This is a genomic window from Paractinoplanes aksuensis, assembly GCF_024137025.1.
Classification (GTDB): Bacteria; Actinomycetota; Actinomycetes; order Mycobacteriales; family Micromonosporaceae; genus Actinoplanes; species Actinoplanes aksuensis.
The window spans coordinates 1-48,738 of sequence record NZ_JAMYJR010000064.1 but is presented as its reverse complement, the minus strand read 5'-3'; the positions used below and the strand labels follow the sequence as shown (position 1 = coordinate 48,738).

The 48,738-nt window shown below is 71.6% G+C and carries 42 protein-coding genes; 26 read left to right on the top strand and 16 right to left on the bottom strand.

The features are described from left to right. Positions 1-123: 123 nt before the first annotated feature. From M1L60_RS45130 to M1L60_RS45105, 6 genes are read right to left on the bottom strand one after another with little or no spacing between them, the layout of a single operon-like run. Positions 124-2,079: a hypothetical protein gene (locus M1L60_RS45130; RefSeq protein ID WP_253243781.1), complete on the bottom strand. Its 1,956-nt coding sequence runs from the start codon at positions 2,077-2,079 to the stop codon at positions 124-126. Continuing rightward, a complete protein-coding gene (locus M1L60_RS45125) occupies positions 2,009-3,154 on the bottom strand; it encodes a glycoside hydrolase family 130 protein (RefSeq protein WP_253243780.1) in 1,146 nt (381 codons plus the stop codon). The genes M1L60_RS45130 and M1L60_RS45125 overlap by 71 nt, the downstream gene beginning before the upstream one ends. A gap of 1 nt (position 3,155) precedes the next feature. Beyond that, positions 3,156-3,986 carry a carbohydrate ABC transporter permease gene (locus M1L60_RS45120; protein ID WP_253243779.1) on the bottom strand — a complete coding sequence of 277 codons (831 nt, stop codon included), beginning with the start codon at positions 3,984-3,986 and terminating at the stop codon, positions 3,156-3,158. Position 3,987: 1 nt separating this feature from the next. Continuing rightward, on the bottom strand, positions 3,988-4,905 hold the full coding sequence (locus M1L60_RS45115) for a carbohydrate ABC transporter permease (protein ID WP_253243778.1): 918 nt from the start codon (positions 4,903-4,905) through the stop codon (positions 3,988-3,990). Next, positions 4,902-6,191 (bottom strand): ABC transporter substrate-binding protein, encoded by a 1,290-nt coding sequence (locus tag M1L60_RS45110; RefSeq protein ID WP_253243777.1) that lies wholly within the window; start codon positions 6,189-6,191, stop codon positions 4,902-4,904. Before M1L60_RS45110 ends, M1L60_RS45115 begins: the two co-directional genes overlap by 4 nt. After that, positions 6,188-7,225 (bottom strand): LacI family DNA-binding transcriptional regulator, encoded by a 1,038-nt coding sequence (locus tag M1L60_RS45105; protein WP_253243776.1) that lies wholly within the window; start codon positions 7,223-7,225, stop codon positions 6,188-6,190. Before M1L60_RS45105 ends, M1L60_RS45110 begins: the two co-directional genes overlap by 4 nt. A gap of 256 nt (positions 7,226-7,481) precedes the next feature. Between M1L60_RS45105 and M1L60_RS47635 the strand changes: the two genes are divergently transcribed. The 10 genes from M1L60_RS47635 (at position 7,482) to M1L60_RS45045 (ending at position 21,103) form a co-directional block, all read left to right on the top strand. Then, positions 7,482-10,115: an ATP-binding protein gene (locus M1L60_RS47635; protein ID WP_274622936.1), complete on the top strand. Its 2,634-nt coding sequence runs from the start codon at positions 7,482-7,484 to the stop codon at positions 10,113-10,115. 146 nt (positions 10,116-10,261) lie between these two features. Further along, a complete protein-coding gene (locus tag M1L60_RS45085) occupies positions 10,262-11,266 on the top strand; it encodes a helix-turn-helix domain-containing protein (RefSeq protein WP_253243775.1) in 1,005 nt (334 codons plus the stop codon). A 165-nt stretch (positions 11,267-11,431) separates the two neighbouring features. Next, positions 11,432-13,810 (top strand): carbohydrate-binding protein, encoded by a 2,379-nt coding sequence (locus M1L60_RS47485; RefSeq protein ID WP_256518704.1) that lies wholly within the window; start codon positions 11,432-11,434, stop codon positions 13,808-13,810. A 9-nt stretch (positions 13,811-13,819) separates the two neighbouring features. Beyond that, positions 13,820-14,476, top strand: coding sequence for a GntR family transcriptional regulator (locus tag M1L60_RS45075; RefSeq protein WP_253243774.1), 657 nt, complete (start codon positions 13,820-13,822; stop codon positions 14,474-14,476). A gap of 211 nt (positions 14,477-14,687) precedes the next feature. Further along, complete coding sequence (locus tag M1L60_RS45070; protein ID WP_253243773.1) at positions 14,688-15,956, top strand: ABC transporter substrate-binding protein; 1,269 nt, start codon at positions 14,688-14,690, stop codon at positions 15,954-15,956. Between the two features lie 67 nt (positions 15,957-16,023). Continuing rightward, positions 16,024-16,845 (top strand): carbohydrate ABC transporter permease, encoded by an 822-nt coding sequence (locus M1L60_RS45065; protein WP_253243784.1) that lies wholly within the window; start codon positions 16,024-16,026, stop codon positions 16,843-16,845. After that, entirely contained in the window at positions 16,842-17,654 is an 813-nt protein-coding gene (locus M1L60_RS45060) for a carbohydrate ABC transporter permease (protein ID WP_253243772.1), read from the top strand. Before M1L60_RS45065 ends, M1L60_RS45060 begins: the two co-directional genes overlap by 4 nt. After that, the gene (locus M1L60_RS45055) at positions 17,651-19,459 is read left to right on the top strand and encodes a DUF8034 domain-containing protein (protein ID WP_253243771.1); all 1,809 of its coding nucleotides are present in this window, start codon (positions 17,651-17,653) and stop codon (positions 19,457-19,459) included. The genes M1L60_RS45060 and M1L60_RS45055 overlap by 4 nt, the downstream gene beginning before the upstream one ends. Then, on the top strand, positions 19,459-20,244 hold the full coding sequence (locus M1L60_RS45050) for an RraA family protein (RefSeq protein WP_253243770.1): 786 nt from the start codon (positions 19,459-19,461) through the stop codon (positions 20,242-20,244). Before M1L60_RS45055 ends, M1L60_RS45050 begins: the two co-directional genes overlap by 1 nt. After that, positions 20,231-21,103, top strand: a complete 873-nt coding sequence (locus tag M1L60_RS45045; protein WP_253243769.1) for an aldo/keto reductase — start codon at positions 20,231-20,233, stop codon at positions 21,101-21,103. Before M1L60_RS45050 ends, M1L60_RS45045 begins: the two co-directional genes overlap by 14 nt. Positions 21,104-21,138: 35 nt before the next feature. Here the strand turns inward: M1L60_RS45045 and M1L60_RS48185 are convergent, their stop codons facing one another. The 3 genes from M1L60_RS48185 to M1L60_RS45025 form a co-directional block, all read right to left on the bottom strand. After that, entirely contained in the window at positions 21,139-22,215 is a 1,077-nt protein-coding gene (locus M1L60_RS48185; protein ID WP_308208641.1) for a Type 1 glutamine amidotransferase-like domain-containing protein, read from the bottom strand. An 83-nt stretch (positions 22,216-22,298) separates the two neighbouring features. After that, on the bottom strand, positions 22,299-23,096 hold the full coding sequence (locus M1L60_RS45030; protein ID WP_253243768.1) for an amidohydrolase family protein: 798 nt from the start codon (positions 23,094-23,096) through the stop codon (positions 22,299-22,301). A gap of 4 nt (positions 23,097-23,100) precedes the next feature. Next, positions 23,101-24,246 carry an NADP(+)-dependent, decarboxylating phosphogluconate dehydrogenase gene (locus tag M1L60_RS45025; RefSeq protein ID WP_253243767.1) on the bottom strand — a complete coding sequence of 382 codons (1,146 nt, stop codon included), beginning with the start codon at positions 24,244-24,246 and terminating at the stop codon, positions 23,101-23,103. A 230-nt stretch (positions 24,247-24,476) separates the two neighbouring features. Between M1L60_RS45025 and M1L60_RS45020 the strand changes: the two genes are divergently transcribed. From M1L60_RS45020 to M1L60_RS45000, 5 genes are all read left to right on the top strand, one after another. Further along, positions 24,477-27,170: a helix-turn-helix transcriptional regulator gene (locus M1L60_RS45020; RefSeq protein ID WP_253243766.1), complete on the top strand. Its 2,694-nt coding sequence runs from the start codon at positions 24,477-24,479 to the stop codon at positions 27,168-27,170. A 57-nt stretch (positions 27,171-27,227) separates the two neighbouring features. After that, entirely contained in the window at positions 27,228-28,037 is an 810-nt protein-coding gene (locus M1L60_RS45015) for an alpha/beta fold hydrolase (RefSeq protein WP_253243765.1), read from the top strand. 38 nt (positions 28,038-28,075) lie between these two features. Beyond that, positions 28,076-29,740 (top strand): CocE/NonD family hydrolase, encoded by a 1,665-nt coding sequence (locus M1L60_RS45010; RefSeq protein ID WP_253243764.1) that lies wholly within the window; start codon positions 28,076-28,078, stop codon positions 29,738-29,740. Positions 29,741-29,776: 36 nt separating this feature from the next. Further along, positions 29,777-30,727 (top strand): AraC-like ligand-binding domain-containing protein, encoded by a 951-nt coding sequence (locus M1L60_RS45005; RefSeq protein WP_253243763.1) that lies wholly within the window; start codon positions 29,777-29,779, stop codon positions 30,725-30,727. A 161-nt stretch (positions 30,728-30,888) separates the two neighbouring features. Next, positions 30,889-31,044: a hypothetical protein gene (locus tag M1L60_RS45000; protein WP_253243762.1), complete on the top strand. Its 156-nt coding sequence runs from the start codon at positions 30,889-30,891 to the stop codon at positions 31,042-31,044. Here M1L60_RS45000 and M1L60_RS44995 read toward each other — a convergent pair. From M1L60_RS44995 to M1L60_RS44970, 6 genes are all read right to left on the bottom strand, one after another. Further along, positions 31,028-32,569, bottom strand: a complete 1,542-nt coding sequence (locus M1L60_RS44995; protein ID WP_253243761.1) for a sensor histidine kinase — start codon at positions 32,567-32,569, stop codon at positions 31,028-31,030. The genes M1L60_RS45000 and M1L60_RS44995 overlap by 17 nt on opposite strands. 85 nt (positions 32,570-32,654) lie before the next feature. After that, positions 32,655-33,569 carry a hypothetical protein gene (locus M1L60_RS44990; protein WP_253243760.1) on the bottom strand — a complete coding sequence of 305 codons (915 nt, stop codon included), beginning with the start codon at positions 33,567-33,569 and terminating at the stop codon, positions 32,655-32,657. Beyond that, on the bottom strand, positions 33,566-34,021 hold the full coding sequence (locus M1L60_RS44985; RefSeq protein WP_253243759.1) for a hypothetical protein: 456 nt from the start codon (positions 34,019-34,021) through the stop codon (positions 33,566-33,568). Before M1L60_RS44985 ends, M1L60_RS44990 begins: the two co-directional genes overlap by 4 nt. Next, positions 34,018-35,193 (bottom strand): macrolide family glycosyltransferase, encoded by a 1,176-nt coding sequence (locus tag M1L60_RS44980; protein ID WP_253243758.1) that lies wholly within the window; start codon positions 35,191-35,193, stop codon positions 34,018-34,020. The genes M1L60_RS44985 and M1L60_RS44980 overlap by 4 nt, the downstream gene beginning before the upstream one ends. Further along, positions 35,190-36,053 (bottom strand): patatin-like phospholipase family protein, encoded by an 864-nt coding sequence (locus M1L60_RS44975; protein ID WP_253243757.1) that lies wholly within the window; start codon positions 36,051-36,053, stop codon positions 35,190-35,192. The genes M1L60_RS44980 and M1L60_RS44975 overlap by 4 nt, the downstream gene beginning before the upstream one ends. Positions 36,054-36,071: 18 nt before the next feature. After that, positions 36,072-38,810 (bottom strand): ATP-binding protein, encoded by a 2,739-nt coding sequence (locus M1L60_RS44970; RefSeq protein ID WP_253243756.1) that lies wholly within the window; start codon positions 38,808-38,810, stop codon positions 36,072-36,074. A 156-nt stretch (positions 38,811-38,966) separates the two neighbouring features. Here M1L60_RS44970 and M1L60_RS44965 point away from each other — a divergent pair, with 156 nt between their 5' ends. From M1L60_RS44965 to M1L60_RS44915, 11 genes are all read left to right on the top strand, one after another. After that, positions 38,967-39,833 (top strand): helix-turn-helix transcriptional regulator, encoded by an 867-nt coding sequence (locus M1L60_RS44965; protein WP_253243755.1) that lies wholly within the window; start codon positions 38,967-38,969, stop codon positions 39,831-39,833. A 122-nt stretch (positions 39,834-39,955) separates the two neighbouring features. Further along, positions 39,956-40,546: a class I SAM-dependent methyltransferase gene (locus M1L60_RS44960; RefSeq protein WP_308208640.1), complete on the top strand. Its 591-nt coding sequence runs from the start codon at positions 39,956-39,958 to the stop codon at positions 40,544-40,546. A 134-nt stretch (positions 40,547-40,680) separates the two neighbouring features. After that, positions 40,681-41,052 carry a pyridoxine 5'-phosphate oxidase C-terminal domain-containing protein gene (locus tag M1L60_RS44955; RefSeq protein ID WP_253243754.1) on the top strand — a complete coding sequence of 124 codons (372 nt, stop codon included), beginning with the start codon at positions 40,681-40,683 and terminating at the stop codon, positions 41,050-41,052. 16 nt (positions 41,053-41,068) lie between these two features. Then, complete coding sequence (locus M1L60_RS44950; RefSeq protein WP_253243753.1) at positions 41,069-41,737, top strand: HAD family hydrolase; 669 nt, start codon at positions 41,069-41,071, stop codon at positions 41,735-41,737. A 79-nt stretch (positions 41,738-41,816) separates the two neighbouring features. Continuing rightward, positions 41,817-42,146, top strand: a complete 330-nt coding sequence (locus tag M1L60_RS44945) for a nucleoside triphosphate pyrophosphohydrolase family protein (protein WP_253243752.1) — start codon at positions 41,817-41,819, stop codon at positions 42,144-42,146. A 22-nt stretch (positions 42,147-42,168) separates the two neighbouring features. Then, positions 42,169-42,648: a hypothetical protein gene (locus M1L60_RS44940; RefSeq protein WP_253243751.1), complete on the top strand. Its 480-nt coding sequence runs from the start codon at positions 42,169-42,171 to the stop codon at positions 42,646-42,648. 34 nt (positions 42,649-42,682) lie between these two features. Next, positions 42,683-43,903 (top strand): MFS transporter, encoded by a 1,221-nt coding sequence (locus M1L60_RS44935; protein WP_253243750.1) that lies wholly within the window; start codon positions 42,683-42,685, stop codon positions 43,901-43,903. Between the two features lie 15 nt (positions 43,904-43,918). Then, positions 43,919-44,647 (top strand): MerR family transcriptional regulator, encoded by a 729-nt coding sequence (locus tag M1L60_RS44930; protein WP_253243749.1) that lies wholly within the window; start codon positions 43,919-43,921, stop codon positions 44,645-44,647. A 10-nt stretch (positions 44,648-44,657) separates the two neighbouring features. Continuing rightward, a complete protein-coding gene (locus tag M1L60_RS44925) occupies positions 44,658-45,248 on the top strand; it encodes a hypothetical protein (protein ID WP_253243748.1) in 591 nt (196 codons plus the stop codon). Beyond that, positions 45,245-46,153 (top strand): nucleotidyl transferase AbiEii/AbiGii toxin family protein, encoded by a 909-nt coding sequence (locus M1L60_RS44920; protein WP_253243747.1) that lies wholly within the window; start codon positions 45,245-45,247, stop codon positions 46,151-46,153. Before M1L60_RS44925 ends, M1L60_RS44920 begins: the two co-directional genes overlap by 4 nt. 80 nt (positions 46,154-46,233) lie before the next feature. Further along, positions 46,234-47,127, top strand: a complete 894-nt coding sequence (locus M1L60_RS44915; RefSeq protein ID WP_253243746.1) for a hypothetical protein — start codon at positions 46,234-46,236, stop codon at positions 47,125-47,127. A gap of 13 nt (positions 47,128-47,140) precedes the next feature. On the opposite strand, the gene M1L60_RS44910 is transcribed toward M1L60_RS44915, so the two are convergent. Next, positions 47,141-47,644 (bottom strand): DUF4232 domain-containing protein, encoded by a 504-nt coding sequence (locus tag M1L60_RS44910; RefSeq protein ID WP_256518705.1) that lies wholly within the window; start codon positions 47,642-47,644, stop codon positions 47,141-47,143. Positions 47,645-48,738 lie beyond the last annotated feature (1,094 nt).

Here is a 48,738-nt window from a genome sequence, read left to right as displayed (position 1 = left end):
CGCCCAACGCCATCCAGCGATCAAGAAGACCAACGTCAAGACCCCAAAACGACGAAACCGATGTTAAACGCGAAGCTGAGACCGGGCCGCGCACAGCCCGAAAGCTGCGCGCGGCCCAGTGACCTAGCGGCGGGCGATCGTGAAGCCGCCGGGCAACACCAGCGCGCGGGAACCCGTGGTGCGGGCGCGGCGAACGCCGGTGGCGTCGTACGACTCGATGGTGGCCGGGCCGTCGACGGTGACGGTCTGGGGTGTGCGGGCGGCGCTGCGCAACACCGTCGTCGTGTGACCGCCGCCGCCGATGGTGTAGCGGGACACCAGCGGTTCGAGGATGACCGCGTCCACCACGGCCTCTCCCCCGGCGGCCGTGGCCACCAGTTCGGTGCGGCCGGACGGCAGTTCGCTCGCCAGCGTGACCGGCAGCAACGCCCCGGGCGCCGGCGAGTTCCCCTGCGCGCCGACGTCTCCGTGCCGCACGTCGCCCAACGGCCGCCCCGACGAAGTCCACCGGGTGACGGCCGCACTGCCGGGTCGTAGGTCCACCACCGGCAGCACCAGCTGGGGTTGGGCCGTGGCCGGCACCGTGAAGCGGGCGGTCGCCCCGGCCGGCATCCGCACGTATTTGTCCCCGCTGTACTGCGATTCCCCCGTCCACGGTGACGGTGGCGTCACCACGGCGGCCCCGCCGGCCAGCCTCGCCGACTCGGCCTCGACGGTGGTCGAGCCGACCCGGGCCACGATGTTGCCCTGCCGAGCCTGGGCCGCCACGTCGGGCTGGGCGTCCAGCACCAGCATGCTGAGCAGGCCGTGAATCGTGGACTCGGCCCCCGCGTTCCGGTTGACCGTGCCGTCGGCCGCGATGCCGTCGACCGTACGACCGGTGGCCGGGTCGTAGGCGGCCGCGCCCGCCGCGTTGGCCCCGAAATACCAGGCGGCCACGATGCCGGCCAGCTGCCGGAAACCGGTGCGGCCGGTCGCCCCGGCCACCGCGATCAACGACTGGATGCGGGAGTCCACCCCGTACGCGATCTGGTTCTTGTCGATCCGCGCGGGCAGCCGGCCGTTGTCGGGGCCGCCCGAGGTGAGCAGCCACGGCGTGAACACGGCCGAATCGGTGACCGCCGGTCGTACGAAATGCTCGGACCCCAGCACCTGACCGGCTCGGGCCAATGCGGCCGGCATCTGTGAAGCCCACGCGTGCCAGTCGGACCGGGACAACGCCCACGGCAGCACCGCACCGAACGGCCATTCGCGGGCCGAGCCGTCCGACAAGGCCGCGATGCCCTCCGACAGTTGCCGCAGCACGCGCCGCGCGCTCGAAGGGCCGCCGGCCGACACGTACGCGGCCAGGCCCAGCACGGCCTCGGCGCTGGCGTCCGCGCCGTCCACCACCAGCCAGGCGGGCACCCGGACGCCGTCGATGATCTGCCATCGGCCGTACTCGGAAAGGTCGAGCGCCCCGAGGGCCAGATCGAGCCGCTCCTTGAGGAACGTCGCGAACCCCTTGTCGGCGGTGCGGAACGCCGCGTAACCCTCCCCCAGCGCCCAGATGGCCCGGGCCAGCCAGTACGACGGCCCGCTGTCGGACGGGTCGGGCAGCTCGACCGGCTCGGGGCTCACGTTGAACGTGCCGTCCGGCTGCATCCACAGCACGAAATAGCCGGACGACAACGTCTGGAAGTACGTCAGCCCGCGCAGCAACTCGTAGGCCGCGGTCCGGCTGGCCGCCGACCCCGTCTGCTTCCAGTGGCGGATGTAGACCACGGCCGCTCGCGCGATGTCGTCCGAGTTGAAGGCGCCCTGCCCGTACGTGTCGGTGGCCGCGTCGTACGGGCCGCCGCCGATCCGGCGGTAGGTGCCGTCCGCGTTCGGTTCGGCGTACGTCCACAGCACGCCGAGGCCGCTCGACGATCGATAGGTGGTGTGGCCGGCCTGCGCGGGCGGCGTCACCGAGTCGCGCAGGAAGTCGAGATGGGCCGTGTTGGTCAGCCGGGACGTCGCGGCGGAACTAGGAGTCGAGCTGAGCAGGGGCGCTGTCAGGGCTAGTCCGCTGCCCAGCAACACGGATCGGCGCTTCATGGCTGGCTCCTTCGGGAGAGGACGGGACGCGGTCGAGACGGGCTACGCCGATCTTGCTGTCGGCCATGCCGTAGAAGACGTAGTGCACGCCGTCGACCTCTTCGATGGCGGTCGGGAAGACGACGTTGGGCACGGTCCCGGACTGCTCGTCGGCCGTCTCCGGGACGAAGATCGCCTCGCTCGTCCGGTCGAGCACGTGGCTCGGGTCGGCCGGGTCCAGGATCATCGCCCCGGCCGCGTACGTGACCCGCTGGTTGGTCGGGTCGAAGCCGGGCGGGATGTAGCCGGTGACCCCGTGATGCAGAAGCAGCCAGCCCTCGGGCACCCGCAGCGGCGGCGGCCCAGCCCCGATCTTCAAGGCCTCGTACTCAAACGAAGGGAGGGCGACGCACCGGTGGTTGCGCGGCCGCACCAGAGCGCTCAGGTCGGCCTGCACCTCGTCGACCGGCACGTACGAGATCCAGATCCCGGCCCGCTCGTCGGTGATCCCGGCCGGCAGGTGCACACCCTCGCCGGGCCGGAACCAGCCCAGGTCCCACATCGGCCGGTGGATCATCGCGTAGCTCGGCCGCCCGTCCGGGTCGGGCACCGGCTCGGGGAAGAACACCGCGTCCTTGTTCGGGAACAGGTTCAGGTCGGTGTCGAGGTCGGGCTGGTAAGTGAACTGGACCGGCCCCAGCCGCGTCCAGTGCTCCAGATCCTCGCTGACGGCCAGGGCCAGCCGCGGCCCGAGCGGACCGTAGGCCACGTACGTCATGAGGTGCCGGCCCAGGCTGGGCACCCACGTCGTCCGGGGGTCCTCGACGCCGGCGTTGTTGAGCCCACGCTCCCAGCCCTCGTCGGGCGAGAGCACGATGCCCCGGCGTTCGACCCCCACCGGTACGCCGCCCTCGAGCTTCACTTCGGCCAGGCCGACCCGCGACACGTTGCCCGTGGCCACCAGGCGCGGCAGCAGGAACAGACGGCCGTCGGGCGTACGCCCGCTGGCGGGGTTGAGAACCCCCTCGGCCTCGAGGGGATCGCCGGTCTCGGGCGCCATCACGACGCCCATCCGGGTCAGGGTGTACGGAACCATGTCAGCCTTTCACGCCGGAACCGATGTCGGAGGAGATGAACTGCCGCTGGAACGCGATGAACAGCGCCACCGCAGGGGCGGCCAGCACACAGGCGCCGGCCAGGATCGCGCCGAACGGGTTGGCCGCCCGCGCGGACACGTTGCTGATGTAGTTGGCCAGCGAGACCGCCAGCGGTTGCAGGTCCGCGTCCTTGGTGACCAGGAACGGCCACAGGAACTCGTTCCACGGCCCGATGAACGTGAGCAGCACCGCGGTCAGCAGGGCCGGTCGCACCAGCGGCAGCGCGACCGACCACAGGATCCGCACCTCGCCCGCGCCGTCGAGCCGCGCGGCCGCGAACAGGTCGTCCGGCAGTTGCAGGAAGAACTGGCGGAACACGAAAACCGCTGTCGTGTTGATGGCGAACGGCAGGATCATGCCGAGGTAGTTGTCGGCCAGCCCGTAGCCGCGCACGATCAGCACGTAGAGGGGGATCAGCAGCAGTTGGAACGGGATCACCTGCACCAGCAGCACGAGCGCGAACAGCACGCCCCGGCCCCGCCACTGCAGCCGGGCCAGCGCGTAGCCGGCCACCGTGCCGAAGACGACCGTCCCCAGCAGCACGCCACCGGTGAAGATGCCCGAGTTGACCAGCGAGCCGAGCAGGTCGACCCGCTCGTTGATGTCCTTGTAGTTGTCGAGGGTCAGCCCCGAGGTCGGGAACGCGCCCTTGACCGAGGTGTCGGGCGACGACTGCAGGGAGCCGATCAGCATGTAATAGAACGGGAACAGGAAGATCAGTGCGCCCAGGAACAAGAGGAAATAGCGCACCACATTGGGCCAGCGCCTCATGTCAGTCCCGCCCTTCGATGAACCGGCGGTTGATGTACGCGACGACCAGCGTGCCGAGCACCAGGATCACGCCCAGCGCGGCCGCGAAGTCGGGCTCGCCCTGCTGGATGCCGCGCTGATACATGATCAGGACGGGCGAGGCCGAGGCCCCGTTCGGGCCGCCGCCCCCGGTCAGCAGGTAGGGCTCGGTGAACAGGTTGGCCCCGGTGATCAGGGCCAGGATCACCACGAGGGCCGTCGACGACCGCACCGCGGGCACGGTCACCGACCAGAATTTCTGCCAGCCGTTGGCCCCGTCGACCGAGGCCTGCTCGTACAGCGCGTTGGGCACGTTCTGCAGCGCGGCCAGGTAGAGCAGGATGAAGAAGCCGAGCTGCTTCCAGGTCACGAAGAACGCGATGACCGGCATCGCCCAGCCCTCGTTGACCAGCCACGACGGGTCGGGCGCGAGCGGGCCGAGCAGCGAGTTGACCAGGCCGCCCGAGTTGAACAGGAACAGCCACACGCCGACCACGGCCACGCTGGCCGTCACGTACGGGACATAGAAGGAGACCCGCAGGAACGTACGGGCATGGACCACCCGGTTCAGCGCGACCGCCAGCACGAGGGCGAGCCCGGTCGTGAGCGGCACGTTGATGACCAGGAAGATCACGATGTTCTTGAACGCCTGGCCGACCGCGGGGTCGGTCAGCGCCGCCTTGTAGTTGTCGAGCCCGACGAACGGGTGGTCGACGACGGCGCCGGGCGCGGCGAAGAAGTAGTCGTGGAAGCTCATCCACACCGAGAACCCGAACGGGTAGGCGAAGATGACCGCGAGATAGACGGCGTACGGGGCGGCCAGGATCATGCCCACCGGGTGGCGGCCGAGGAGGCCCGCCGCCCGGTTGCGCTTGGTGGCCGCGGGAGCGGCCGTGGTCACGACCCGCTGGCCAGCTGGTCGACCTTCTCGGCGGCGCCGGTGAACGCGTCGGCCACCGGTGTCTTACCGAAGATCACCGATTCCGAGTACGCGTCCCGGAACGCCTGCCAGATGGCCACGGAGTTGGGCACGTTGGGCACCTCGACCGTGCGCGCGGCCTGCTCGGCGAAGGGCGTGTAGGCCGCGTTCTTGCTGAAGTAGTCGGGGTACGCGGTCTGCAGGTCCTTGCGCAGCGGCATCTGACCGGTCGCGTCGAGCAGCTTGCCGTCCTGCTCCTGGCTGGTGGCGAACTTGATGACCTCCCAGGCGGTGGCGCGGTTCTGGCAGGCGCTGTACATGGCCACGTTCTTGGCGTCGCTGAACGTCTTGATCTGGTCGGCCGGCTTGCCGGTGCTGGTCGGGACGGGCACCGTGCCCCACTTCACCTTGTCGCCGTAGACCTTGATCGCCCACGGGCCGACGATGGCCATGGCTGCCTTCTTGTCGGCGAACGAGTCGCCGTTGTACATCTCCTTGGGGGCCAGGCCCTCGTCGTACAGGGTCTTCCAGAAGCCGGCCACGGCCTGCCCCTGCGGGGTGTTGAACTGGGCCTTGTTGTCCTTCACGAGCTGGTTGCCGTCGGTCTCGGCGGCGAACAGCGGGTAGAAGTCGAACCAGGACTGGAAGAACTCGCTGGAAGGCGCCGGGTAGATCGCGGCCTGCGCCGCCCCGGATGACTTGATCTTGCGGGCGGCGGTGAGGAATTCGTCGTACGTGGCCAGGGCGGGCTTCTCCGGGTCGAGCCCCGCCTTGGCGAAGATGTCCTTGTTGTAGATGATCCGGACCGGGTTGGACTTCCACGGCAGCTGGTAGAACTTGCCGTCCGGCGACTTGTACTGCTCGGCCGTGTCGCCCGTGCGGTCGGCGATGTACTGCGCGCCACCGTCGAACGAGTCGAGGGCGACCAGGCCGCCCTGCTTCTGGAACTGCGGGATGGCGGCCGGCGCGGTGTTCCAGATCAGGCAGGGCGCGTTGCCGGCGGTGATGGCGGCCCCGATGACCTCTTCCGAGCTCTTGCCGGCCGGGATCTCCTGGGCGGTGATCTTCTGGTCGGCGTGCTGGCCGTTCCACGACTCGACCATGGCCTTGCCCCAGGCCAGTTCCTCCTGGTTGTTCGAGAGCCAGATGGTGATCGGGCCGGTGGCGGCGTTGGCCTGGTCGGCGTCCCCGCCCCCGCCGCTGCCGTCGCACCCGGCGACGACAGCGAGGGAAAGGGCGAGAAGCGCGGCCGGGAGGGTGCGTTTCATGGTGTCTCCGTTCGAACTCCAGGGGGTGGGGGCGCGGTGGACGCCCGGATCACAAGCTGAGCGGCGGGCACGGGAACGTCGTCCACCGTGCGTCCGTCGATGAGGTCGAGAAGGGCTTCGGAAGCTTTCCGGCCCCACAGGTACGGGTCGGTGCGGACGCTGGTCAGAGGTGGTGTCACGTATGCCGCAAGATCGGTGTTGTCAAACCCGGTGACCGACAGCTCGGCCGGCACGGCCACGCCGAGCTCGACCGCCACGGACAGCCCGGCGATGGCCATGAGGTCGTTGGAATAGACGATCGCGGTCACCCCGGTCGCCAGCACCTCACGGGTGGCCGCCGCTCCCCCGGCCGCCGAGAAGTCGGCCTCGACGACCGGGCCGGCGGGCAGCCCGGCCTCGGCCAGCGCCTCCTCGAAGGCCCGGCGGCGGCGGGAGCCGTGCAGGAAGTGGGCCGGGCCGGCGATGTGGGCGATGTGGCGATGACCGAGCTCGGCCAGGTGGCGCACGGCGGCCGCGATGCCGGGCCGGTCGTCGACCAGCACGGCCGGGAACTCGCTGGGCCCGTCGGGCCGCGCGATCGAGACGGCGGGCAGACCCAGCTCTTCCAGCAGCGCGATCCGCGGGTCGTCGACGCGCAGGTCGAGCAGGAACACCCCGTCGACCCGCCCGGTGCCGGCCAGCCGCCGGTAGCCCGCCTCCTCTTCGGACTCGGGCACCACCTGCAGCACCAGGGCCTGCCCGCGGTCGGAGAGCGTGCGTTCGACGCCGGCGATGAAGGCCGGGAAGAAGGGGTCGGCGCCGAGCAGTTCGGGCTCGCGGGCGAGCACCAGGCCGACGGCGAACGAGCGCGAGACCGACAGCGCGCGGGCCTTCGTGCTCGGCGTCCAGCCCAGCTCCAGCGCCGCGGTCAGGATTCGCTCGCGCGTGTCCTCCGAGACCCCGGGCCGCCCGTTCAGTGCGAACGAGACGGTGCCCTTGGAGACCCCGGCGGCGCGGGCGACGTCGCGGATCGTCGGCCTGTCTGCCCTGGTCATGACCCCTCTTCGGATTTACTAAACCGGTTTGAATCGAAACATAGACCGGTTTCCCGGATCGCACAATCGGAGGACGCCATTCAGCCGAACGGCTGTCCTGACATGTCCGAACAGATGATGATCACGCCCTACCATTCGACAGCAGGGCAGTGCGTTTCCAGTGCCCCGGGCCGCCGGCGTTGATTCTGCATACGGTTCTGCCTGGCTGTTGTTCCTGCTGAACGGTTGTCTGGGCTCCTGGGGACAGGAGGACTCGATGATCGTTGGAAGGGACGGCGAGCTTCGCCTGATGGACCGGATGCTGGACGACGTGGTGGCCGGGCGGGGCACCTCGTTGCTGATCCGGGGCTTCGCGGGGGTGGGCAAGTCGGCGCTGTTGCGGACTTTGCGGGGCCGGGCCGAGGACCGTGGCTTCCGAGTGCTGGCGGCATCCGGGGTCGAGGACGAGCGGGAGTTCCCGTTCGCCGCGCTGCAACGGCTGCTGGGCGCATCCGCCGGTGACGGAGACGTCTACCGGGCCGGGCTGGCCCTGTTCGCGCGGCTGACCGAGGCGGCCGCCCGCCGGCCGCTGCTGGTGCTGGTGGATGACCTGCCGTGGGTCGACCGGCCCAGCCGGGACGTGCTGGCGTTCGCCGCCCGCCGGACCCGCAGCCACGCCGTGCTGATCGCGGGCGCGGCCCGCAGCGAGCACGCGGGCTACGAATGGCCCGAGGACGGCGACCACACCGACCTGCACCTCGGGCCGCTCGACGCGGCGGCGTCGGCCGCGCTGATCGAGGCCGAGGCGCCCGACCTGCCGGCGTCGGCCCGGTCGCTGCTGGCCGACCGGGCCGCCGGCAACCCGCTGGCCCTGATCGAACTGCCCAAGGTGGCCCGGACCAGCGCCGGCCTCGTCGACGACCTGCCGCTCACCCACCGCCTGGCCGACGCGTTCGCGGCCCGCACCGACCTGATCGGCCCGGCCGGCCGGAGCCTGCTGCTGGCCCTGGCGGCCGAACCCGGCGCCCGGCTCGGCCTGCTGCTCACGGTCACCGGCACGCTGACCGGCTCGGCCTCGGTCACCGAGGCGCTGCAGGAGGCCCTGGACGCCGGTCTGGTCGTCGCGTCCGGCACCGGCCTGCGGTTCCGCCACCCGCTGATGCGGGCCGCGGTCTATTCGCGGGCCGCCGTGGCCGACCGCCTGGCCACCCACCACGCGTTCGCGGTCGCCCTGGCCGGGACGCCCGAGCGGGAACTGATGCACCGGGCCAAGGCGGCCTTCGGGCCCGACGACACGCTCGCGGCCCAGCTCGAGGCCGTCGCCGACGCAGCCGTGGGCGAAGGCCGGCCGGCCGCGGCGATCGCGCCGCTGCGCCAGGCCGCGGCGCTGCACGGCTCGGCCCGCCGGCGTACCGCCGCGCTGATCCGGGCGGCCCAGCTGTCGGCCGAGATCGGCGACCGGCCGCAGGCCCTGGCCCTGCTCGACCAGGCCGACCTCGACCTGGCCGGACCGATGGAACGGGCCCGGCTGATGCTGATCGACGCCGGCCCGGCCTTCGCCGTCGGCGACCTGGTGCGGGCCGCGGAAACCGCCCGCCAGGACGGCGCCCCCGACGTCGCCGACGGTCTGCTCTGGACGGCCGGCGCCCGCTGCGCCTTCCAGGAACCCGACCAGCAGGCCCGGGCCGACCTGATCCGGTGGGCGCCGCCCTCCGACGACCCGGTCGCGCTGTCGGTGCGGGCGTTCGCCGAGCCCTACCGGTACGGGGTGGACCTGCTCGACCGGCTCGGCCCGACTGCTGCGGGCGACGGCCGGACCGCGCACTACCTGGGCGCGGCGGCGATGGTCCTGGGCGACTTCTCGAACAGCGCGCGGCTGCTCAGCCACGCGGCCGGTGTCTGGCGGCGGCAAGGGCGGCTGTTCATGCTGGCCCGGGCCCTCACCAGCGCCGGGCCGCGGATGTGGCTGGGCGAGCTCGACCGGGCCCGGGCCGAGGCCGACGAGGGCCGGGCCCTGGCGGTCGACACCGGCGAGCGGATCGTCTGGCTCAACCTGACCGCCAAGGCCGCGGTGGCCGCGGCCACCGTGGGCGACCTGACGGCCGCCCACGACCTGGTGCGCGAGCTGCGGGGTGCGGGCTTGTTCCCGCGTACGACGTTCGCCACCGTCCGGGCCCAGCAGGCCGAGGGGCTTCTGGCGCTCTTCGACGGGCGGCCCGACGAGGCGTACGCGTTGCTGCGGCGGGTCTTCCTGCCGGGCGACCGCCACTACCACTCGGTGAGTCGCTGGCAGGTCGCGGCCGACCTCGCCGACGCCGCCGTGGCCGCCGACGCGGTCGAACCGGCGCGAGCGCTGCTGAGCGAACTGCCGTCGCTGGCCCGCCGGTTGCCGTCGGAGATGATGCTGTCGGCGCTCACCTACACCGAGGCGGTGCTGGCCGACGACGGGGATGCCGAGCAGCGGTACCTGACGTCGCTGGCCGCGCTGCCGACGGCGGCCGTGCTGCTGCGGGCCCGGCTGCACCTGCACCACGGTCGGTGGCTGCGCCGCCGGCGCCGCTACGTGGACGCGCGCGAACCGCTGCGGATCGCCCGCGACGAGTTCGAACATTGCGGCGCGGCGCCGTGGGCCGAGGCCGCGCGCGAGCAGCTGCGGGCGAGCGGTGCCGCCACGAGCCGGCGGCCGGTGGCCACCGAAAGCCTGTCGGCCCAGGAACTGCAGGTCGCGGTGCTGGCCGCGCAGGGCTTGAGCAACCGCGAGATCGGGCAGCGCCTGTTCATCTCGCCGCGGACGGTCAGCTCCCACCTGTACCGGGTGTTCCCACGGCTGGGCGTGACCAGCCGCGGCCAACTGGCGACGGCCCTGGCCGCGGCCGCCCCGCCCCTCGAACAGGTCCCGGCAATGCGGTGAGCCGGCGGCGGTCGCTCCGTCCTTCGAGCAGATGCCGGCGATGCGGTAGCCGGCCGCCGTGCGACGATGTGACCAGCCTGTTCCGGTCACGGCGGCGGCGGAGCCAGGCGTGTTCCCGGTACGCCCGCCGACGGGCGGGCGGTGCGATGAGCCAGGACGCGTTCGGCGCCACGCTGCGCCGGGCCCGCCAGGACGCCGGCCTGACCATCGCCGAGCTGGCCGCGGCTTCGGGCATCAGCCCGCGGGCCATCAGCGACATGGAGCGGGGGCACAGCCGCGCGCCCCGGCGTAGCACCGTGGCTGCGCTGGCTGCGGTGCTGCCGACGTGGCAGTCGCAGCCGGAACAGGATGTCGGCGGCTTCGCCGGGCGTGATGGGGAACTAGCGCGATTGCGCGGTGTGGCCGGTGACGCGCCGGTGATGGTGATCTGCGGGACGGCCGGCGTGGGCAAGACCGCCCTGGCCCTTGCTTTTGCGGGCGCGCCCCTGATTCTGCCGTTCCGCTCGTCCATGGCTGAACCTGCCGATCCAGTGCCTTCGGCGCTGCCGGCCCTGGGCGTGCCGGCGGCCGAGGTACCGAGCGGGGCCGAGGATCGGGCTGCGCTCTTCCGGGCCCGGCTGGAACGGCGGACCGGCGTGACGATCCTCGACGACGTGGCGAACGAGGCCCAGATCCGGCCGCTGCTCCCGGCATCCGGCCCCAGCTTCACGATCGTCACCAGCCGGCGCCTTCTCACCGGCCTGGAGGGCGTCCACCGCCTGCACCTGAACGCCCTGCCCCCACCCGAGGCGGTCGCCGCCCTGACCGCAATGCTCCCCGGCGGCTTCCCCGAAGCCGAGATCGCCGAAGCCGCCCGCGAATGCCACGGCGTCCCCCTCCTCCTGCGCGCCGCCGCCGACCGGTTGACCGCACAGACCGAGCGGGCGCCGGGGCAGTTGGCGGCGGAGGCGCTCGGCCCTTCCTATGCCAGGCTCTCCCCCAGCGCCGCTCAGGTGTTCCTCTCGCTCACGTCGGTGATCACTTCTCGGCCCGACGCCGAGGACGCGCTCGACGAGCTGGTCGAGACGAGCTTCCTCGAGGTCGCCGCCGACGGAAGCCACCACCTGCCGCCCCTCTCACGCCTCTTCCAGGCCCAGCTGCTCGCCGGCTGACGGCCACCCACCGCCCCCGCTCGGGCGGCCGGCGGCCTGCGTGCGCTCGCCGATCCAGTTGATCTTCGATATGTGGCTTGGCGACTGATTGACCGAACGCGATCTTGACCGCTAGCGTGCCTCCGCAATCGGTAATTGATAATCGATAGGCGATTGGATGTGGGGATGCGCCACCGACCTTCCCGACTTTTTGCCCTTTCCGCTCTTGTCAGCCTGACCGTGCCCCTGGCCATGACCCCGGCCGAGGCCGCCGCCGCCAAGGCCACCACCTACCACGTCGCCACCACCGGATCGGACACCGCGCCCGGCTCTGCCACCGCCCCCTTCCGGACCATCCAGAAGTGCGCCGACAAGGCCGTCCCCGGCGACACCTGCCGGATCGCAGCCGGCGTCTATCGCGAGCGGGTCACCCCCAAGCGCGACGGCACCGCCAAGGCCCGCATCACGTACGCCGCCGCCCCGAACGCCCAGGTCATCGTCGACGGCACCGACCCGGTCACCGGGTGGCAGCAGGTCACCGGGTCCGACCTCGAAGCCCTCTCCGGGCAGGACCAGTTCATGACCGGCTCCCCCTTCGCGAAGGGCGTGCGGGACGGCCGTATCTACCGCGCCGATGTCACCCTCGACCCCGACCTCCCCGGGAACCAGGTCTTCGTCGACGGTTCGCTCACCCCGCAGGCCCAGTGGCCGCACCCCGGCGACAACCCGATGCGCCCGCTGATGGCGTCGGCCCGCTCCGGCACCTACACGAGCATCGACGACCCCGCCCTGGACCAGCCCGCCGGCTACTGGACCGGGGCCCGCCTGCTGGCCCGCAACTGGTTCGTCAGCGAGACGGGCACGGTCACCGCGTCGCAGCCGGGCCAGGTCACCGCGGCCGCCCTGCCCAGCTGCATCAGCCTGAACCCCAACCAGCGCACCAGCTACGCCCTGTCCGGCAAATTGCGCCTGTTGGGCCACCCCGGCCAGTGGTTCTATGACGAGACCGCGCACCGCCTCTACCTGTGGACCCGCGACGGCGACAGCCCGGCCGGCCACACCGTCGAGGCCAAGCAGCGCGAGCTCGGCCTCGACCTGACCGGCCGGTCGTACATCGCGGTCAGCGGCCTCGGTCTGCGGGCCACCTCGCTGCGGACCGCGGCCGGTTCGACCAACAACATCGTCGAGCGGACCGTCGCCCGGTACGTCTCGTCCTACGACAACCTCGAGCGCGACCCGAACATGGTGCGCGACCCGGACGCTTGTGGCCTGCTCACGGCCGGTGAGACCACCTCGGGTCTGCAGCTCGGCGGTACCGGCAACGTGCTGCGGGACAGCTCGGTCGAGTGGAGCGCCGGCAACGGCGTCGTGCTCACCGGCACCGGCAACACGGTCGCCGGCACCACGCTATCGAATATCGATTACATGGGTAGCTACGCGGCCGGGATCAACATCATCGGCTCGGGCCACAAGGTCTTGCGCAACACGGTCACGACCACCGGGCGCAGCGGCATCAACATCGACGACAAGGTGGCCGGGGCCAAGGCGCCGGGACACGAGATCGCGTACAACGACATCTCCAGCTACAACCACCTGGTCAACGACGGTGGCGCTGTCTACATCTGCTGCAACATCGACATGGCCGGCACGACCGTGCACCACAACCTGATGCACGACCCGGCACCGCTGGCCGCCCAGGCACCCGCGCCCGGCGTGTACCTGGACAACAACGCGTTCAACGCCACCGTCCACAACAACGTGGCCTGGAACGGCACGAGCTACGGCGTCGTGCTGCTCAACGGCGACCAGCCCGCGCCCGGCAACAAGATCTGGAACAACACGTCGGGCACCGACCGCAAGTCGGTCAGCCTCAACGGGCCGAGCTATCCGGACACCGAGATCGCCAACAACATCGGCGACGTCGACACCAAGCCCGGCGCGACCGTGCGCAACAACCTCGCGTACGCCGTGGATCCGCTCTTCACCGAGCCGCGGACGCAGGACTATTCGGTGCGTGCCGAGTCGCCGGCCCGCAACGCCGCGGTGGTGCGCAAGCCGGCCACCGACGGCTACCGGGACCGGCAGCCGACGGCCGGGGCATATCAGTACGGGGCCCCGAAGTGGTCGGCCGGTGCCCCGCTGGCGGCGACAAAAGTGCAGGCCGAGCGGTACGCGGCCGACAGTGGCGTCGCCCGGCACGCGGCGGGCACCGGCCAGGTGCTGGGCAGCTTCGACGGCGGCGACTGGGCGCGTTACGACGCTGTGGATTTCGGCGCCGGCCGTACGGTGTTCACCGCTAGCATCGGCGCCGACCGCCAATACGCCGGCCGTACGTTCGAGATCCGTCTCGACGCGCTGACCGGCCCGGTGATCGGGCGCCACACGGTGCTGCCCAGCGACGGCTTCGACGACTACATCGCGCAGTCCACGCCCATCACGCCCACGACGGGCGTGCACAGCGTGTTTCTGATCGCCCTGGGCTCGTCGCCGGGGGTGGCGAACATCGACCACTTCGCGTTCACCGCGCCGGCACCCGCTCCGCTATCGTTTAGCGATAAACGATAGGAGCGGTCCTTGTCCATCCCCTACGAGAGCGCCGACAACGGCTCGCTGTCGCGCACGCTGCTCTCCGACCAGGCGTACGACCTGGTGCGGCGCTCGATCCTCGAGGGCACGCTCCAGCCCGGCGCCCGCATCGTCGAGTCGGAGATGGCCCGTCAGCTCGGGGTCAGTCAGGCCCCGGTCCGCGAGGCCGTGAAACGCCTCGTGCACGAGGGTCTGGTGGTCTCCGTGGCGCGGCGGGGCAGCTACGTGCGCCAGATCTCGGAGGACGAGGCCGCCGATGCCCGTGAGGTGCGTGGCCTGCTCGAAGAGGCGGCCGCCCGGGACGCGGTGCTGCACTTCACGGGGGCCGACCGGGTCATCCTCGAGACCTTCGTCGGCCTGATGCAGGAGTCGGCCGCGATCCTCGACCTGGCCGGCTTCCGGCAGGCCGACATGGCCTTCCACCGGGCCGTGGTGCTGATGAGCGGCAACAGCTACCTGCCCCGCCTGTGGGATGTCATGGAGCCCAGCCTGATGAGCCTGCGGATAGTCGGCGACCCGGGCTTCAAGGGCGACTGGAACGAGATGGCCGTGTCCCACCAGCGCCTGATCGAGGTGCTGGCCGACGGCAACCGAGGTCGGGCGGCCGCCGCCTTCCTCAACCACGCCACCGGTATCGAGGCTTAAGACCCGAAGATCACTGCCGTCGCCGCCCTGCGCGGCGGCGGCCCTTCAGGCTGCCCGACGACGGCCGGCGGGCCTCGGAAAAAGGCCGCTGACCTGCGGCGCAGCCGGCCGGTCACTCGTCCGTAACACGCTATTGACACCGTCTTTCGCGACGGTGATGATCGCCTCTATCGCTAATCGATAGTCGATTGGACCCGGAAAGGGTGCCCCGATGTTCAGCCAACCAACGAAGAGCCTCAAAGCGCTCGCGGCTACGTGTGCTGCCGCCACCGCGCTCTTGCTGACCGCCTGTTCCTCGTCCGGCGGCGGCTTCCAGGAGTCGGGCGACACCGGCTCCACCACCTCGGCGAGCCTCCGCCTGCTGGTCAACATCACCCCGGTGCTGACCAAGGAGTTCTACCAAGACCTGGTCAAGCCCTATACCGACGCCCATCCCGGCATCACGGTGACGATCGAGGCCCCCACCGGCAGCGACGTCAGCGCCACCCTGCAGCAGCAGCTGGCCGCGGGCTCGGCCCCCGACCTGGTCTCGGGCAGCCTCGGCCGCGACACCGTGCCCCAGCTGGCCGCGCTCCCCGAGGAGCAGTGGGTCAAGGACGCCCCGTACGCCGAGCAGTCACGGGTCGGCGGCGTGATGTGGCAGGCCGGCAGCGGCAACCAGGTGCAATCGATTGTCTACTACAACAAGGCCGCGTTCACGAAGGCGGGCATCACCGCCCCGCCCAAGTCGCTCGACGAGTTCACCGCCGCCCTGGTCAAGCTCAAGGGCGCGGGCTTCGTGCCGACCCAGACCGCCGGCGAGTGGGTCACCGGGGCCCAGGTGCAGATGATGGGCAACGTCAACGTGCTGGGCCCGACCCCGGACTGGTTCACCCGGCGCAACACCGGCGGCGTCAGCTTCGCCGACAGCCCGTGGCGCAAGGTGCTCGACACGTACCAGAGCTGGATCGAGCAGGGCCTGACCCCGCGCGACGCGATGGGCCTGAAGTACCAGGACGCCATGGACCAGTTCGCGGCGGGCAAATCGGCCACGTTCATCATGGGCGGCTGGTACATCCCCACCGCCAAGGACGGCGTCGGCGTCTTCGCCATGCCGACCGTCGACGGCTCCCCCGCCCCGGTCGCCGGCAACCCGTCGATCCCGTGGTCGGTCACCAAGTCCTCGAAGAACCGGGCCGCCGCCGTCGACCTGCTCAAGTTCCTGGTCACCGACAAGGACGCGGTCACCAAGGAGCTCAAGGCCGAGGGCAACTTCCGCAAGGGCTTCGAGTACGACGCCACCCCGCTCAACAAGGAGGTCGCGGCGATCGTGTCGGCCGCCCCGGCCACGGTCGTCGCCTCCAACGGCCAGGGCGACAACTCCGCCCCGACCGGCTTCAACGACGAGTTCAACAAACTGGTGCAGGGCCTCTATCTGGACCAGAAGCCCGAGGGCGTGCTCAAGTCGATCGACAGCTGGTACACCTCGAATGCCAAGTAGCATCCGCTCGCGTGCGGCACTCCGGATCGGGGTGTCGCACGCGGTTCTCCTCACCCCGGCGACCGTGATGATCGCGCTGTTCATGCTCGCGCCGATCGCGCTCGCCGCCTATCTGAGCTTCACCGACTGGGACGGGCTGTCGCCGAACCCGCAGTCGGTCGGCTGGGACAACTACGCCCAGCTGTTGCGCGACTCCGACGTCGGGCACGCGGCCGTGGTGACCCTGATCGTCACCGTCGTCGGCACGCTGACCTGCAACATCGCCGGCCTCGGCCTGGCCCTGCTGCTCAACGGCCCGGGACGGTTGAACGGCGTACTGCGGGCCGTGGTCTTCTATCCGTACGTCATCGGCCCGATCATCATCGGCTTCCTGTGGTCGGCCATCCTCGGCGCCAACGGCGCGATCGCCCACGTGCTGGGCAACGCCGGGCACAGTCCGCTGCCGTTCCTGTCCGACCCGACCTGGGCCGTAGGCAGCATCGTGGCCGTCGTGGTGTGGTCGCAGTTCGGCGTGAACGTGGTGCTCTATCTGGCCGGACTGCAGACGGTGCCGCCGGCCCTGCACGAGGCGGCCCGGGTCGACGGGGCCGGGCGCTGGCAGACGTTCCGGTCGGTGACGTGGCCGATGCTCGCGCCGTCGGTGACGGTCAACCTGGTGCTCGTGCTGGTCGGGCTGCTGCGGGTCTACGAGATCGTGCTGGCGCTGACCAACGGCGGACCCGCGGGCCGGACGAACACGTTCGCCTTCCTCATTCTCAGCGAGTCGTTCCGGACCAACCATCTGGGCTACGGCGCCGCTCAGGCGATCACGCTGATGGTGGTCATCGCCGCGCTCGCCCTCGGGCTGACCGCGCTGCGCCGCCGGGCCGAGGACGCGGTGAGCGCATGAAGAACGTCCTCAAGGCCCTGGTCGCCCTGATCATGCTGGTCCCCGGGTACCTGCTCGTCGTCAACGCCTTCAAGAGCCAGGACGACATCACCGGCAACCCGTTCGGGATCCCCTTCGATCGATTGTCGATCAGCTATCTCACGGCGACGTTGTCCGACCCCAACTACTCACTGGTGCGGGCGTATCTGGTCACGGCGCTGTTCGCGATAGCCGTCAACGTGCTCTCGCTGGCGGTGAGCGCTCCGGCCGCGTACGTCATCGCCCGCGGCACCCGGGTGCGGCACCGGGCGCTGCTGGGCCTGTTCCTGCTCGGCCTGTTCATCCCGAGCCAGGTGCTGGTGATCCCGGTGATCTACGTGCTCAAGTTCCTCGGGCTGATGGGCACGGTCACAGGCTTCCTGCTGTACGAGACCACGCTCACCCTGCCCGTCTCGATGTTCCTGTACGTGGCGTACATCAAGACGCTGCCGCGGGAGCTGGACGAAGCCGCCCGGGTCGACGGGGCGGGGCCGATCGTCACGTTCTGGCGGGTGATCCTGCCGTTGATGCGCCCGGCCGTGGCCACCGCGGTCGTGCTGCACACGATCGGCGTGTGGACCGACTTCGTGAATCCGCAGATCATCCTCGGTCCGGGCTCGGCCCTCTATACCGTGACGACCAGCGTCTACGCGGCGATCGGCCGGTACTCGACCGACTTCACCGTGGTCTATCCGAACCTGCTCATGGCGGTCGCCCCGGTGCTGATCTTCTTCGTCCTCCTGCAGCGCAACATCGTGTCCGGACTCACCGCGGGAGCGACCAAGGGATGAGTTCCACCCCCATCACCAGCACCTTCACCGAGCCGCCCCGCTGGGCCGTGTTGCAGCGCGAGTTGTTCGACGCGCTGGACGCCGCGTGGCGGCAGTTCGAAGACCTGTACTGCGCGCCCGACGGGTCGCTTGTGTATGACGGTCAGACCGTCGGGCGAGATGGTGTCGACGACTTCTACGAGCCGTTCTTCAACTGGCCGGCGCTCTACACGCTGGGCGGCGCCGACGACCTGCTCGACGCCTGCAAGCGGCACTGGAACGGCGTGACGGGCCAGCTCGAACAGCGTGGAATGCTGACCGGCGGCTACGAGAACGGCTACGACTGGTTCCATCAGGGCGAGTCGCTGCTGTTCTTCTACAACCTGTGCGCGGCCGATCCGGCGACGTTCCGCGAGCAGGCGCTGCGGTTCGCCGACCTGTTCCTGCCGGGCTCGCCGACCGGCAACTACGACGGCGGGCGGCACATGATGCGGGCGCCGCACGTGGGCGCGCTCGGCCCGCGCCCGGGGCTCGGCGAGGATCGGCCGTACTCGGCCGGCAACCTCGGCATGCGTAAGTACGGCCTGCCTCTGCGAGACCTGGACGGCATCCGTACCTGGGAAGATCTGGCCGACGAGGGCAACGCCCAGCGGATGGCCGACGCGATGAACACGCGGCTGGGCACCGGTGACATCCCGCTCAACCTGGCCGCCACCTCGCTCGTGACCAACGCCTGGCTGTACGACCACGACGAGCGGTACGCCGCCTTCGTGCTCGACTACGTGGCGGCCTGGCAGGTGCGGGCCGCGGCCAACGGCGGCCTGCTGCCCGACAACGTGGGCCCGTCGGGGCGGGTCGGCGAGCTGCACGACGGCCGCTGGTACGGCGGGCACTACGGCTGGACCTGGCCCCACGGCCTGTACAGCGTGGTCGCGCCGGCGCTGGTGGCCGCGCTCAACCACACGCTCGTCACCGGTCATCCGGACAGCCTGGGCCTGCCCCGGGCCACGGTCGACGCGGCGCTGTCCCGGGCCCGCCTCGGCCCGCTCGACCCGGACGACTGCACGTTCTTCGACCACTGGCACGACCGTCTCGGCGCCGAGACCGGGTCGGACCTGCTGGTGGTGCCCTACCGTCGCGACCTCGACGGCTGGTTCGACCACCAGCCGCTGCCACCGGCCTACCCGGCCTGGTTGTGGTGGGCCGGACGCGACCCGGCCGACCGCCAGCGGCTGGACGACCTGGCCGCCCGGTCCGGCTACGACTGGCGCCGGGTGCGCGCCTTCCGCGAGAAGGAGGAGGGCGGTCACGAGCCGCCCTGGCTCCGGTATCTGGCCGGGGACAACCCGGATTACCCCGTACGGGCGCTCGAAATGGCCCTGGACCAGGTGCGCACCCGGCTCGCCGCGATGGCGGACCGGCCCACTCCCCCACCCGGCGACGACATCCACTGGTGGCAGAACCTCAACCCGGTCGTGACCGAGGTGCTGACCCAGTTGATCGGCGGCGCGCCCCAGCAGCTCTACAACGGCGGCCTGCCCCTGACCCTGCTGCGGTGGACCGACGCCGGGCGGGGCCGGCCCGGCCTGCCGCCGGACGTGGCCGCGCTGGTGTCCACGATCGACAACGACGGACTCACCGTGGAGGTCGTCAACCTCAGCCCCGGCACCGAGCACGACGTCGTGCTGACCGGCGGAATGTACGGCGAACACACCATCGGACCGTCCGACGGCCACCTGCACCTGCCGCCCCGCACCGCCACCACCGTGCGGCTGACCGTCGACCGGTTCGGAGCGCTCGCGCACCACCAGAGAAGGAGCACCTGATGACCACCGAGATCAACACTGTCTGGCCGCTGCCGCAGCGGGGCCCGGATTTCCAACGGGCCGACAAATCGCTGGTCGAAGCCATGGAACCGGTCAGCTCGGCCACGGCCTGCGCGCAACTGCACCAGATGGGCATCACACGCAGCTTCGTGGCCGGACCACGGCCGCTGGTGGCCGGCAGCCGGGTGGTCGGCCCGAGCGTGACGCTGCAGTTCATGCCCCAGCGTGAGGACGTGGCCAGCGGCGTCGCCCAGGAGTACGTCGAGCGCACGACCGCCCTGTGGGCGGTGCTCGAGACCATCCAGCCCGGTGACGTGCTGGTCATCCAGGCCTACGGCAGCCAGTTCACCGGATGTCTGGGCGACATGCTGGTGCGCTATTTCAAGCGCAAGGGCGGCGCGGGCATCGTCGTCGACGGCCGGATCCGGGACGCGCCGCGGGTGCGGGCGCTGGGCGTGCCGATCTGGTGCACCGGCACCACGCCGCACTACGCCTCCCAGTCCGAACTGTTCCCCTGGGCGTACGACGTGCCGGTCGCCGTCGGCGGAACCCTGTGCCTGCCCGGTGACCTCATGGTGGCCGACGACGACGGCCCGGTGGTGGTGCCGCGGCAGCGGGCAGCCGCCGTCGTCGAGCGGGCCCGCGACCACGAGAGCTGGGAGGTGTTCAGCCGATCGCGGATCGATGAGGGCGCCCGCCTGGCCGACTACTACCCGCTGACCTCGGACAGCCGGGACGAGTACGAGACGTGGCTCTCGACCCGGGGCGGCCATGAGCGCAATTGACGCGCGCACCATCCTGGGCACGGCCGCACTGGGCGACCGGCCCGACGAGGACGAGGCGGTCGCGACGGTGCTCGCGGCCGCCCGCGACGGCGTCTGCGGCCTGGACACCTCGCCCTGGTACGGCCGGGGCGCCGCGGAACGCCGGGTCGGCCGCGCGCTGGCCGGGCTGCCGCACGACGTGACGGTCTCGACCAAGGTCGGCTACGTCGTCGATCCGCCCGGCGACCGCCGCCAGGACTTCAGCGGCGACGCCGTCCTGCGGTCGCTCGAGGCCAGCCTGAACCGGCTGGGCGTGACGGCGATCGACACCGTGCTCATCCACGACCCCGAGAACCACATGCGTGAGGCGCTCGAGGGCGCCTACCCGGTGCTGCACCGGCTGCGGTCCGAGGGTGTGGTGCGAGCTATCGGTGTCGGCATGAACGAGGTGGCCGGCCCGCTGCGCTTCGTGCGCGAGACCGACCTGGATGTGGTGCTGATCGCCGGCCGCTACACGCTGCTCGACCGCAGCGCCGGCGACGAACTGCTGCCGCTGTGCCGCGAACGTGGCGTCGAGGTGTGGGCGGGCGGAGTCTTCAACACGGGCGTGCTGGCCGTGCCGGAGCCCGGAGCGCACTACGACTACGCGCCCGCCTCGCCGCAGATCCTGGCCCGGGCCAAGGCCTTGCGCTACCGCTGCGCCGAGTACGGGATCCCGCTGGCCGCCGCGGCCCTGCAGTTCCCGGCCCGGCACCCGGCAGTGCGGGCCGTGCTGCTGGGCCCGGCCGACCGCGCCCAGCTCACCGAGAACCTGCACCACTGGCGCCTGCCCATCCCCGACGAACTGTGGTCCGACCTCAACGCCGGGCGAGCTTCATAACCGGGGTCGGCCTGCGGCGACGTCCAGCGCACGTCTCAGACGCGTCCGATCAGGACGAAGCGCTGGGTCAGTACGGGGGTCTCGTCGGTGAGGTCGGGGGTGTGGCCGAGGGTCTCGGTGACGATGTCGCTGCGGAAGAACTCCTCGTGGGCGGCTCGCCAGGCGGCGATGCCGGGGTAGCCGCGGCCTTCCGCGTGGACGTACGCGGCGGTCACGGAGCCCAGCGGCTCGGTGGCGACCCGGGTCATCTCGATGACGGCGGCAGGATCGCCGTTCGAGTCGACCACGCAGAAGCGGTCGCCGGCCGCGGGCAGCGACTCGTGGAGGGCAGGCAGGCCGGTCATCGCCGTCTTGGTGCCGTCGAGGATGGCGGCGAGGCCGGAATCACGCAGAGGCCCGGGGGCGGCGAGTTCCAGCACCGGGAGGCCGTCGACCGGGGCCACCGGCGCGAACAGCCGCCAGTGGCCCTCGGTGATGACGTCGACGGCGCCGTCGACGACCCGGATCGCGGTGGCGTCGTCGATGGCGTAGGCCGGGTTGGGGAGGGCGGCGGCCCAGGTCTCGGCGGCGGCCATGGTGTTCTCGGGCAGGTCGGGATGGTCGACGTGCGGGAAGATCGAGAAGCCGACGACACCGAGGGCCTCGTCGGCGCCGGACGGCGGCTTCCAGCCGATGAACTCGTCGCCGATGCCGGGGGTCATCGCCATGCTGCCGCCGCTGTAGCTGAGCCAGACCTTGTCGTTCAACGAGGGCAACAGGGCGGCCAGGCCGGACTCGCACATCCAGTGGGCCATGAACAGGCCGTCGCCGCCACCGGCCAGCAGGACGTCGGCCTGCTCGACCCAGGACGTCCAGCGGTCACGGTCGATGCCGGGCAGCGCGGTCAGCTCGAGAATGCCGACCGACTTCCAGCCCAGCTCGGTCATCGGCTGCCCGGACTTGCCGGCGATGAACTCCCACGCGCCCGCGGGCCGGGCCCACGGGCTGCCGTACATGCCGGTCGGGATACAGAGGGCGGTGGCCTCGGCGATCGGCTTGCCCAGCAGCCCGAGCAGCGCCTCGTGAATGCTCGCGTTGTTGACGCCGGCCGACGTGAGCAGCAGCTTCATCATGCCTCCAGAACCGATTGCAAACCGCAAGTGGTTTCGCGAGGCTAACACTCCCCACCCACCAGCGCAGCCCAGCAACAACCGACTCAAGGCAGGCGGTAGACGCGGCGGGCGGTGTCGGAGAGGTGGTCCAGGCCGCCGGCGGCTGTGGAGACTTCGGCCATCCAAACTCGATAATCGATAGTCGATGAGGAAATGGGCCAGTCGCTGCCGGCCAGGCAACGGTCGACGCCGAACGTCGCTACCGCATGGGACAGCTGGGCGCGGATGCGCTCGAGATCGGCGCCGGCCGTTGTGGCCAGGCCGGAGAGCTTGACCGTCACGTTGGGGTGGGCGGCCAGCCGGGCCAGGTCGTCGGCCCACGGTTGCCACTGTGCCGAGGGCTTGCCCACGTGGTCGAGCACGAACGTGACCTCGGGGACCAGCCGCACCAGCTCGGTGACCTCGGGCAGCTGGACGCCGTCGATCGAGAGGTCGGCGGTCAGGCCGAGGTCGGCCAGCAGGCGTACGCCGGTGACGTGCTCACTGCAGAGCACGCGTCCCGCCGGCGCGCCCTGCACGTTGTGGCGCACGCCGCGCACCAGGGGCCGGCCTGCCAACTCGCGCAGCAGCGGCGCGGCCGCCTGCCCCTGGTCGAGCGGCGCCTGGGCGACGATGGCGGCCAGCACCGGCCAGTCCTGGGCCAGCGACTCCACCCAGGACACCTCGGCCAGCGACTGATCGGCCCGCACCCCGGCCTCGACGAAGACCGCCCCGGCCAGTTCCAGCCCACCCGTGTCCAGGTCCGCGGGCCGGAAGGCTCGGTCGAGGGGGCCGGTCAGCCACGGATAGTCCAGCACGTCCGGATCCCACAGGTGCAGATGCGCATCGATCAGCCCGGCCACAAGATCAGCCTAGGCCGCGCAGCACCGGCACCTCGAGGCCGACGCGCGTGGCCTCGGCCACGACCCGCCGCCAGGTCGGCCGATAGTGACGGACCGTCCCCGCGAAGTAGATATCGTCGTCCAGCCGGCCCGGGACGGGCTCCAGCTCGAACGCCTCCCGCACATAAGTGAGGAAGCGCCCGCCAACAGCACTCCCGGCCCGCCACGCCGACGCGATCTCGCCCCGGTGCTCCCCCGGCAGCCGCTCGAACCCCCGCGCATAGGCCGCGATCCGCGCCACATAAACCGCCTCGAAAATCTGCGCCACGCTGACGTCCAGCTCGCTTGGAAGCGAACGCCTGCCGATCTGCCCCGGCCCACTGACACCCCGCTCGGCACCAGGCGAGTGCTCACTCCCCTGCGCCGGCAGCGAATCGCCGAGCCCGACAGCGAGTGAATGCCCGGCGCCCAGCCCGAGCGCACTATCGCCGGACTCCACAGCAGCCGAACTCCCCGCACCCGGCCCCGCGGAACGATCGCCGGACTCGGCAAAGAGCGAATGCCCGACACCAAGCCCCGGTGGGGTTGTCGCGGATGAACGCTCGATGCCGAGTTCGGCGGTGAGGCGGGCCGCGAAGGGGCGGTCGTCGGGCCGGTCGAGAATCCGGGCGGCCGTCTCCATCAGGGCCGAGCTCAGTTCGCCGGTGTTCCAGGCGGCGAAGATCTCGCCGGCCTGCTCGGGCTTGCGGCCCAGCCCGGTCACGATCAGCTGGTACGCCTCGGTGGCCAGGCGGACGTCGGTGGCGGCCAGGTCGTCGTGCACCCGCTGGGCGTTGTGGCCGGCGGCGCCGGTGCCGGCATAGGCAACGCACGGCACGTTCTGCTCGCGGGCCGCGGTGGCCCGCAGGATCGGACGTACGCGCAGGTAGGCGGCATGATTCCCGCCGACGACATAGGCCGGGCCGTCGCGCAGGGTCGCCGCCCGCCGGGGAAGGCCGCAGCTCAGCACGTGAGCGCCGTCCACGACGATCGCCGCGTCGGCCTCCTCGTCGAGCAGGAAGATCACGTCCGGGCGCTCCTGCGGCGTCGCCCCCCGATAGCCGTGGCCAGCCAGGTTGGCGGCCAGCGCCCGCGCCGGCTCCCCCGGACCGGCGACTCCGACGAGTGACACAGCCTCACCTCTTCCCGCCCCACCGAACGACCCGGCCCGGCCACGAACGCGACCTACCGTCCGCGTGGCCGGTCGCGCCGCTCCAGGGGGCCGGGTTGCCCACCGATTCGCGACCCATCGGGCGTCGTGTCACGACCGTAGTGGGGTGGAGTGACGATCAAGTGTGCGCGTTCGCGCAGAGTCGGGATGGGAGCGCGACCATCGGGGCCGGGCGGTGGAAAGGTGTTCGTGTGGACGCGCTTGTCGGACGGGGTCGGGAGCTTGATCTGCTCCGCGCGATGCTGGCGGCCGTCGTCGAGGGGCGAGGGGCGTCCCGGCTCGTGCACGGGTCGGCGGGCGTCGGCAAGACGGCCCTGCTGCGGCAGTTCGCTGACGAGGCTCGGGCCCGCAACTTCCGGGTCCTGTTCGCAGCCGGTGTCGAGACCGAGCGCTGGTTCCCCTTCGCCGCCCTCCACCTGCTGCTTCAGCCGCTGGTGCGGTCGGCCGGCGAGCTCCCGGAAGCCTTACGGGCGGCCTTCGGCGCTACTCAGGCCCACCCGGACGTCGCGCGGGTCGCGCTGGCCGCCCTCGAACTGGTCGCCGATGCGGCCGAGCGGCAACCCGTCCTGCTGATCGTCGACGACCTGCAGTGGCTCGATTCGTCGAGCCGGGACGTGGTCGGGTTCATCGCCCGGCGTACGCGGGAACACCCGATCTTGATCGTCTGTGCCGCCCGCACCGAGCATTCCGGGTGGCGGTGCGCCGACGACCACCCCGAGTTGTTGCTCGGGCCGCTCGGGCCGCCCGAGGCGGCCGAACTGCTGGACTCCGGCCGTCCGGGGCTGGCCCCGCCCGTACGGCGGCTGATCCTGGACCGGGCGGCGGGCAACCCGCTGGCCCTGGTCGAGCTGCCCAAGGTGCTGCGAAGTGTCCCCGAGGACCCGGCCGATCTGCCGCTGACCCAGCGCCTCGAGGCCGCGTTCGCCGACCGGACGGCGGCGGTCAGCCCGGCCTGCCGAGCTCTTCTGCTGCTGCTCGCGGCCGAGCCCGTGGCGCCGGTCGACGTGCTGCTGACGGCCACCGCCGGGCTGGTCGGCGCCGAGATCAGCAAAGACGTCGTCCGGGAGTCCTTCGAGGCCGGTCTGACCGACGGCGACCGGGCCGGCCTGCAGTTCCGGCACCCGCTGATGCGGTCGGCGATCTATCAGCGGGCCACGGTCGCCGAGCGCCTCGCCGCCCACCGGGAGCTGGCCGCGGCCCTGGCCGGGCAACCCGAGCGGCGGCTGATCCACGAGGTGGCGGCGGCCCTGGGCCCGGACGACGGGCTGGCCGACCGGCTGGAGCGGGTGGCCGACGATGCGTACGGGAAGAATCGGGGACCGGCCGCGGTGACCGCGCTGCGGCAGGCCGCGCGGCTGACCGGGTCCGCCCCTCGGCGCACCGCGCTGCTGCTGCGGGCGGCCGAGCTGTCGGCCGAGTTGAACGATCACGCACAGACCCGGGCCCTGCTCGATCGGGCCGACCTCACCGCGCTGGGGCCGGTGGAGCGGGCGCGGCTGCTGAACGTGGCCGAGATCGCCCTGTTCGCCACCGACGACCCCGACCGCCGGGTGCACGAGCTGGTGGCGGCGGTGGCCGCGGCGCGGCAGGCGGGGGCGGCCGACGTGGCGCTCAACCTGCTGTGGCGGGCCGCGGCGCGCTGTTTCTATCAGGACGCCGGGCCGTCGGCGCGGGCCGCGGTGGCGGCCGAGCTGCACCGGTCGGAGTTCGACCCGGACGATCCGCACACGCTGGCGGTGTGGTCCTACGCCGACCCGTACGGTCATGGCGCCGACGTGCTGGCCCGGCTGCCTTCGGATCCGCCGGACGAGGGTCGCTCCCTGCACCTGCTCGGCAGCGCGGCGTTGTGCCTGGGTGAGTTCTCGGTCAGCTCCCGGCTGATGGCGGCCGCGGCGGCGGCGTGGCGGGTGCAGGGCCGGCTCGGGATGCTGGCCCGGGCGCTGGCCGGGGCCTGGCCGACGGCGACGATCGGCGAGATCGACCGGGCCCGCACCGAGGCCGAGGAAGCGTGCGCGCTGGCCGAGGAGACCGGCAGCGTCATCGCCCTGCTGGCCGCCAAGGCCACGGCCGCGATGGTGGCCGTGCTGCGGGGCGACACCGGTCAGGCCGCCGAGCGGGTGCGGGACCTGCGGGCGCATCCTCAGTTCCCCGGAATGCGCGGGTTCGCGGTGATGCTGGCGGCCCAGGTCGACGGTCTGGCGGCGATGATCGAGGGGCGTCCGGCCGAGGCGTTCGCGCTCCTGGCCCGCATCTTCGACCCGGCCGACCCGCATCACCACTCGGTGCTGCAGTGGGCCGTGGTGCCCGATCTGGCCGACGCGGCGGTGGCGGCCGGGCTCGAGGAGCAGGCGCGCGAGATTCTCGCCGGGCTGCCCGACCAGGCCCGGCGGCTGCCGTCCGAGATGATGGTGACCTCCGCGGCCTACGCCCGGGCAGCGCTCGGCCCCGATGAGAACGGCGAATCGACGTACGCCGAAGCCTTGCGCACGGTGCCGGCCGAGTGGCCGCTGTTGCGGGCGCGACTGACCCTCCAGTACGGACGATGGTTGCGCCGCCGCCGACGCTATGTGGACGCCCGAACGCCGTTGCGGTCGGCCCGTGACGAATGCGACCGGCTGGGCGCCCGCCCGTGGGCCGACGAGGCCCACAGCCAGTTGCAGGCGACCGGCGAGGCCAGCAGCCGCCGCAGCCACGCCGCCCAGGACCGCTTGTCGGCCCAGGAGTTGCAGGTGGCGATGCTGGCCGCGCAGGGCCTGAGCAACCGCGAGATCGGCCGGCGGCTGTTCATCTCGCACCGGACCGTCGGATCGCACCTCTCACACGTCTTCCACCGGCTCGGCATCAACGGCCGCGGCCAGCTGGCATCCGCACTCGATAGGAACTGAATCGGCACCGCCCCCTCCTAGCGTCCGACGGTGAAGACGCATCCTGAGGAGGATCCGATGGTACGAACCAGATCACGACTGATCGCCGTGGCCGCGGCCCTGGTGCTGACGGCCGGCACGCTGATCGGGGTCGGGCCCGCGGCCCAGGCCGGCGGTGGCAAGAAGGCGAAACCGACCGTCGTGCTGGTGCACGGGGCGTTCGCGGATTCGAGCGGCTGGAACGGGGTGGTGAGCCGGCTCGCCCGGGACGGGTATCCGGTGATCTCGGCGGCCAACCCGCTGCGCGGGGTGGCTTCGGACGCGGCCCAGGTCAAGGCGCTCCTGGACAGCATCAAGGGCCCGATCGTCCTGGTCGGTCACTCGTACGGCGGCATGGTCATCAGCAAGGCCGCGGCCGGCGACAAGGACGTCAAGGCCCTGGTCTACGTGGCCGCGTTCGCCCCGCTGGCCGGGGAGAGCGCGGGCGACCTGTCGGCCAAGTTCCCCGGCAGCACGCTGGCCGCGACGCTGCGCCCGGTGAAGCTGCCCGGCGGTCAGCAGGACCTGTACGTCGACCCGGCCAAGTTCCACCAGCAGTTCGCGGCCGACGTGCCGGCCCGTGACGCCGCCCTGATGGCGGTGGCCCAGCGCCCGATCACCGCGGCCGCGCTCGACGAGAAGGCGGCCGGACCGCAGGCCTGGCAGAAGGTCCCCTCGTACTTCCTGGTCGCCGGGGGCGACAAGAACATCCCGCCGGCTGTGCAGTACTTCGAGGCCAAGCGGGCCAAGGCGGCCGCCGTCCGCACCGTGAGGAGCGGCTCGCACGCCGTCTTCGTCTCGGAGCCGGGCATCACCGCGGCGTTCATCGAGAAGGCTGCCCGGTCCTGAGCTGAGCGCCGTCCGCCACCATGGGTTACGTTGCCGGAATGGCGAAGATCAGCCGGTTGACCGGCCTGGTGGCGGACGTCGCGCTCGGACTGCCGACAAAGGCGGTGCCGTACGAGATCCGCCGGGACGTGCCCGTGCCGATGCCGGACGGGGTGGCGCTGCTGGCCAACCACTACCGCCCGGTCGGGGCGGAGGGGCCGCGGCCGGTGGTGCTGATCCGGGTGCCGTACGGGCGGGACGGGGCGTTCGGGCAGCTCTTCGCGGCGCCCCTGGCCCGGCGCGGGTTGCAGGTGTTCATGCAGGCCACCCGGGGCACGTTCGGCTCCGGCGGGCAGTTCCGGCCGTTCACCACCGAGCGCGACGACGGCCTGGCCACGGTCGATTGGCTGCGGAAGCAGGAGTGGTGCGACGGGCGGATCGCCATGGCCGGTGGCAGCTACTTCGGGCACACCCAGTGGGCCGTCGCCCCCTATGTCGATCCGCCGCTGACCTGCGTCGCCCCGCACATCACCTCGGCCAACATCACCCACCGGTTGTTCTACGAGCACGGCGCGCCGTCGATCCACACCGCGCTGAGCTGGTCGACGACGATCGGGCGGCAGGAGCGGCCGGGGCTGCTGAACGCGGTGCCCGATCCGCGGGTGCGGACCAAGGTGCGCCGCGCGCTGGGCAAGCTGCCGCTGCAGGCGGTCGACGTCCGGGTGGCCGAGGCGCCGGTGCCGTTCTGGCGGGACTTCGCCGGGCACGCCGAGCCGGGCGACGATTTCTGGGCCCAGGCCGACCACGACGGGGCCGACCTGACCCGGATGCCGCCGGTCAGCATGGTCACCGGCTGGTGGGATCTGTTCCTGGGCGGCAACCTGGCCGACTACACGGCGTTGCGCGCGGCCGGGGTGCCGGCCCGGCTGGTCGTCGGGCCGTGGCTGCACGGCGAGCCGGGCGAGATCCGGACCATCGCGCAGACCGACGCGGTGTGGTTCGACCACCACCTGAACGGCGGCCCGGCTCCTTCAGGGGCTCCGGTGCGCGTCCACCTGCAGCGGGCGAACAAGTGGCTCGAGTTCGAGGAATGGCCCCCGAACGCCGTACGGGAAAAGGTGTTGAACCTCAGCAGTGGCGGCGGCCTGGTCGCAGAGCCGGAGAGTGGCGAGCCGAGCCGCTTCACCTTCGACCCGGCCCGCCCGACCCCGACCGTGGGCGGCCCGATGCTGCAGCCGCCGGGCAAGCAGGCCGACAACCGACTGGTCGAGGCACGCGACGACGTCCTGGTCTTCACCGGGCCGCTGCTTTCCGAGGACCTCGACGTCGTCGGCCCGGTGAGCGCGACCATCCACGTGCGCACTTCCATCCCGTACGCCGATGTCTTCGTCCGCCTGTGCGACGTCGACGAGAGGGGCGTCTCGCGCAACGTCGTGGATGGCATCCGCCGGCTCGATCCGCGCACGGTCGACGCCCCCGACATCGAGCAGGGCTCCGACGGTGTGCTGGCGGTGCGGGTCGAGCTCTTCCCCACCGCTTACCGATTCCAGGCCGGGCATCGCCTGCGGGTGCAGGTCAGTGGGGGCGCCTTCCCGCGCTACGCCCGCAACATGGGCACCGACGAGCCGTTCGCCACCGCCACCGCCGGCCGCCCCTGCCACTTCGAGCTCTTCCACGACCCTGCCCGCTCGTCCCACATCACGCTGCCCGTACTGGACGGCTGATTCCGGCCGCGCTCCCACGGTGCCAGACTGTCGCCCATGGGGTACGTGCTCGACACCGCTGAGCTGCCCGCGGAGACGCGGGTGGACGCCGTGAACACGGCGATGCTCTATGCCTCGGCGCCCTGTCACGTGCTGCACGAGGATCCGGCCGGGGCGGTGCACGCGCGGCTCGAGGTGTGGGACTTCGGGGACGCCAACATCTTCACGCACCGGTCGTCGGGGATCCGGCTGCTGCGCACGGCCAAGCTGGCCCGGCAGGACGCGATGCCGGTGGTGGCGCTGGCCGTGCAGCAGCGCGGCGAAGGGCGGATCGAGCAGGGCGGGCATCAGCGGGTCGTCACGCCGGGCGAGCTGGTCGTGGTCGATCTCTCGGCGCCGTACGACTACTCGTGGTCGGGCGACGGCGGGGCCGGAGCGCTGCAGATCCCGTACGACCGGCTGGGTCTTCCGCTCGACGTCGTGCGCCGGGCCGCGGCCGAGCTGACCGCGAGCCCGCTCTACCGGCTGGTCACCGAGCACATCGCGCAGCTCGGGCGCGACCCGGCCGGCATCACCGAGGACCCGGCGGCCGGGGCCGCCGCGGCCGCCGCCAGCATCGATCTGGCCCGGGCCCTGCTGGCCTCGGCCGATCACACCCGGCGGCACGCCCGGCAGGTGTTCGCCGAGACGCTGCTGACCCGGATCCGCACGTTCACCCGGCTGCGCCTGGCCGACCCGGAGCTGAGCCCCACGATGATCGCCGCGGCCCACGGCATCTCGGTGCGGCAGCTCTACAAGCTGTACGCCGACGCCGGCCTCAGCCTGGAGCAGTGGATCATCAACGAGCGCCTGGACCGGGTCCGCCAGGAACTCACCCGGCCCGACCGGCGGCACCAGCCGATCGCCGCCGTCGCCGCCCGCTGGGGTTTCCGCGATCCCACCCATTTCACCCGCCGGTTCAAGGCCCGGTACGGCGTCACGCCCTCGCAATGGCGGCGTGCACAGTAGGCCGACAACGCTGTACGCTGAGCAAATTACCCCGCGCTGAAGATCGTTACGGTCGGGTTCTTGCAGGGCGCGCGGACCGAGCTGACCTCGTCCCGGCGCCGCCACTCGTCGATCGCGGCCGTGGCCGGGCGTGGGGCTTCTCCAACCCGATCGCGGCCGCGATGGCCGTTCGGGCCCAGCACACCGACGTGCTCGCACCCAACACGATCACCGAATATCACGAGTTCCCCGGCCGTTCGCACTGGACCTGCGCCGAGCCGGGCTGGGAGCAGGTCGCTGACAAGGCCCTCGACTGGGCCCTCACCCACGCTCGCTGAAGTCAGCGTCGGGCAGGGCGGGGAGGGTGAACCAGACCGACGCGCCCTGCTCGACGTCGAGGTCGAGCCAGATCCGCCCGCCGTGATACTCGATGATCTTCTTGACGATGGCCAGGCCGATGCCGGTGCCCTCGTACGCGTCGCGCGGGTGCAGCCGCTGGAAGATCACGAAGACCTTCTCGGCGAACTCGCGCTCGATGCCGATGCCGTTGTCGCGCACGTTGATCTTCCACTGGTCGCCGTCGCGCTCGGCCGTCACCCGCACCTCGGGCGGCACGTCGGGCCGGCGGAACTTCAGCGAGTTGCCGATCAGGTTGACGAACAGCGTCGTCAGCAGCGGCTCCTCCCCCTCCACGGCCGGCAGCTCGCCCCAGCTGATCGCCGCCTCGGCCCCGGCCCGCGCGGCCAGCTGCGACTTCACCTCGGGCAGCACCTGGTCGAGCTCGACCCGCTTGAACCCGGTCGTGATCCGCCCGATCCGCGAGAACGCCAGCAGGTCGTTGATCAGGCGCTGCATCCGCTCGGCGCCGTCCACCGCGAACCCGATGTACTGGTCCGCCCGCGCGTCGAGCTGACCCCCGTACCGCCGCTGCAGCAACTGGCAGAAGCTGGCCACCTTGCGCAGCGGCTCCTGCAGGTCGTGCGAGGCGACGTAGGCGAACTGCTCGAGGTCGCGGTTGGACCGGGTGAGCTCCTCGGCCTTGGCCTCCAGCCGCTCGTTGGCCAGCTCGACCTCGGCCCGCGCCTCGCGGACCAGGGTGAGTTCCTGGGCGATCTGCCGGCGCATGGCGTCGACGTCGGTGGCCAGGCTGCGCAGCTCGGGCGAGCCGCCGCTGGTGATCGGCCGCTCGTAATCGCCCTCGGCCACCTGGCGCACCTGGGCCGCGAGCTGGGTGACCGGTCGGGCGACCAGCCGGTTGAGCAGGATGAGCATCAGGGCGCCGACCACGATGACGATGAAGGCGGCGCCGATCTCGAGCGCGACCAGGGTGGACCCGGTCCGGCGGGCCGCGGCCACCGCCTCGTTGCGCAGGTCGAGGATGTCGGCCTGCAGCTGGTCGACGGCGGCCCGCAGAGCATCGAACTGGGCGGTGCCGATCGTCTCGGCGTCCCCGTCGATGACCGGCTCGGCCACCGTGCGGCGCCAGTCGGCCGACTTCTCCCGCACGGTCCGCAGGCTGGTCGCGATGGCCGCGGTGCCGTTGGCGTCGTTCAGGGTCTCGATCTGGGTGAGCAGCTCACCCTCGGTCCTCACCCCTTGCTCGTACGGCTGCAGGTTCTTCGCCGACCGGCTGAGCGCATATCCCCGTACGCCGGTCTCCTGATCCAGATAGGCCGAGTACAGCTCCTGGCCGGCGATGCGCATCGGCCCGGTCTTCTCGAGGATCACGTCGAGGTTGTCGTTGCTGTCGACCGCCGTCACCGCGGCCAGCGCACCGATCCCGGCCAGCAGAATTCCGGCCACGGTGAACAGCACCGCGACCCGGCGGCGCAGCGTCCACCCCCGAAGGCGTGCACGGAACATCGGCTCTCCTCACGACAAAGGCACCGAAGTATGGCGCACCCCCGCAGCGGGGTCGTTGTCGGACGGCAATTTTCGCCGGGCGTGTCTATCCCGCCGCGAATCGGCCGTCGCTGACGTTCTCGCGGATCAGCGCGATCACCGTCCCGGTCGTCCGGGGCAGGAACGCCTCCGGGCTGATGTAGCTGCGCGGCCCGACGTGGGTGGCCGGGTCGAGACGGTGCACGGCGACCTTTCCGGCCCGGACGGCCCGGTTCCACCCGCTGGCCCGCAGCAGGGGCCAGCGCGGCGGGAAGATCCGGCCGCCCAGGTGCTCGATCCAGTCGGCCGAGCTGGTGATCACGTCGAGGCGCCGGGCGTGGCTCAGGTCGTTGGCGCCGTTGTGGAAGCCGCCGATCGAGATCAGGTGCAACGGGCACCGCAGCCGCGTCCACAGCCCGTCGACCGCGCCCGTCGCCAGCTGCGCGCCACCGCTGTAGCTGAGCAGCACCACCGGCACGCCACTGTCCGGCCGGTAACCCGCGAGCAGCAGGTGCTCGGCGATCTGCGAGCCGACGGCCCGGTTGTAGTGCGGGCGGTAGCGGCGGTCGGCGGCGATGAAGATCTGCATGACATTGTGCAGGAACAGCACCAACCCGGCCCGCCGCCGCAGCCAGGCCCAGATCCGGCGGTCGGCGAGCGGGTCGGCCAGCGGTGAGTACGGCAGCACCTGACCCAGCACGCGCAGCTCGGGCGCGCCGGCGAGCACGGCCTGGACCAGCCGGCCGCCGTCGCGCGTGTCGCGGAATCGCCGCTTGCCGATGCCGTCCAGATAGACCAGATAGGCGTCCGGCGGCCGGTCCGCCTCCGCTCCCCGGGCGTACGGCATCCCGTCCGGCAACACGGTGGCCGGGGACCGCCAGCCGGCCGCGTAGGCCAGCAGCTCGTACCGGGCCAGCAGACCCTCCACGAGCAGCACGCCGCCGATCCCGGCCAGCACCAGCAGAAGCCAAGCCTGGATCATGCGAGCACCGCCGGCCGCCGGTGCAGCCGTACGACCAACCGGCGGATCCCGTCGACGGCCGCTGCCAGCACGATGCCGGTCACGGCCACCCACCCGGCCGCGGTCCACCACCCGATCCCGGCCGAACCGGCCAGTACCCCGGCCAGCCCAGCGCCCACGCCGACCAGCAGCAATCCGTGCAGCGCGGGCCCCAGCAGCGGAAACGCGAGCACGGCGGAGAGCAGCAGCGGCGCCAGCAGGGTCGGAGTCCAGTCCAGGGCAGCGCCCGCGGCCAGGCCGGCGAGGAACGGCCACAGCGCGAACACCGTCCCGTCGACCACAGTGCCGGTGAACAGCAGCCCGACCGTCCCGGCCCGCGTCGCCCCGGAGCGCCCCGCGACCAGGGGCAGCACCCGCCCGGCGGCCTCGGACAGCCCGGCCAGCACGAGCAGCACCACGATCCCGGCGGTCATCGCCCGGCCGGCACGATCTTCAGGTAGCGCTCGATCTCGTCCACGGCCCGGCCGAACCCGCCCGCCCGCTGCTGAGCGTCGCGCACGGTCTGCGCGGCTTCGCGGAACCCCGGCTCGTCGAGCAGCCGCCGGGCCAGCGCCCGCACGACGTCCTCCCGGACCTCGTCGTTGGTGATCGACAGCCCGGCCCCGAGGGCGACCACCCGCGAGGCCACCAGCGGCTGGTCGGCGCCCTGGGGCACGACCAGCATCGGGACCCCGGCCAGCAGGGCCTCGTTGGTGCCGTTCATGCCGCCGTGGGTGATGAACATGGCCGCCCGGCCCAGCACCTCGAGCTGCGGCACGGACCGGCGGGCGATCACGTTGCCCGGCAGCGGGCCCAGCTCGGCCGGATCGTGGGAGCCGGTCGCGATCACCACGGTGCCGCCGAGCGGGGCGAGCGCGGCCGCGAACGTCCGCAGCAGGCGGGGGTCGGCATCGAACACGGTGCCCAACGAGGCGTACAGAACCGGGTCCTTCAGCTCGTCGAGCGGGAACGACGGGTCGGCCGGGCGAGCGCCGATACTCGGGCCCACGAAACGGTAGGACTCGCCGAAGCCGTCCGCCCCGATCTGGAACGCCCGCGAGGTGTAGACGAGATTGAGCGGCTGGCGCAGGTTGCCCAGATCGGTCAGCGGCAGCCCCCGCCCCAGCTGCGACCGGGCCCGCAGATAGCCGAGCGCGGCGCCCGGGCGGGACAGCGCCTCACCCGCCAGCTCCCACGAGGCCCGGGTGGGACTGAGCGCCTGCCGATTGAAGGCGAACGTGGTGAACGACGACACCGCGGGCACACCGAGCTCCCGCGCCGCGACCAGGCCCCACGGGCAGGCGGAATCGTGGACGATCAGGTCGGGCCGGATGCGGCGCAGATCGGCCAGCAGCGGCGGCAGCAACCGGATGGTCGCCTCGGCCAGCCCGCGCACCAGCGACAACGGCGTCGGCGGATCGGGCAGCGGCTGGTCCCCACCGGGATAAAGGTGCACTGTCGCGCCGGCCGCCTCGACCTTGGCCGCGAAGGCGGGTGACGTGTGGTAGGTCACGGTGTGTCCACGCCGGACCAGCTCGGCCACGACCGGCAGCGTCGGATTGACCCGCCCGTGCATGGCGATGTTGAGGAACGCGATGGTGCTCATCGTTCGACCTCCGTTGCTTGCGTCGTGGCCCGGTAGAGGCCGGGCCCGTCGATGTCCAGCCGATCCAGGAACCGCCCGGCCGCGCCGGCGGCGGTGGTGATCAGTCGCCGCGTCTGCCCGAGGTCCCACGGCGCGGGCCAGGCCTCGATCCCGTTCGGCAGCACGACGGTCGGGATGTGCCGGGACACTTCGAGCAGGTCACGCTCGATCTGGTGCCGGAACATCAGCACTCCGGCCCGGGCCGCGATGGCGCCCGCCCGCCGGTGCGGCACCGACGCGGGCAGCGGGCTGCTCTCCGGTCCGATCGACAGCGCGAGCACGCTGGCCGCCCCGGCCTGCCAGGCCGCCAGCACCGGGACATAGGCCACCACCCCGCCGTCGACCAAGGTCCTTCCATCCCGTACGACCGGAGGCAGCACCCCCGGAATGGCCGCGCTGGCGAGCAGGGCCGACTCGAGGTCACCGTGATCCAGCAGCACCGGGTCGCCGCTGGCCAGGTCCATGGCGACCGCCGTGAACGGGATCGGCAGCTGCTCGATCCGCTCGGGCAGCCCGGCCCGGGCGATCAACCGGCGCAGGCCGCGGTCGGCGAAGACACTGGCCCGCGAGGACGGATAACCCAGCGGGAAGACGTCGCGGCGGCGCAACCGGCTCCACACCTGGTCGAGCCAGGGCGCCGCGTCGTCGGGGTGAGCAGCGGCGATCGCCCCGGTGAGGGCGCCGACCGAGGTGCCGACGATCAGATCCGGTACGAAGCCGCGCTCCTCCAGGGCGTAGCCGGCGCCCACGTGGGCCGCGCCGAGCACACCACCGCCGCCCACCGCCACAGCGACGGGCCGGGGAAGCCGGATCGGACCCATGTCAGCCTGACCGGGTGATCACCCGTTCTGTGACAGCGGGCGGAGCTGTTTGCGGGAACTGATGCCGAGCTTGGTGAAGACCTTGCGCAGGTGCCACTCGACGGTGTGCTGGCTCAGGAACAGCTGGGCGCCGATCTCGGCGTTGGTCAGGCCGCTGCCGGCCAGCGCGGCGATGTTCGCCTCCTGCACGGTGAGGCTGTCGCTGGCCCTCGCGACCGGACCGGCCACCACCTCGCCGGCGGCGGCCAGTTCGCGCCGGGCGCGCTCGGCGAACGCGTCGGCGCCGGCCGCGGTGAGCATGTCGTGGGCGGTGCGCAACTGGCCCCGGGCATCGCGACGGCGGCCCTCGCGGCGCAGCCATTCGCCGTACAGCAGGTGAGTGCGGGCCAGTTCCAGCCGGAGCCCGGTCCGGCCCAGGTGGTCGACCGCCTGCCGGTAGCACGATTCGGCGTCCGGCCCGGCGCGCAGCAGCGCGGTGCACCGGGCCAGGACGCCCAAGGCCCAGTCGGTTCCGGCCGCGCGCAGTCTCGGCGCCAGACTGTCGTAGGCCCCGGCAGCGTCCTCCGGGCGGTCGGCCCGGACGGCCGCCTCGATCAGCTCGGCGTGCGACCAGTACCAGACGCCCGACTCGTTCGGATGCTCGATCGCGGAGCGGGCCGCGGGCAACGCCTCGTGATAGCGAGCCAGCCCGTTCATCAACACCGCCCACGTCCAGTGGGTGACCATGACCGCGCTGTCCTCGCCCCGGGCCAGCACGTCGGCGGTGGTCGCCTCGATCAGCGGGAGGGCCACGTTCTCATCGCCCTTGAAGGCGGCCACAGTTAATGCACCGTAGGGCGCGAGGGCGACGGCGGTGGCGTCCCCGATGGCGTGGATCTCGGCGATCACCGCGGCCGCCGCCGACTGCTCGCCCCGGAACATCTGCAGGCAGACGAGCGAGTTGAGAGTGAGCGGCAACACGCTGAGGTCGCCGAGGGCCCGGGCGGTGCGGACGTGTCGCTGGTTCAGGACCGCCCACGCCTCCTCGTCCCAGACCATGGCGCTGGTGACCAGGGCCAGCCACAGCCAGGGCTGATCCGACTCGCCGTCGGCCCGGAAGGCCCGGACCGCCTCGTGGGCCAGCGGCGCGGCGGCTTCGTAACCCTCGGTCCAGAGCACGGCGAGGGCGTTGAGCAGCAGGTCGCCGGGGCGACGGCGGACGGGGACGGGAGCCGCCAGCACGGCCCGCCCCACCTCGGCGACATCGGCGCCACCGGCCATCCCACCCGCCAGCAGCGCCGCGCCCAGAGCGTCCCGGTACGTGTCGCGGGCCAGCTCCAGGTCGAGCGGTTCGAGGCGGCGGGCCGCGTCCAGCAGCAGCCGGGGCGCGGCCATGTCGTGGCCGGACGCGAAGGCGATCTGCGCTCGCAACAGGGTGATCCGGGCCTGATGGAGCTCGTCGGCCGGCCCCTCGGCCGTGAGCAGGAGTTTGGACGCGACCTCGAAGGCGCCGCATCTCAGCTCAGCCTCGGCTGCGGCCAGGGCCCGGAAGGCCCGGATCGCCGGATCGGGGGTGAGCTCGGTGGCCCGTCGCAGGAACTCGGCGGCGGCCGCCACCCCGCCGCGGAGCTGGGCCCGCTCGGCCGAACCGACCAGGTCGGCCGCGATCGGTTCGTCGGCCTCGTCGGCCGCGTGGGCCCGGTGCCAGGCCCGCCGGTCGGGGTCGGCCACCGGATCGGTGGCCTCGGCCAGCGCGCGGTGGACTTCACGCCGGTCGTGGGGCGACGCCGCCCGATAGACCGCCGTCCGCACCAGCGGATGCCGGAACCGCACCCGGGAGTCGAGGTCGATCAACCCGGCCTCCACCGCCTGGGCGATGGCGCTCATCGGCAGGCCCAGCCGGGCGGCGGCCGAGCGCAGCAGCCCGGCGTCGCCGAGCGGCTCGGCCGCCGCCGTCAGCAACAGCTTGCGGGTGGCCGCGGGCAGCACCCCGACCCGCTGGGCGAAACTCCGCTCGATCTTGCCGGCCAGCGGGCGGGCATCCGGACGCCCGAAGCCGCCGGCCAGTTCGGCCGCGGTCAGCCCGCGCGGCAACTCGAGCAGGGCCAGGGGGTTGCCGCGGCTCTCGGCCACGATCCTGTCCCGGACCCGCTCGTCCAATCGCCCGGGCACCGCCGACTCGAGCAGGGCCCGCGCGTCGTCGCTGCTCAGTCCTTCGACGGCCCGGTTCGGCAGACTGCGCCAGGCCAGACCGGCGGCCGGCTCCCGGATGGCGAAGACCACGCCCACCCGCTCCGCCAGCAGCCGCCGGGCCACGAAGGTCATCGTCTGCACCGACATGTCGTCCAGCCACTGCGCGTCGTCGATCAGGCACAGCAGCGGTCTGTCCTCGGCCACCGCGGCCAACAGGCTGAGCACGGCCACCCCGACCAGCAGGCGGTCCGGCGGGGCGCCGGCGCTGTAGCCGAAGACGACGGCCAGCGCATCGCGTTGCGGGCCGGGCAGGCGCCCGCGTTGATCCAGCATGGGCCCGCACAGCTGGTGCAGCCCGGCGAACGGCAGTTCGACCTCGGACTCGGCCCCCGCCGCCCGGGCCACCCGGAACCCCGCCGACCGGCGGCCGACATACCGCAGCAGAGCCGACTTCCCGATGCCGGCCTCGCCGTGCAGAAGCAAGGCCTGACCCCGGCCGGAGCGCACTTCGCTGACCAACTGGTCCAGGGCCGCGCATTCCGCACGCCGTCCACGAACCTCGCGCGCCGCAGCACCGCCGGTCATGGCTCAATCCCTCCCCCGGATCCGAGGCTAAAGCCGATCAGCGCCGCGCGATAGAGCAAGTGGCGATCGATACCCACTGTTACGCCAATTCGACCGGGACAGGGGTGTACCCGCAGGGCATCCCACTCGGCCGGGAGGCGTCGTACCGTCGGACGGGTGGACAATCGAGCCGAGGTACGCGACTTCCTGACGACCCGCCGGGCGAAGATCACGCCGGATCGGGCCGGCATCCCCACCTCGGGGCAGCGCCGGGTGCCGGGCCTGCGCCGCAGCGAGGTGGCCGCGCTGGCCGGGATGAGCGTCGAGTACTACGCCAAGCTCGAGCGGGGTTCGCTGGCCGGGGTCTCCGCGGGCGTGCTCGAGGCGATCGCCCGGGCGCTGCAGCTCGACGAGGCCGAGCGGGCCCACCTGTTCCGGCTGGCCGGCTCGGCCAACGGCAGCAGCGCGCTGGTCCGGCCGAGCCGGCTGTCCAAACCGGGAGCCGTGCGGCCGAACCTGCAGTGGTCGCTGGACGCCATTCACACACCGGCCATCCTGGTCAACAACCGGCAGGACGTGGTGGCCACCAACCACCTGGGCCGGGCCATGCACAGCGACCTGTACACCGAGCCGGGCGTCGTGCCCAACTTCGGGCGGTTCACGTTCCTCGACAGCGCGGCCCGCCGCTTCTATCCCGACTGGAACCTGTTCGCCGACATGTTCGTGGCCAACCTGCGGACGGCGGCCGGCAAGGACCCGCACGACAAGGGCATCCACGACCTGGTCGGCGAGTTGTCGACCCGCAGCGACGAGTTCCGCCGCCGGTGGGGTGCGCACAATGTGCGTACGCACGGAACCGGCACCAAGATCTTCTATCACCACGTCGTGGGTGAGCTCGTGCTGGCGTACGAAAGCATGGATCTTCGCGCCGACGCCGACCTCACGCTGACCATCTATGCGGCCGAGCCCGCCTCGCCGACCGCCGAGGCCCTGTCGCTGCTGGCCTCCTGGGCCGCCACCGAACTCCGCGCCCCAGCCCAGTAGCCGGCCGCGCGTCCCCCACTTCGGCCTCGTGGCTCGCCGGCGCTTCCCACACCCTGGCCTGGTAGCCCCCCGCGCTTCCCGCACCCCGGCCTCGTAGCCCGTGCGAGCCGGACGATCGGTCCGTGCTGGCCGTGGAACCGTCGGCCCGGATCCGAGCGCAGCGAGCGCTCGACGTCGCGCCGGCCCTGGACGCGATGGCCGAGCAGCTGCCGTTCGACGACGACTCGTTCGATGCGGTGATGGCCACCGTGACCGTGCACCAATGGGCGGACGTCGGGCGCGGGCTCAGTGAGCTGCGCCGCGTCGCGCGGGAGGCGGTCGTCGTGCTGACCTTCGACGGGGATGCGCTCGATCGGCTCTGGCCGGCCGAGTACGTCCCGGAGCTGATCGCGGCCGAGCGCCGTCGATACCCGCTGATCGATTATCTTTCTTCGATAATCGGTAAGCGGGTCGATGTTCGTGAAGTGCCGATCCCGATCGATTGTGTCGACGGGTTCACCGAAACCTATTACGCCCGGCCTGAGCAGTTCCTCGATCCGCGGGTGCGGGCCGCCCAGTCGGCCTGGGACTTCGTCGACGAGCAGGCCAATCACCGGGCGGTCGAGCAACTCCGCGCCGGCCTCGCATCCGGAGCCTGGGACGCACGCCACGGGCACCTGCGCACCCAGCCCGAATTCCACGGCTCCTTACGGCTACTGGCGGGACAGCCATGAGCAACAACCTGCGCACTCCACAGCTCGAAGCGGCCGACCGCCGGACAATCAGACAGTCGTACAACCGTGAGGGAACGGCCATGAGGGACAACCCGGACGCTCCACGGCCCGCCGCGACTGATGGTCGGAAGGTCATGCGGGATTACCTGCGGGCTTTGCCTGTGTTCGCGGGGAACCTGGGCTCTGAACCCGCCCACCTCAGTGCCGCGGACTTCCGGGCCCGTCCGGCCGGATCGCGGGCCGAGGCGTCCCCGGGCCGGCAGAGCCAGGATCTACCGGACCGCCGGATCCTCGACGTCGCCCTCGAAGAAGCTCTCGCCAGAGTCCGAGACCAGGACCTGCACGAGACCCGGGAACGAACCGACGCTGTAGTGCCACGGTGGACGCTCTACAACCTCGATGCCGACGAGGTCGAGTTCTGGCAGGGCGACCGGGAGCGCAAACACACCCGCCTCCGCTACACGCGTACGGCATCGGGATGGGCGCGGACCCTGCTGTGGCCGTGATGGCAAGATCGGGCGGGTGGAACTTCCCTCGTGCGTGAATGCCGTGGTTTTCGACAACGACGGTCTGCTCGTCGACACCGAGGTGTGCTGGACCCGGGCCGAGACGACGATCTTCGCCGAGCACGGGCACGGCTTCGGGGTCGAGCAGAAGCAGATCGTCATCGGTAAGACGCTGGCCGCGGCCGGGCTGGCCATGGCCGGCTATTTCGGGCGGCCCGGCGAGGGCCCGGCGCTGGCGCAGCGCCTGCACGACCTCGTGGCGGTCGAACTCGCAGCCGGCGCCGATCCGCTGCCCGGCGCCCGCGAGCTGGTGTCGCTGCTGCGCGGCCGGGTGCCGATCGCGGTGGCCAGCAACAGCCCGCGTGCCTTCGTCGACGCCGCGCTGGTCTCGGCCGGGCTCGACGACCTGTTCACCGTCGTGCTCAGCGCCGACGACGTAGAGCACCCCAAGCCGGCCCCTGACCTCTATCTGGCCGCCTGCGCCCGTTTGCAGGCCGACCCGGCCCGTACGGTGGCGTTCGAAGATTCCCGCACCGGTGCCACCTCGGCCCGGGCGGCCGGCACCTTCGTCGTCGGTGTGCCCTCCCTGCCCGGCGTCGACCTCGCCGCCGACGTCACCGTCCCCAGCCTCGCCGACCCGGCCCTGCTCGCCTGGGCCCGCGCCGCGGGCCACGAACTCGCGTAATCGCCCGACGCGCGGCCTCACGCACGGACCGGTCCCTCAGTCATGCCGGCGATTCTGGCAGTCGCCATACTCCTGAGCCATGGACTTCGACGACTACCAGCGCGGCGCCCTGCGGACGGCGGCGCCCCGGGACAAGAAGAACGAACTGCTGCACCTGGTGCTGGGCCTGGTCGGCGAGTCCGGGGAGGTCGCCGAGAAGTTCAAGAAGTGGGTTCGCGATTCCGACAGCGACGAGACCCGCATCGACCGCGCCGACATCGCCAAGGAGCTGGGCGATGTGCTGTGGTACGTGGCGGTTCTGGCCGACTACCTGGACCTCTCGATGGACGACATCGCCACCACCAACCTGGCCAAACTGGCCAGCCGCCAGGGCCGCGGCGTCCTCGGTGGCAGCGGCGACGACCGTTGACGGCGATCGCCATAATCAACTCATGGCTGAGCTGAGCTCCGGTCTGCCCCGACGGGCCGGTCTGCTGATGGTGGCCGGGTTCGGCGTGTTCGCCGTGGCCGTGGACTTCGTCCTCCTGCAGCTCACCTATCTGGCGTTCGGCTGGATCGCTCCGGCCGCGGCGGGAGCGGTCGCCGACCGGCCGGTCGTCTTCGCCACCTGGGTCGCGCTGCTGCGGCTGCCCATGGTGCTCGCGTACATCCTGGTCGCCGCCCCACGCGGCTGGCGGGGCCAACTCCGCAACGGCGAGTTCCCGGACACGCCGGAGCGCCCGAAGGCCGTACGCGTATGGGTGTTGGACGGCCTCTGGTCCGTGCTGGCCGCGCTGATCGTCTTCCACTACATCGCCGACCCGGGCGACGCGCACTTCTGGGGTCTCGTCGCCCTGACCGCCGCCGGCCCACTCCTGCTGACGGTCGTCCCGCGCGGCGGGCGGTGGCTGTGGCGCCGGCGGCGCGCTTGACCCCGACGCGACGTCATGGTTTGCCATAGGGGGCATGAACCGCGTCTCGTCGGCCTACCTGGCCTCCTACGTCCTCTCCATGCTGGGCAATTCCATCGCGGGCGTGGTGCTGCCGCTGCTCGTCCTGCAGATCACCGGGAGTGTGCTCGCCACCGGCGCCGTTGCTGTGGCATCGGCGTTGCCGGCCGCCGTAGCCGGGCTGGTCATGGGCGTGGTCATCGACCGCATCAACCGGCGTACGGCGTCCGTGCTGACCGATGTGATCTCCGCGCTCGCGGTCGCGGCGCTACCCCTGGTCGACGCCACGGTCGGACTGGCGCTCGGGTGGTTCGTTCTGTTCGCGGTGATCGGCTCGTTCGGTGACGTGCCGGGGCTGACCGCGCGCGAGGCGATGATTCCCGGCGTGGTCCGCGCGGGCCGGATGAGCGCCGAGCGCTTGCTCGGGCTGCGGGAATCGCTCGGCGCGGTGGTCATGCTGATCGGCCCGGCGGCCGGCGCGGTGCTGATCGCGTCATTCGACGGAGTCACCGTGCTGTGGGTGACTGCAGCCACCTCAGCCGCGGCAGCCGCGGTCACGATGATCATTCCGCGCTCGGCCGGGGCGATCCCGGCCACCGGCCCCGGACGGCAGCGGGTGGTGTTGCGCGACGGCTGGCACACGCTCGTCCGGTCGCCCTTCCTGTTGACCACCACGCTGCTCAGCGTGGGCCTGGTCGTTGTGCTGGCCGGCTTCCAGGCGCTGGTCCTGCCGGTCTATTTCACCCTGCAGGAGCGGCCCGAACTGCTCGGCCTGGTGCTCAGCGCGCTCGCCGTCGGGCTGCTGATCGGGGGCGGCACGTACGCCGCGGCGGGTGGCCGGGGACGGCGGCGCACCTGGTTCACGACCGGGATGCTGATCACGATCGCCGGCTTCGGCCTGATGGCGACGCTGGCCGATCCATGGCTCGTGCTCGCCGCGGCCGCCCTGGTCGGGCTGGGCAACGGCCTGTTCGGGAGCCTGATGGGCGTACTCATGGTGGAACGCATCCCGGACGCGATGCGGGGACGGGTGATGGGCCTGCAGAACTCGATCCTCACCCTGGCCCCGGCCATCGGCATGGGCGGCGCGGCGCTGCTGGTCGACGGGTCCGGCGCTCGCACCGGGGCGATCGTCCTGGCCGTGGTCTGGCTCGCCACCGGCGTCTTCGCGATCGTCGCCCGCTCCCTGCGCGACCTGGAACCACGGCCGACCGCCGAGCCGGAGCTCGTAGGCTGAGGGCGGGAGGCGCGGATGAACAGCGGCGAGATCGCCCGCTTGGCCGGGGTCAGCGTGCGTACGCTGCGCCACTACCACCAGGTCGGGGTGCTGCCCGAGCCGGCGCGGCGGGGCAACGGCTACCGCGAGTACTCGGTCAGCGATCTGGTGCTGTTGCTGCGCATCCGGCGGCTGGCCGAGCTGGGGCTGCCGCTCGAGGAGATCCCGCCGCTGCTGGAATCCGAGGGGCGGGCCGACGCCGTGCTCGACGAGCTCGACCGGGAACTGGCCGGCCAGATCGCGCGGCTCGCCGCCCGCCGCGAGGTGATCGCCCGGCTGCGGGCGGCCGGGGCCAGCCCGGACACGCCGCCCGAGCTGGCCGAACTGCTCACGAACGCGGGCAGCAGCCCGGACCACCTGTCGGCCGAGATGCTGCGGCACGACCGCGAGATGATGCTTTTGCTACATCATCGGCTCGACGAGGAGGGCCGGACCGCGCTGGCGGGTCTGCTCGGCCAGGTCGCCGAACCGGATCTGCTGGCGGCCACGACCGCCCTGACGGCCCGGTTCGCCGCGCTCGGGCCGGACACGCCGGACGAGGAGGTCGACCGGCTGGTCGCCGACTATCACGTCGCGCTGGGCCACCTGACCTACGACGGTTTCGACGGGGTCGACGACCGGACCGGGGCGCTGCTCACGGCGTACCAGGAAAAGGTTTTCAACGATGCCCAGCGGGCTTTCCTGGCCCGGCTGATCCCGGGTTAGCCTGGGCGGCGTGTTCGACGGGGAGTTCGAGATCCATCTGACGGTACGGGCCGATCCGGGGCCGGCCGGATACGCCGAGGCGCACGGGCTGAAGTACACCCGGATCGTGCTCGACCGCGGTACGACACCGGACCAGCCGATGCTGACGGCGCGTGCTCACGGCCCGTTCGCCGCGGTCGCCGCCGAGGCTCACGAATGGCAGGCGCGGTTGGTCGCTGAGGGGTTCACGGTGACGCGGGTGAAGGTGGAGGCGTCGCCGTTCAACGCCGACGTGCCTCAGCACGAAGCGCAGGCCAGCCCCGACCGCTACTTCGAGCACCACATCAAGCTGGTCGTCGACACCGACGGCATCGAGCTGGCCCGGCACGTCAGCTCGAGACACGACGCGCACGTCTCCCGTAACGCCCGCCGCGGCGACCCGGACGGACACCACGAGCGGTTCGTCACCCAGCGCTGCTACGACTGCGGGTTGCCGGAGGCCCGCCGTCGCCTCGACGCGCTGCTCGCCGACCTGACCGGGCTCACGGTCGTCGAGGTCGAGCAGGAGTACGTCGTACTCGACAGCAATCCGGCGGTGGACGCGGGTTGGATCACCGGGTGAACCCGCACCGGTCGGTGATCGACCACATCCTCGCCGTCGTGGCCGACTCGCCGCTGGCGGACGCGCTGGTGCTGCGGGGCAGCGTCACGATGCTGGCGTGGGCCGGACCGCAGGCCCGCGAACCGGCCGACCTCGACTGGATCGTCCGCCCGGTGGCCGTGCAGCCGCAGGACCGCTGGTGGCCCTACCCGTACGTGGATGGCCTGCACCGCGTACGCACCGCGCCCGAGACGGTGCACCGGCGACCTCGCGACGAGCTGTGGGCCGAGCAGGACTTCGACGCCGAGGGCCACCGTCCGGTCCTGCCCCCGGAAGGCTTGCACTGGCTGCGCGCCGACGACATCGACGCCGGCCGCCCGCACGATGAGCTGCTCGAACTGCTGGAACTGCACCCGCAGACCCCCGACGGCATCCGCCTCGACCTGGAAGAAGTCACGTTCGACGCCGCTTTCGGCGACGCCTACGACACCGAATACGAAGGAGCGGGTTGCCGCGCCCTCGTCCCGTTCGACGGCGGCACGATCCAGCTCGATTTCGCGTACGACGAAAAGCTCCACGCCCCGGCCGTGCTCACCGCCATCCCCCGCGCTGACGGCCCGCCCACCGCACTGTGGACGGCGAGCCCCGAGCTGTCGCTGGCCTGGAAACTCCAGTGGCTGGCCACCGACCAGAACACCCACGGCACCAGCGACGGCAAAGACCTGTACGACGCCGTCCTGCTGGCCGAACGCCCTGGACTGCAGCTGTCCCCCGCACTACGCCGCATGCCAGGCATCGCCGACCTGACCCCGGCCACCATCCGCACCTGGACAATTACCAACCACCCGAGCATCCCCCACCCCGCCACTTGGCTCGACCGCCTCGCCCGAGCCCTCGAACCCATTCTCGAGGAGCGAACGCCCTGAGCCGGGAATGGCACCACGTCTTGTGGCCACGGTCGGTGCGCCTCTGGTTGCCGCTATCGGCTGTCGATCGTTGGACCGGCATGACCAAGACTCACGCAGTGCTGTTCGTCGTCGGCGCCTTCACTGTGGCTGCTGGTCTCGGCGCCTGCGCGCAGCCTTCGCGCGACGCCTCGATCGACCAGCGCGCGGGCCGGGAGGTCATGGTCAGGGCGGTCAATCAGATCTTTGGAACGCCGGAACAGCGTGCCGCCGGCGGGGAGGGTGAGCACTACGCCATAGAGGCCACGCTCGCCGACTGTGCTGAGCGCAAGAACTTGAAGTACACCGTGCACGGGTGGGACCCGCCCGGCATCGACCAGCCCTCGAACATGACCGACCTGCCGGTCCTGTTCGGGCCCGATCTGGCCGATTTCGGTATCGCCCGGGGCTTCTTGAAGCAGATCAGGCTGCGCGAAAACGCCGGACCGCAGCCGACCGAAGCCGAGGTCGCCCAGAGCAGGAGGTTCAACGAGTGCCGGCTGGAGGTGGCCTCGATGGACAACCGCCACCGGCCCGCCGCGCAGTACGCCCTCGAGCAGAAGTTCCGCGACGACCAGGCGCCGATTCACCAAGAACTGGAACCACGCCTGATCGGGTGGTACAGCACCTGCATGAGTCAGGCCGGGACCCCCGCCGACAACATGAACGACGCCTACCATCAAGCACAACGGAAGTTCGTGCCACTGATCCACCGGTCATCAGCCGAACTCAGCGTCTCGGAGGGCTGGGCCGAGGCAGAGGCATTCGAGAGGAAGACTGCCGCCGCCGATGTGAACTGCCGAAGGGCCAACGCCGACGCCGTGGTGACGGCGAGCGCGGCCGCAGTACAGACGTTCCTCGACCAACATCGCGAAGAAGTCGACACCGTTGCAGCCGCATGGGCGGCCATGCCGGCCATGCGCGACGCGGCCCGAAAGGCCGCTCGCAGAGCCTGACCGCGCAGCTGATTCAGAACCAGGTGCTGGCCTCGAGCCGGCCGGTGTTACCGAGATCGAGAGTCGACGGCAGGCTGACGAGCTGGCGCTTTCCGCCCGCGGTCACCGCTACCACGAGTGACACACCGGTGTCCGAGGCGCCGCTGACGCTGGTGACAGTGTTGCGCCAGGACAGCACCGACATCGCCCCCGTCCCCGGCTTCAGCACGAGCCGCTTCGGCGGCGGCGTGTAGTGCGTGCTGGCCACCACAGAAATCTTCAGCGGAAGCCCCTCCTCGTCAAGCACGACAATCTCGGGCCGCCCCCGCAGCTCGTACGGCTTGGTCCCGCAGTTCCGAACGTTCAGCACCATCTCCCGATACCCCATTGCCGCCTCCCCCCGCTCCGCCGTAACAAGCACCCCAACCAGCGAACAGGCCGACACAGCCTCAATCGCCTCCGGACCAGAAGGACCAGGAGAGCCAAAAGGAACAGCAGGGAGAACCGAGGGCCGATCAACAGCCGACGCGGCCGGCATGGGAGTCGCTGCAGGCGGCAACCCACTGGCCTGCCACGGCTCGGAACAAGAGGCCACCATCGGACCAACCAGCAACAGCACCAACCACCGGCCCCTGAACACCCGGCCGATCATGCCGCACCCCCGCAAACCAACGCTCAGCGCACGGCACCATCCGGAGGCGCGAAGCCAACGTCCCGAAGGACCCGCGCAACGCGACGACGGTCCCGATTGTGGTAGCGCAGAGTGAGCCACCCAAACTCATCCGTCTCGACCACGGCGTGCACTCCGGCTCCCCGGAGCTGCGAAGCGACCTGCTCCGCCTCGGCCGCGTTGTCGGTCCAGGTGTGGCTGGCCGTCATGCCACCCCACTTGCGCCGATCAGCGACGAGTATGGCGACGAAGAAAGCAGCGCCACCGAATGGCGCAGTCACCGAGGACGAGACGCCGGTCAACCGACCCACGACCGCCCCGGCCGCGGCTCCGGAGGCGCAGAGCCCGGCGACAGCCGCCCAGCCAACAGCGTTGAGCTGCGCGGTCCGAAACAGCTCCCAACGACCCACTGCCTTGCTAGACAAATAGGCCGAAGCAGGCATCCCTCCAGCATGAACGTCAAACGGCGCCACGAACCTCCGAACGCCCTGTTCACGCCGTCAAAGGCGACCCCGGTTCACCCCGAACGACCACATCGGCCCGCCTGACGAGCCAATCAAGACCGGCCGACTTCCTCTTCAGGCAGACCTGCGAACTCCATTTAGAAGAAACACACGAGAACCATTCTCTCTCCCCACAATCGTCTCCCACCCCAACCACCCACGACGCCTCTAACCCCACCGCCCGCGTAACCGGCACGGTACGAACGCGCACCCCACCACCCAGGTCCGCCCGCGGAAGAAACAGTCCCAACTCCATCCACAGAGCGGCAGCCCGACCCCGAAGCCGCACGGGCCTCCCCAGCTCAGCCCATCACAAAGAGAAGCACCAGCCACGACGCAACGGCGAGGTAGAACCCCCGCAAGGGTGGGGGGGGGGGGGGGGGGGGGGCGGGGGGCCCCACGCCCCCCCCCCCCCCCCCCCCCCCCCCCCCCCCCCCCCCCCCCCCCCACACCCCCCCC

Bases quoted from the DNA above. Each gene is read 5' to 3' on its own strand.
- M1L60_RS47485 (WP_256518704.1), top strand. From the start codon at position 11,432: ATGCGCCACCGACCTTCCCGACTTTTTGCCCTTTCCGCTCTTGTCAGC.
- M1L60_RS44935 (WP_253243750.1), top strand. From the start codon at position 42,683: ATGAACCGCGTCTCGTCGGCCTACCTGGCCTCCTACGTCCTCTCCATG.
- M1L60_RS48185 (WP_308208641.1), bottom strand. From the start codon at position 22,215: ATGATGAAGCTGCTGCTCACGTCGGCCGGCGTCAACAACGCGAGCATT.
- M1L60_RS45000 (WP_253243762.1), top strand. From the start codon at position 30,889: ATGGCCGTTCGGGCCCAGCACACCGACGTGCTCGCACCCAACACGATC.
- M1L60_RS44990 (WP_253243760.1), bottom strand. From the start codon at position 33,569: ATGATCCAGGCTTGGCTTCTGCTGGTGCTGGCCGGGATCGGCGGCGTG.
- M1L60_RS44970 (WP_253243756.1), bottom strand. From the start codon at position 38,810: ATGACCGGCGGTGCTGCGGCGCGCGAGGTTCGTGGACGGCGTGCGGAA.
- M1L60_RS45060 (WP_253243772.1), top strand. From the start codon at position 16,842: ATGAAGAACGTCCTCAAGGCCCTGGTCGCCCTGATCATGCTGGTCCCC.
- M1L60_RS47635 (WP_274622936.1), top strand. From the start codon at position 7,482: ATGATCGTTGGAAGGGACGGCGAGCTTCGCCTGATGGACCGGATGCTG.
- M1L60_RS44980 (WP_253243758.1), bottom strand. From the start codon at position 35,193: ATGAGCACCATCGCGTTCCTCAACATCGCCATGCACGGGCGGGTCAAT.
- M1L60_RS45050 (WP_253243770.1), top strand. From the start codon at position 19,459: ATGACCACCGAGATCAACACTGTCTGGCCGCTGCCGCAGCGGGGCCCG.
- M1L60_RS45125 (WP_253243780.1), bottom strand. From the start codon at position 3,154: ATGGTTCCGTACACCCTGACCCGGATGGGCGTCGTGATGGCGCCCGAG.
- M1L60_RS45130 (WP_253243781.1), bottom strand. From the start codon at position 2,079: ATGAAGCGCCGATCCGTGTTGCTGGGCAGCGGACTAGCCCTGACAGCG.
- M1L60_RS44915 (WP_253243746.1), top strand. From the start codon at position 46,234: ATGACCAAGACTCACGCAGTGCTGTTCGTCGTCGGCGCCTTCACTGTG.
- M1L60_RS45120 (WP_253243779.1), bottom strand. From the start codon at position 3,986: ATGAGGCGCTGGCCCAATGTGGTGCGCTATTTCCTCTTGTTCCTGGGC.
- M1L60_RS45065 (WP_253243784.1), top strand. From the start codon at position 16,024: ATGATCGCGCTGTTCATGCTCGCGCCGATCGCGCTCGCCGCCTATCTG.
- M1L60_RS44910 (WP_256518705.1), bottom strand. From the start codon at position 47,644: ATGCCGGCCGCGTCGGCTGTTGATCGGCCCTCGGTTCTCCCTGCTGTT.
- M1L60_RS44945 (WP_253243752.1), top strand. From the start codon at position 41,817: ATGGACTTCGACGACTACCAGCGCGGCGCCCTGCGGACGGCGGCGCCC.
- M1L60_RS44940 (WP_253243751.1), top strand. From the start codon at position 42,169: ATGGCTGAGCTGAGCTCCGGTCTGCCCCGACGGGCCGGTCTGCTGATG.
- M1L60_RS45070 (WP_253243773.1), top strand. From the start codon at position 14,688: ATGTTCAGCCAACCAACGAAGAGCCTCAAAGCGCTCGCGGCTACGTGT.
- M1L60_RS44975 (WP_253243757.1), bottom strand. From the start codon at position 36,053: ATGGGTCCGATCCGGCTTCCCCGGCCCGTCGCTGTGGCGGTGGGCGGC.
- M1L60_RS44985 (WP_253243759.1), bottom strand. From the start codon at position 34,021: ATGACCGCCGGGATCGTGGTGCTGCTCGTGCTGGCCGGGCTGTCCGAG.
- M1L60_RS45015 (WP_253243765.1), top strand. From the start codon at position 27,228: ATGGTACGAACCAGATCACGACTGATCGCCGTGGCCGCGGCCCTGGTG.
- M1L60_RS45045 (WP_253243769.1), top strand. From the start codon at position 20,231: ATGAGCGCAATTGACGCGCGCACCATCCTGGGCACGGCCGCACTGGGC.
- M1L60_RS44995 (WP_253243761.1), bottom strand. From the start codon at position 32,569: ATGTTCCGTGCACGCCTTCGGGGGTGGACGCTGCGCCGCCGGGTCGCG.
- M1L60_RS45055 (WP_253243771.1), top strand. From the start codon at position 17,651: ATGAGTTCCACCCCCATCACCAGCACCTTCACCGAGCCGCCCCGCTGG.
- M1L60_RS45010 (WP_253243764.1), top strand. From the start codon at position 28,076: ATGGCGAAGATCAGCCGGTTGACCGGCCTGGTGGCGGACGTCGCGCTC.
- M1L60_RS45110 (WP_253243777.1), bottom strand. From the start codon at position 6,191: ATGAAACGCACCCTCCCGGCCGCGCTTCTCGCCCTTTCCCTCGCTGTC.
- M1L60_RS45085 (WP_253243775.1), top strand. From the start codon at position 10,262: ATGAGCCAGGACGCGTTCGGCGCCACGCTGCGCCGGGCCCGCCAGGAC.
- M1L60_RS44955 (WP_253243754.1), top strand. From the start codon at position 40,681: ATGCGGGATTACCTGCGGGCTTTGCCTGTGTTCGCGGGGAACCTGGGC.
- M1L60_RS44930 (WP_253243749.1), top strand. From the start codon at position 43,919: ATGAACAGCGGCGAGATCGCCCGCTTGGCCGGGGTCAGCGTGCGTACG.
- M1L60_RS45005 (WP_253243763.1), top strand. From the start codon at position 29,777: ATGGGGTACGTGCTCGACACCGCTGAGCTGCCCGCGGAGACGCGGGTG.
- M1L60_RS45105 (WP_253243776.1), bottom strand. From the start codon at position 7,225: ATGACCAGGGCAGACAGGCCGACGATCCGCGACGTCGCCCGCGCCGCC.